This is a genomic window from Streptomyces monashensis (genome assembly GCF_001866665.1).
GTDB lineage: Bacteria > Actinomycetota > Actinomycetes > Streptomycetales > Streptomycetaceae > Streptomyces > Streptomyces monashensis.
The window spans coordinates 1-57671 of record NZ_MLYO01000068.1 but is presented as its reverse complement, the minus strand read 5'-3'; the positions used below and the strand labels follow the sequence as shown (position 1 = coordinate 57671).

At 73.6% G+C, this 57671-nt stretch carries 48 protein-coding genes and 1 pseudogene (1 of these 49 running past the window's edge); 18 read left to right on the top strand and 31 right to left on the bottom strand.

Annotated features, from left to right (window positions below):
* The 7 genes from BIV23_RS35925 to BIV23_RS35895 form a co-directional block, all read right to left on the bottom strand.
* On the bottom strand, positions 1-6 hold the beginning of the coding sequence (locus BIV23_RS35925) for a nucleobase:cation symporter-2 family protein (RefSeq protein ID WP_071385153.1). The gene continues 1407 nt to the left of window position 1, outside the view; the window shows 6 of its 1413 coding nt (coding positions 1-6); its start codon is at positions 4-6; the stop codon falls past the left edge of the window.
* Positions 7-72: 66 nt separating this feature from the next.
* Entirely contained in the window at positions 73-1005 is a 933-nt protein-coding gene (pucL, locus tag BIV23_RS35920; RefSeq protein ID WP_071385152.1) for a factor-independent urate hydroxylase, read from the bottom strand.
* A 3-nt stretch (positions 1006-1008) separates the two neighbouring features.
* Positions 1009-1416 (bottom strand): hydroxyisourate hydrolase, encoded by a 408-nt coding sequence (gene uraH, locus BIV23_RS35915; protein ID WP_071385151.1) that lies wholly within the window; start codon positions 1414-1416, stop codon positions 1009-1011.
* A 4-nt stretch (positions 1417-1420) separates the two neighbouring features.
* A complete protein-coding gene (uraD, locus tag BIV23_RS35910) occupies positions 1421-1933 on the bottom strand; it encodes a 2-oxo-4-hydroxy-4-carboxy-5-ureidoimidazoline decarboxylase (protein WP_071385150.1) in 513 nt (170 codons plus the stop codon).
* Between the two features lie 123 nt (positions 1934-2056).
* A complete protein-coding gene (locus BIV23_RS35905) occupies positions 2057-2419 on the bottom strand; it encodes a helix-turn-helix domain-containing protein (RefSeq protein WP_071373610.1) in 363 nt (120 codons plus the stop codon).
* Positions 2416-2679, bottom strand: coding sequence for a hypothetical protein (locus BIV23_RS35900; RefSeq protein WP_079173623.1), 264 nt, complete (start codon positions 2677-2679; stop codon positions 2416-2418). Before BIV23_RS35900 ends, BIV23_RS35905 begins: the two co-directional genes overlap by 4 nt.
* A gap of 315 nt (positions 2680-2994) precedes the next feature.
* Entirely contained in the window at positions 2995-3606 is a 612-nt protein-coding gene (locus BIV23_RS35895; protein ID WP_071385148.1) for a TetR/AcrR family transcriptional regulator, read from the bottom strand.
* Between the two features lie 138 nt (positions 3607-3744).
* Between BIV23_RS35895 and BIV23_RS35890 the strand changes: the two genes are divergently transcribed.
* The 6 genes from BIV23_RS35890 to BIV23_RS35865 all read left to right on the top strand — a co-directional run bounded on the left by BIV23_RS35890 (position 3745) and on the right by BIV23_RS35865 (position 10151).
* Entirely contained in the window at positions 3745-4203 is a 459-nt protein-coding gene (locus BIV23_RS35890; RefSeq protein ID WP_071385147.1) for a cupin domain-containing protein, read from the top strand.
* A 49-nt stretch (positions 4204-4252) separates the two neighbouring features.
* Positions 4253-5071 carry an alpha/beta fold hydrolase gene (locus BIV23_RS35885; protein ID WP_071385146.1) on the top strand — a complete coding sequence of 273 codons (819 nt, stop codon included), beginning with the start codon at positions 4253-4255 and terminating at the stop codon, positions 5069-5071.
* A 13-nt stretch (positions 5072-5084) separates the two neighbouring features.
* The gene (locus BIV23_RS35880; protein ID WP_071385145.1) at positions 5085-6470 is read left to right on the top strand and encodes an MFS transporter; all 1386 of its coding nucleotides are present in this window, start codon (positions 5085-5087) and stop codon (positions 6468-6470) included.
* 262 nt (positions 6471-6732) lie between these two features.
* Entirely contained in the window at positions 6733-7572 is an 840-nt protein-coding gene (locus BIV23_RS35875; RefSeq protein ID WP_071385144.1) for a TIM barrel protein, read from the top strand.
* 40 nt (positions 7573-7612) lie between these two features.
* On the top strand, positions 7613-8503 hold the full coding sequence (locus BIV23_RS35870; protein ID WP_071385143.1) for a 2-hydroxy-3-oxopropionate reductase: 891 nt from the start codon (positions 7613-7615) through the stop codon (positions 8501-8503).
* A gap of 184 nt (positions 8504-8687) precedes the next feature.
* Complete coding sequence (locus BIV23_RS35865; protein ID WP_071385142.1) at positions 8688-10151, top strand: catalase; 1464 nt, start codon at positions 8688-8690, stop codon at positions 10149-10151.
* Between the two features lie 398 nt (positions 10152-10549).
* On the opposite strand, the gene BIV23_RS35860 is transcribed toward BIV23_RS35865, so the two are convergent.
* On the bottom strand, positions 10550-11047 hold the full coding sequence (locus BIV23_RS35860) for a DUF3592 domain-containing protein (RefSeq protein WP_143079184.1): 498 nt from the start codon (positions 11045-11047) through the stop codon (positions 10550-10552).
* 70 nt (positions 11048-11117) lie between these two features.
* Between BIV23_RS35860 and BIV23_RS35855 the strand changes: the two genes are divergently transcribed.
* On the top strand, positions 11118-11351 hold the full coding sequence (locus BIV23_RS35855) for a hypothetical protein (RefSeq protein ID WP_071373600.1): 234 nt from the start codon (positions 11118-11120) through the stop codon (positions 11349-11351).
* Between the two features lie 118 nt (positions 11352-11469).
* Here BIV23_RS35855 and gcl read toward each other — a convergent pair whose 3' ends face one another.
* Both gcl and BIV23_RS54135 read right to left on the bottom strand, forming a co-directional pair.
* Positions 11470-13257, bottom strand: coding sequence for a glyoxylate carboligase (gene gcl / locus BIV23_RS35850; protein ID WP_107471372.1), 1788 nt, complete (start codon positions 13255-13257; stop codon positions 11470-11472).
* Between the two features lie 329 nt (positions 13258-13586).
* Positions 13587-13946, bottom strand: coding sequence for a hypothetical protein (locus BIV23_RS54135; RefSeq protein ID WP_071385139.1), 360 nt, complete (start codon positions 13944-13946; stop codon positions 13587-13589).
* A 763-nt stretch (positions 13947-14709) separates the two neighbouring features.
* Between BIV23_RS54135 and BIV23_RS35840 the strand changes: the two are divergent.
* Positions 14710-15135 (top strand): annotated as a pseudogene (locus BIV23_RS35840) (hypothetical protein); the annotation flags it as partial.
* 28 nt (positions 15136-15163) lie between these two features.
* On the opposite strand, the gene BIV23_RS35835 reads toward BIV23_RS35840, so the two are convergent.
* Positions 15164-16774 carry an AMP-binding protein gene (locus tag BIV23_RS35835; RefSeq protein WP_071385138.1) on the bottom strand — a complete coding sequence of 537 codons (1611 nt, stop codon included), beginning with the start codon at positions 16772-16774 and terminating at the stop codon, positions 15164-15166.
* Positions 16771-18456 carry an AMP-binding protein gene (locus BIV23_RS35830; RefSeq protein WP_071385137.1) on the bottom strand — a complete coding sequence of 562 codons (1686 nt, stop codon included), beginning with the start codon at positions 18454-18456 and terminating at the stop codon, positions 16771-16773. Before BIV23_RS35830 ends, BIV23_RS35835 begins: the two co-directional genes overlap by 4 nt.
* A 117-nt stretch (positions 18457-18573) precedes the next feature.
* Between BIV23_RS35830 and BIV23_RS35825 the strand changes: the two genes are divergently transcribed.
* The 3 genes from BIV23_RS35825 (at position 18574) to BIV23_RS35815 (ending at position 23509) form a co-directional block, all read left to right on the top strand.
* Positions 18574-19404 (top strand): helix-turn-helix transcriptional regulator, encoded by an 831-nt coding sequence (locus BIV23_RS35825; RefSeq protein ID WP_071385136.1) that lies wholly within the window; start codon positions 18574-18576, stop codon positions 19402-19404.
* Between the two features lie 168 nt (positions 19405-19572).
* Positions 19573-22515, top strand: coding sequence for a helix-turn-helix transcriptional regulator (locus tag BIV23_RS35820; RefSeq protein WP_177240153.1), 2943 nt, complete (start codon positions 19573-19575; stop codon positions 22513-22515).
* A gap of 202 nt (positions 22516-22717) precedes the next feature.
* Positions 22718-23509: a S1 family peptidase gene (locus BIV23_RS35815; RefSeq protein ID WP_071385135.1), complete on the top strand. Its 792-nt coding sequence runs from the start codon at positions 22718-22720 to the stop codon at positions 23507-23509.
* Positions 23510-23701: 192 nt separating this feature from the next.
* Here BIV23_RS35815 and BIV23_RS35810 read toward each other — a convergent pair whose 3' ends face one another.
* The 6 genes from BIV23_RS35810 to BIV23_RS35785 form a co-directional block, all read right to left on the bottom strand.
* Positions 23702-25057, bottom strand: coding sequence for an extracellular solute-binding protein (locus BIV23_RS35810; protein ID WP_107471371.1), 1356 nt, complete (start codon positions 25055-25057; stop codon positions 23702-23704).
* Positions 25054-26019 (bottom strand): hypothetical protein, encoded by a 966-nt coding sequence (locus tag BIV23_RS35805; protein WP_071385134.1) that lies wholly within the window; start codon positions 26017-26019, stop codon positions 25054-25056. Before BIV23_RS35805 ends, BIV23_RS35810 begins: the two co-directional genes overlap by 4 nt.
* A complete protein-coding gene (locus BIV23_RS35800; protein WP_071385133.1) occupies positions 26016-27545 on the bottom strand; it encodes a VWA domain-containing protein in 1530 nt (509 codons plus the stop codon). Before BIV23_RS35800 ends, BIV23_RS35805 begins: the two co-directional genes overlap by 4 nt.
* Positions 27546-27565: 20 nt before the next feature.
* Positions 27566-29899 carry a serine/threonine-protein kinase gene (locus tag BIV23_RS53395; protein WP_071385132.1) on the bottom strand — a complete coding sequence of 778 codons (2334 nt, stop codon included), beginning with the start codon at positions 29897-29899 and terminating at the stop codon, positions 27566-27568.
* Positions 29896-33018, bottom strand: coding sequence for a trypsin-like serine peptidase (locus BIV23_RS52650; protein WP_143079183.1), 3123 nt, complete (start codon positions 33016-33018; stop codon positions 29896-29898). The genes BIV23_RS53395 and BIV23_RS52650 overlap by 4 nt, the downstream gene beginning before the upstream one ends.
* Positions 33019-33110: 92 nt before the next feature.
* Positions 33111-33752, bottom strand: a complete 642-nt coding sequence (locus tag BIV23_RS35785) for a phosphoribosyltransferase (RefSeq protein WP_071385131.1) — start codon at positions 33750-33752, stop codon at positions 33111-33113.
* Between the two features lie 103 nt (positions 33753-33855).
* On the opposite strand from BIV23_RS35785, the gene BIV23_RS35780 reads away from it, so the two are divergent.
* Entirely contained in the window at positions 33856-34674 is an 819-nt protein-coding gene (locus BIV23_RS35780; RefSeq protein WP_079173620.1) for a polysaccharide deacetylase family protein, read from the top strand.
* A 30-nt stretch (positions 34675-34704) separates the two neighbouring features.
* On the top strand, positions 34705-35145 hold the full coding sequence (locus tag BIV23_RS35775; RefSeq protein ID WP_071385130.1) for an SRPBCC family protein: 441 nt from the start codon (positions 34705-34707) through the stop codon (positions 35143-35145).
* Between the two features lie 35 nt (positions 35146-35180).
* Here BIV23_RS35775 and BIV23_RS35770 read toward each other — a convergent pair whose 3' ends face one another.
* The 6 genes from BIV23_RS35770 to BIV23_RS35745 all read right to left on the bottom strand — a co-directional run bounded on the left by BIV23_RS35770 (position 35181) and on the right by BIV23_RS35745 (position 42616).
* A complete protein-coding gene (locus BIV23_RS35770) occupies positions 35181-35825 on the bottom strand; it encodes a LysE family translocator (protein ID WP_071385129.1) in 645 nt (214 codons plus the stop codon).
* Between the two features lie 57 nt (positions 35826-35882).
* Positions 35883-37034, bottom strand: a complete 1152-nt coding sequence (locus BIV23_RS35765; protein WP_071385128.1) for an XdhC family protein — start codon at positions 37032-37034, stop codon at positions 35883-35885.
* A gap of 45 nt (positions 37035-37079) precedes the next feature.
* On the bottom strand, positions 37080-38537 hold the full coding sequence (locus BIV23_RS35760; protein WP_071385127.1) for an NCS2 family permease: 1458 nt from the start codon (positions 38535-38537) through the stop codon (positions 37080-37082).
* Between the two features lie 214 nt (positions 38538-38751).
* Positions 38752-41136, bottom strand: coding sequence for a xanthine dehydrogenase family protein molybdopterin-binding subunit (locus tag BIV23_RS35755; RefSeq protein WP_071385126.1), 2385 nt, complete (start codon positions 41134-41136; stop codon positions 38752-38754).
* Between the two features lie 5 nt (positions 41137-41141).
* Positions 41142-41723 (bottom strand): (2Fe-2S)-binding protein, encoded by a 582-nt coding sequence (locus BIV23_RS35750; RefSeq protein ID WP_071385125.1) that lies wholly within the window; start codon positions 41721-41723, stop codon positions 41142-41144.
* Positions 41723-42616 (bottom strand): FAD binding domain-containing protein, encoded by an 894-nt coding sequence (locus BIV23_RS35745; RefSeq protein WP_071385124.1) that lies wholly within the window; start codon positions 42614-42616, stop codon positions 41723-41725. The genes BIV23_RS35750 and BIV23_RS35745 overlap by 1 nt, the downstream gene beginning before the upstream one ends.
* Before the next feature lie 344 nt (positions 42617-42960).
* On the opposite strand from BIV23_RS35745, the gene BIV23_RS35740 reads away from it, so the two are divergent.
* The gene (locus BIV23_RS35740) at positions 42961-44637 is read left to right on the top strand and encodes a PucR family transcriptional regulator (protein ID WP_071385123.1); all 1677 of its coding nucleotides are present in this window, start codon (positions 42961-42963) and stop codon (positions 44635-44637) included.
* Between the two features lie 175 nt (positions 44638-44812).
* Positions 44813-45580 carry a hypothetical protein gene (locus tag BIV23_RS35735; protein ID WP_071385165.1) on the top strand — a complete coding sequence of 256 codons (768 nt, stop codon included), beginning with the start codon at positions 44813-44815 and terminating at the stop codon, positions 45578-45580.
* Between the two features lie 174 nt (positions 45581-45754).
* Here BIV23_RS35735 and BIV23_RS35730 read toward each other — a convergent pair whose 3' ends face one another.
* Complete coding sequence (locus BIV23_RS35730; protein WP_071385164.1) at positions 45755-46525, bottom strand: GntR family transcriptional regulator; 771 nt, start codon at positions 46523-46525, stop codon at positions 45755-45757.
* A gap of 433 nt (positions 46526-46958) precedes the next feature.
* Here BIV23_RS35730 and BIV23_RS35725 point away from each other — a divergent pair, with 433 nt between their 5' ends.
* Positions 46959-47999: a DUF2637 domain-containing protein gene (locus BIV23_RS35725; RefSeq protein ID WP_071385122.1), complete on the top strand. Its 1041-nt coding sequence runs from the start codon at positions 46959-46961 to the stop codon at positions 47997-47999.
* 73 nt (positions 48000-48072) lie between these two features.
* Here the strand turns inward: BIV23_RS35725 and BIV23_RS35720 are convergent, their stop codons facing one another.
* The 3 genes from BIV23_RS35720 to BIV23_RS35710 all read right to left on the bottom strand — a co-directional run bounded on the left by BIV23_RS35720 (position 48073) and on the right by BIV23_RS35710 (position 52096).
* On the bottom strand, positions 48073-48516 hold the full coding sequence (locus BIV23_RS35720; RefSeq protein ID WP_071373579.1) for an ATP-binding protein: 444 nt from the start codon (positions 48514-48516) through the stop codon (positions 48073-48075).
* A gap of 334 nt (positions 48517-48850) precedes the next feature.
* A complete protein-coding gene (locus BIV23_RS35715; RefSeq protein ID WP_071385121.1) occupies positions 48851-50593 on the bottom strand; it encodes a pyruvate dehydrogenase in 1743 nt (580 codons plus the stop codon).
* 27 nt (positions 50594-50620) lie between these two features.
* Positions 50621-52096 (bottom strand): protein phosphatase 2C domain-containing protein, encoded by a 1476-nt coding sequence (locus tag BIV23_RS35710; protein WP_071385120.1) that lies wholly within the window; start codon positions 52094-52096, stop codon positions 50621-50623.
* A 480-nt stretch (positions 52097-52576) separates the two neighbouring features.
* Here BIV23_RS35710 and BIV23_RS35705 point away from each other — a divergent pair, with 480 nt between their 5' ends.
* Together BIV23_RS35705 and BIV23_RS35700 are read left to right on the top strand one after the other, a co-directional pair.
* Positions 52577-53557, top strand: coding sequence for a helix-turn-helix transcriptional regulator (locus BIV23_RS35705; RefSeq protein WP_071385119.1), 981 nt, complete (start codon positions 52577-52579; stop codon positions 53555-53557).
* A gap of 70 nt (positions 53558-53627) precedes the next feature.
* Positions 53628-54110: a DUF456 domain-containing protein gene (locus tag BIV23_RS35700; RefSeq protein ID WP_071385118.1), complete on the top strand. Its 483-nt coding sequence runs from the start codon at positions 53628-53630 to the stop codon at positions 54108-54110.
* A gap of 19 nt (positions 54111-54129) precedes the next feature.
* Here BIV23_RS35700 and BIV23_RS35695 read toward each other — a convergent pair whose 3' ends face one another.
* The 3 genes from BIV23_RS35695 to rsgA all read right to left on the bottom strand — a co-directional run.
* On the bottom strand, positions 54130-55320 hold the full coding sequence (locus BIV23_RS35695) for a GDSL-type esterase/lipase family protein (RefSeq protein WP_071385117.1): 1191 nt from the start codon (positions 55318-55320) through the stop codon (positions 54130-54132).
* A 174-nt stretch (positions 55321-55494) separates the two neighbouring features.
* On the bottom strand, positions 55495-56886 hold the full coding sequence (locus BIV23_RS35690) for a DNA-3-methyladenine glycosylase 2 family protein (RefSeq protein WP_177240154.1): 1392 nt from the start codon (positions 56884-56886) through the stop codon (positions 55495-55497).
* 70 nt (positions 56887-56956) lie between these two features.
* The coding region (gene rsgA, locus BIV23_RS35685; RefSeq protein ID WP_071385115.1) for a ribosome small subunit-dependent GTPase A at positions 56957-57671 on the bottom strand (715 nt) is incomplete at its 5' end.

The following is a 57671-nucleotide window of genomic DNA, read 5'->3' as shown; positions in this document are numbered from 1 at the left end:
AGCCATTTCGTTCCCTCCGGTGTGGCGGGCCCCCGGCCGTCAGGTGGCCGGGCCGGGGGCACGCGTCCCGCGTCAGAGGTTGGTCATGTCGACCGGGATACGGGCCTCACAGCCGTCCCGCAGGATGGTGGCCTCGATGAGGCCGTAGGGGCGGTCGGCGGCGAAGTAGACGGCCCCGTCGGCGGTATCGTTCTTGAGCCCGAACGGCTCCAGGTCCACCAGGAAGTGGTGCTTGTTCGGCAGCGAGAAGCGGACCTCGTCGATCTCGCTGCGGTTGTTGATGATGCGCGAGCCCATCTGGTACATCGTCTGCTGCAGGGAGAGCGAGTAGGTCTCGGCGAAGGCGTGGAGCATGTGCTTCTTCACCTGCTCGTAGGACTTCTCCCAGTTGGGCATCTTCTGCTCGTCGTCGGTCCAGTTGAAGCGCCAGCGGCCGGAGACCGAGGTCGCGAGGATCCGGTCGTACGCCTCCTGCAAGGTGGTGTACTTGTCCTTGACGTAGCCCCAGAACTCGGAGTTGGTCGAGTTCATCACGGTCAGGTCCTTCAGGCCGGAGATGACCTCCCACTTCTCACCGTCGTAGGTGATCTGGGAGACGCGGACCTCCTGGCCCTTGCGCACGAAGGAGTGCTTGACGTCGTCGGCGCCGATGAACTTCGAGTTGGCGTCCGAGGTCCCGATCCGCTCCCAGGCGTACTCCTCGATCCGGATCCGGGCGCGCTGGATCGGCTCCTGCGAGGTGACGAAGTGGCGGGCGAGGTGGATGCCGAACTGCTCGGCGGACTCGATGCCGTGCTCCTTGGCGAACGCGAACACCGTGTTCTTGGTGGTGTCGGTCGGCAGGACGTTGGCGTTGGAGCCGGAGTAGTGGACCTCCTCCATGTCGCCGCTCAGCGCGACGGAGACGTTGAGGTCCTTGATGTGGTGGGTGGCGCCGTCCCGCGTGATCTTGACGACTCGGTTCTCGGCCTTGCCGTACTGGTTCTGTCCCAGGATGGTCGGCATGAGCTAGCTCCCTCGGTAAACGGAGTAGCCGAACGGGTTGAGCAGCAGCGGCACGTGGTAATGCTCGCCCGGCACGACGGCGAACGTGATCGCCACCTCCGGGAAGAACACGCCGCGTCCGCTGTCCCGATTCGCGGGGGCGTCCTGCAACGCATCGGCTTGCTGGTTCGCGGTCTTCTCTTCGAAGTACGACTCGACGGCGAAGTCGAGCCGTACGTGGGTGGTTCCCTCCGGCAGCGCCGGCAGGTCCTTGCACCGCCCGTCCGCGTCGGTCGCGGAGCCGCCGAGCGCCTGCCAGTCCGCGCTCCTGCCGCTGCGGGCGGAGAGCTGGACGGCGACGCCCTCGGCGGGGCGGCCGGCCGAGGTGTCCAGGATGTGCGTGGACACGGAGGCGGTGGTGCTGGTGCTCATGGTGTCAGGCGTCCTCTTCGACGAGTCGGGCCAGGCGGATACGGTTGATCTTGCCCAGCTCGGTGCGGACGATCTCCCGTTCCTGCTCCGGCGCGTTACCGATGCGCTCCTTGACCGCGTCGCGCATCTGCTCACCGGTCCGGCCGGTGGCGCAGATCAGGAAGACGTGGCCGAACTTCTCCTGGTAGGCCAGGTTGAGGTCGAGCATCTCGGCCCTGAGGTCGTCCGAGGCGCCGGCCATGCCGCGCTGCTCGCGGGCGGAGGTCCGGTCGCCCGGCTTGGGGCGCCCGATCGGCGGGTGTCCCGCCATCGCCTCCGCGAGGTCCTCGCCGCTCAGCTCGGCCATGGCGGCGTCGCTGGCGGCGTACAGGTCGTCGGTGGTGGCGTACGGGCGGGCGGCGCTGATGCGCCGGCCCCACTCGGCGGAGGCGCACGCCTCGTGGAGGGCGGCGAGGGCCTCGCGCTCCTCCAGAGCGTTGAACCGGGCCAGACCCGGGGGCGTGGGAGTGGTCGTCACGGGAGCCTCCGTGGCCGGAAACGGCCTTCGTGCTGAACGGGCTGCCGATAGTGAACGCCCTCGGAAACGTCACGTCAACACTTTGTTGAAAATTCCGCGTAACAGGCGTGCCACGTCAGGGCGCTACGCGCCCTTGTCCCGGTTGAGGTAGTTGTAGACGGTGAACCGGCTGACGCCGAGCGCGCCGGCCACCGTTTCCACCCCGTGCCGGACGGCGAACGCGCCGCGCGCCTCCAGGGTCCGTACGACCTCCTGCTTGGCCTTGCGGTCCAGCTCGGCCAGCGGCCGCCCGCGCCGGCGCTCCATGGCCGCCAGGATGTGGTCGAGGGAGTCGGCGAGCTGGGGCAGGCGTACGGCGACGACGTCGACGCCCTCCCAAGCGAGGACGACGTCCTCGTCCCTCGCCTCGTCCGGCGGCAGGATCTCCCCGCCCATCGCGTCCACCAGCGGCTTCACCGCCGCGATGAAGGGCTCGTCGCCGCTCATCTACCGCCCTCCCCGAACCCGTCGTCGATCACGTTGACCTGGAGCGAGACCCGGGTGGCGCCGGCCTTCAGGCTCCTGCGCAGCAGCGCGTCCACGGCCGTCAGGACGCGCTCCGCACCGCCCTCCGCCGTGTTGCCGAACGGGCCGACGTCGACGGCGTCCAGCTCGGCCGTCTCGATGACCTCCCGCGCCGCCAGGGCGTGCGCGGGCGCCTCGTCCAGGTCGAAGGGTTCGGTCGTGAACTCCACTCTCAATCGCACAGTACCCCTAAGAGCCTTCTGACCTGCGCTTTCACCCGGATCACCCATCGAGCGGGCACATCGGGGCACACCGAGGACACAGCGACCGACTGCGCCACGGTCGCGGGCTGCCGCAGGCCGATCCATTTCACGCGACGGCGCCGGTCCGTCCGCCACGAGGTGACCCTAGCCGACAGGGCGGCGGTACGCGGTGCGCAGGATTCAAATCCCGCGGAGCCTCGGATCCCACAGCGATCCCGCAGCGCCTCGGATCCCGCGGACCCGCGGTCCCGCCGTGCCGCAGGTGACGGCCGGGGCGTCCGTGGACGCGCCGGCTCACCCCTGCCCGACCGTGCGCACCGCGGCTTCGGTCAGCGTGGTCGCCGTCCGCACCGCGCTCGCGACGGCGTCGTCGGGGGCGAGGCCGCACAGGTCGGTGAGAGTGAAGAGGGCTTCGGCGCCGACGACCACGGCGAGGTCCCGCTTCAGCTGGGCGAAGGCCTCGGGGTCCGTCGCCGCCAGCGTCTCCTCCAGGGGGGCGAGCGCGTGGTCGATCAGCCCGAAGCGGAGCCCGGGCCGCTCGGCCGCCGCCGCGGGACGGGCGACGGTGGCCGCGATCATGGCGCGCACCGCCCCCTGGCGCCGGAGTATGCCGCGCAGCAGGAACTCGCAGGCGAAGGCGACCCGTTCGACGGGGTCGGTGGAGTCCGCGACCGGGGCGAGCGCCTCGGCGGGGGGCGGCCAGGCGCCGGCCAGGGCCTCGCTGATCAGCGACGGGAGGTCGGGGAAGTACCGGTAGGCGGTGGGCTCGGAGACCATCGCCGCGCGCGCGACCGCGGGCATGCTCACCTCGCCGCCCGCGGCGATGAGGCTGCTCGCGGCTTCGACGATCGCAGCCCGCGTGCGCCTCTTCTGATTGCTGCGGCCGGTGTCGATCGGCGTCGCCATCGGTGCGTCCCCTTTCCCGCTCGTCTCCGTCACAGCCACTTTATCACTGTGGACACTCGTCATGAGAGTTCACTTGCATGTAGAGGGTCGACCCTCTACTCTCCTTCCTGAGAGTTGGCTCTCACGAAGGAGACCGCAATGACACAGGCTTCCGTGGTCGGCCCGGACGACGGCGAGACGATCCGCCTGGGACCGGCACAGATCCGCATCCTGGAGGACGGCAGCACCACCGGTCACCGGATCGGCATCGGCGAGATCACCCTGGCCCCGCACGCCGAGGGGCCGCCGCAGCACCGCCACGCCCAGCACGACGAGGGTTTCTACGTCGTCTCCGGCACCGTGCACTTCACCGTCGGCGAGACGACGCACGTCGCACCGGCCGGCACGCTCGCGATGATCCCGCCCGGCGCCCCGCACACCTTCGCCAACCACGGCGACGAGCCGGCGGTGATGCTCAACACCTTCACGCCCGACCTGTACGTGCAGTACTTCCGCGACCTGCGGGACATGATCGCCGGCGGCCAGGAGCTGACCCCCGAGGCGACCGTCCGGGTGATGAGCCGCTACGCCACCGTTCCCGCCACCGACCACGCGTGACGATCCTGACCGCCGACCACCCACGCCAGTAACCGATATGGAGTCCTCCATGACCAGCACCACACGCACCGTCACCCTCGCCCACGACGCCGGCGGCCCCGGCGTCGACCTCACCGTCGACGAGCGGGGCGAGGGTCACCCCTTCCTGCTGCTGCACGGCGGAGGCGGCCCGCAGACCGTCGCCGCCTTCGCCGGGCTCCTGGCCGAGCAGCGGCCGGCCCGGGTCCTCACCCCCGTCCACCCCGGCTTCGGCGGCACCGCCCGGCCCGAGGGGCTGGCCGACGTCCGCGCCCTCGCCGAGCTCTACGTACGGCTGCTGGACGAACTCGGCCTGAGCGACGTCACCGTCGTCGGCAACTCCATAGGCGGCTGGATCGCCGCCGAGATCGCCCTGCTCCGCAGCGAGCGCGTCAGCAGCGTCGTCCTCGTCAACGCCGTGGGCATCCACGTCCCCGGCCACCCGGTCGCCGACCCCGCCACCCTGACGCCTGCCGAGCTGTCCGCCCTGGCCTTCCACGAGCCGGCGAAGTTCGCCGTGGACCCGAGCACGTTCTCCGCGGCGCAGCGTGCGGTCGCGGCCGCCAACCGGGCCGCGCTGCAGGTCTATTCGGGCCCGCACGCGATGGCCGACCCCACCCTGCGCGAGCGTCTGGCCAAGGTCGCGCAGCCGGTCCTCGTCGCGTGGGGCGAGAGCGACCGGGTCGCCGACGCCGACTACGGACGGGCGTACGCGGCAGCCGTCCCGGACGCCCGGTTCCAGCTCCTGCACCGCACCGGTCACATGCCCCAGGTCGAGACCCCCGGTCAACTCCTCCCCGTCGTATGGGACTTCGCCGAGGCCTACGCCACCGACCGGCCGGGCGACTGAGCGGGGAACCCACATGCCCGTCCCCCGACGCGGGCGGCGCGTGCCCGTCCTGGCCGTCTGCTGCCTGAGCGTGCTGCTGGTCGGTCTCGACGTCAGCATCCTCAACGTCGCCCTGCCCTCGATGCAGCGGGACCTGGGCTCCCCGGTCTCCGGCCTGCAATGGACACTCGACGCCTACACCCTCGTCCTGGCCTCGCTGCTGACCCCGGCCGGCGCCACCGCCGACCGGGTGGGACGCCGACGGATCTTCCAGCTCGGTCTCGTGCTGTTCACCGCCGGGTCGGCGCTGTGCAGCCTGGCGCCCTCGACCGGCCGGCTGGTGGCCTTCCGCATGGTGCAGGCGGCGGGCGGCAGCATGCTCACCCCCGTCGCCATGGCCATCCTCACCAACACGTTCACCGAGCCTCGCGAGCGCGCACGGGCCATCGGCGTCTGGGGCGGCGTCGTCGGCCTCGGCATGGCGGCCGGACCGGTGCTCGGCGGCGTACTGGTGGAATCGGCCGGGTGGCGATCGGTGTTCTGGCTGAACGTGCCGATCGGGCTGGCCGCGCTCGCGCTCACCGCGCTGTTCGTGCCGGAGTCCCGCGCACCGCGGGCCCGACGCGCGGACCCGGTGGGACAGCTCCTGCTGATCGTCCTGCTCGGCGCGCTGACCTACGCCGTCATCGAGGCACCCGGCGAGGGCTGGACCGCACCGCCGATCGTGGCCTGCCTGACCGTCGCGGCGTGCGCGCTCGCCGCCTTCGTACCGTACGAGAACCGGCGCGCCGAACCGCTGATCGAGCCGCGGCTGTTTCGCAGCGCATCCTTCAGCGGGGCCACCGCGACAGCGGTCCTCGCCTTCGCCGCGCTCGGCGGCTTCCTGTTCACCAACACCCTTTACCTGCAGCATGAGTTGGGACTGAGCGCGCTGGGTGCCGGGGTGCACCTGCTGCCGATGGCCGTACTGTCCCTGGTGTGCCCGCCGCTGTCCGGGCGGATCGTGGGCAGCCGCGGCCCGCGCACCCCCCTGCTCGTCGCGGGGACCGGCATCACCGCCAGCGGTGTGCTGGCCGTCGTCGCCACCCGCTCCGCCCACCCCTCGGACACCCTCCTCTCCCTCACGTACCTGCTGTTCGGCCTCGGGTTCGGCTTCGTCAACGCGCCGATCACCTACACAGCGGTGTCCGGCATGCCACGCGCCCAGGCGGGGGTCGCCGCCGCCATCGCCGCGACCAGCCGGCAGATCGGCTCCTCGCTCGGCGTCGCGGTGATCGGCGCCACGGTCGCCGCCGGGTCGGGCCCGGCCGCCTGGTGGATCATCGCCGGCTGCGGAGCGGCCGTCCTCGTCCTCGGCGCCGCCACCACCGGGCGCCGGGCCGCCGCCACCGCGGTGACCACGGAAAGGGTTCGCACGTGATGCCGCAGAGCTCACGTGATGTCGCAGAGCTGTCGAACAAGGCCGTTCGCCGGATCGCCGGCGCCGACTTCGATCTCCGCATCGGCTGACGCCGCACCTCCACCCGCCCCGCTCGGCACAGGCCTTTTCGGGCGCCCGGCGGCCGACCCCCTTGACAAGCATCGACATCCGACGGCAATCTTCCGTTACGCAGAAACGAACTTCCATAATACGGAATAAGGAAGCTCGGCGACGTCGATCACGGAAGGGAGCGCGGCCCCCGATGGGATTCGCAGACCAGCGCTTCAACGTCAACCTGTCGATCCTCTTCACGGAACTCCCGCTCCTGGAGCGCCCCGCGGCGGCCGCCGCGGCGGGCTTCACGGCGGTCGAGCTGTGGTGGCCCTGGGTCGACTCCCCCACCCCCGAGCAGGCCGAGCTCGACGCCCTGAGGAAGGCGATCGAGGACGCGGGCGTCCGGCTCACGGGCCTGAACTTCTACGCCGGACAGCTGCCGGGCCCGGACCGCGGCGCCCTGTCGATCCCCGGTGCGGAGTCGGACCGGTTCCGCGCCAACATCGACGTGGCCGTCGCCTTCGGCCAGTCCCTGGGCTGCACGACGTTCAACGCCCTGTACGGCAACCGCGTCGACGGCGTGGATCCGGCCGAGCAGGACGCGCTCGCCCTGGAGAACCTGGTCCTCGCGGCCCGGGCCGTCGGCCGGGTCGGCGGCACGATCCTGATCGAGGCCCTCAACCAGCCCGAGTCGCCGAAGTGCCCGATCGTGAGCGCGCCCAAGGCGATCGAGATCGTGGACAAGGTCAACGAGGCGACGGGCCTCGGGAACGCGACGTTCCTGATGGACCTGTACCACCTGTCCATGAACGGCGAGGACCTGCCCTCGGTGATCGAGCGGTACGCGGCGAAGACCGGTCACGTCCAGATCGCGGACAACCCCGGCCGCGGCGCCCCCGGCACCGGTTCGCTCCCGCTGGAGGAGCTGCTCGACCAGCTGCGGAAGGCCGGTTACGACGGCTGGGTGGGCCTGGAGTACAAGCCGGGCGACAGGCCCAGCGCCGAGGCCTTCGGGTGGCTGCCGCGCCAGGCCCGCGCCGCCCGCTGAACCCCCTGACTTTCCAAGGTAGTTGAGAGAGGCACCCGCAATGAGCAACCTTCCCAAGATCGCCTGGATCGGCCTCGGCATCATGGGCTCCCCCATGTCCGAGAACCTGATCAAGGCGGGTTACGACGTCACCGGCTTCACCCTGGAGCAGGACAAGCTGGACCGCCTGGCCGCCGCCGGCGGCACCGCGGCCCCCTCGATCGCCGCGGCCGTGCGCGACGCCGACGTGATCATCACGATGGTGCCCGCGTCCCCGCAGGTCGAGGCCATCTCCTACGGCCCCGACGGCATCCTGGAGAACGCGCGGCAGGGCGCCCTGTTGATCGACATGTCCTCGATCACCCCGCAGACCTCCGTCGACCTGGCGAAGGCCGCCGGGGACAAGGGCATCCGGGTGCTCGACGCCCCGGTGTCCGGCGGCGAGGCCGGCGCCATCGAGGCCGTGCTGTCGATCATGGTCGGCGGCACCCAGGCCGACTTCGACATCGCGAAGCCCGTCCTCGATGCGCTCGGCAAGACCATCGTGCTGTGCGGCCCGCACGGCTCCGGCCAGACCGTGAAGGCGGCCAACCAGCTGATCGTCGCCGTGAACATCCAGGCGTGCGCCGAGGCCGTGGTCTTCCTGGAGAAGTCGGGCGTGGACCTCACGGCCGCGCTCGACGTCCTCAACGGCGGCCTCGCCGGCTCGACCGTGCTGACGCGCAAGAAGGACAACTTCCTGAACCGCGACTTCAAGCCGGGCTTCCGTATCGACCTGCACCACAAGGACATGGGCATCGTCACGGACGCCGCCCGCAACGTCGGCGCGGCCCTGCCGGTCGGCGCCGTGGTCGCCCAGCTGGTCGCCTCGCTGCGCGCCCAGGGCGACGGCGGCCTGGACCACTCGGCCCTGCTGCGCGCCGTGGAGCGCCTCTCCGGCGCCCAGGTCTGACGCTCCCGAGACTTCCGGGCCGCGGCGGCGCCGACACCTGTCCTGTCGCGCCCAGGCGCCGCCGCGGCCCGGAACACATTCCGCCGCCCCGAGCTTCAACAAACTGTTGACGCCCGGAGGGCCCGAACTTAGGCTCCACAAAGCGGAAACAGTTTTCCGCTGCCACTCGTACGGAAGGTCCCTGATGTCGAAGCGCGTGCTCACGACAGAGTCCGGCGCCCCGGTCGCCGACAACCAGAACTCCGCCTCCGCCGGCGTCGGCGGCCCGCTCCTCCTCCAGGACCAGCACCTCCTGGAGAAGCTCGCGCGCTTCAACCGCGAGCGCATCCCGGAGCGCGTGGTGCACGCCCGCGGCTCCGGCGCGTACGGCCACTTCGAGGTGACCGACGACGTCACCGGCTACACCCACGCCGGCTTCCTGAGCGAGATCGGCAAGCGCACCGAGGTGTTCGCGCGCTTCTCCACGGTCGCCGACTCCCTCGGCGGCGCCGACGCCGTCCGTGACCCGCGCGGCTTCGCCCTGAAGTTCTACACCGAGGAGGGCAACTACGACCTCGTCGGCAACAACACCCCGGTGTTCTTCATCAAGGACCCGATCAAGTTCCCCGACTTCATCCACTCGCAGAAGCGCGACCCGTTCACGGGCAGGCAGGAGCCGGACAACGTCTGGGACTTCTGGGCACACGCCCCGGAGGCCACGCACCAGGTGACCTGGCTGATGGGCGACCGCGGCATCCCGGCGTCGTACCGCCACATGAACGGCTACGGCTCGCACACCTACCAGTGGACGAACGCCCAGGGCGAGGCCTTCTTCGTCAAGTACCACTTCAAGACCAACCAGGGCATCCGCTCGCTCAGCAGCGAGCAGGCCGCGGAGCTGGCGGGCAAGGACGCCGCCTCGCACCAGACGGACCTGCTCCAGGCCATCGAGCGCGGGGTGCACCCGTCCTGGACCCTGTACGTCCAGCTCATGCCGGCGGCCGAGGCGGCGGACTACCGCTTCAACCCGTTCGACCTGACCAAGATCTGGCCGCACAAGGACTACCCGCTCCAGCGCGTGGGCCGCCTGGTCCTCGACCGCAACCCGGACAACGTCTTCGCCGAGGTCGAGCAGGCCGCGTTCTCCCCGAACAACTTCGTTCCGGGCATCGGCCCCTCCCCCGACAAGATGCTGCAGGGCCGCCTGTTCGCCTACGCCGACGCGCACCGCTACCGCCTGGGCGTCAACCACACCCAGCTCGCCGTGAACGCCCCGAAGGCGGTCGAGGGCGGTGCCCTCAACTACGGCCGCGACGGCCTCATGGCGGTCAACGGCCAGGGCCGCGGCGCCAAGAACTACGAGCCGAACTCCTACGACGGCCCGGCCGAGACGGGCCGCCCGCTGTCGGCCCCGCTGGCCGTCTCCGGCCACACGGGCACCCACGAGGCGCCCCTGCACACCAAGGACGACGACTTCTTCCAGGCGGGCGAGCTGTACCGCCTGATGTCCGAGGACGAGAAGTCCCGCCTGGTCGCGAACATCGCCGGCGGCCTGTCGCAGGTGTCCCGCGACGACGTGATCGAGAAGAACCTGGCCCACTTCCACGCCGCCGACCCGGAGTACGGCAAGCGCGTCGAGGAGGCGGTCCGCGCCCTGCGCGAGGACTGAGCGAACGGCGACAGCAACACCCGAGCGGCGTACGGAGTCTGACGGGAGGTCAGCAACTCCGCACGCGGCCCGCGCAGGACGCCCGGCGGCCCGGATGAGGGGTGGCCGGCGAGCGGCCGGCGCGGGCAGGGCGAGGACCGCGGCGGCATGCGAGCCAGTGCGGTGGTGAAGGACCCGTGTCCCCCTTCTCGACCAGAGGGAAAGGGGGACCCGGTTCCGTCGCATCCGCCGCGGTCCCACCCGGACCCCGCTCAGGGGTCCCCACCAGCCCCGTCCGGCGGCGCGAACGACCTGTCGCGCCCAGCCTCGCGCCGTCGGACGGCTGTCAGCACACCGAGGCAGCGCCCCCGGACCGGTCGGTCCGGGGGCGCTGCCGTGCGTCCCGGTCTCCCCCGGACTCAGGCCCGGTCGATGACGAGTGCGGCCGCGCCGACCCCGGTCAGCACCACGCCGAGGGCGATGGGGAACCAGCGGTCCGCGACGAAGTCCACGACGCCCCGGTGCAGGGCGCCGGCCGCCTGGGCGTTCGCCGGATCGGCGGGGTCGTAGACGACGGTGGTGCGCACCAGCCCGTCGTCCTCGGACGGGCGGCCGCTCGGCACGTAGAGCGAGTCCGCCAGTTCGTCCTCCCGGACATACTCGTCGTCCCCGTCGCCGGCTCGGAAACTGAGCATCACGCTGCTCGCGGAGCACGAGGCGCCACGGCCCGTCGAGCACGCGTAGCTGACAACGGCGCCGCCAGGCACCCTGCGCCCGTGATCGCGGAGGGCCGATATCCGGCTGTCGGCCTGCGCGACCTCACGGAGGGTGCCCACGAGGAGGGCCACCCCGAACAGCGCCATCGCCGCCAGGGCCACCGTGCGGCCCACGGCCCACGTACGACTGTCTCTCTGCACCCGGACACGCTATCGGAGGGCGTCACGGCCCCGGCGTGCGCGTCGGGCGGCTCCGCAGCACGCTGGGGGCATGGGCAATCCGACGCAGTACCCGCACATCGTGGTCCACTCCCCCGCCCTGGACGGCTCCCGGCGGGTCACCGAGGGCGAGGTGACGCTGGGGATCGCCTCCCATCTGGACGATGTCGTGGAGATCCTGCGGCTGGCGGACCTGGACCGCATCGAGGTGGAGGAGAGCGACCTGATCGAGTGGCAGGGCGGCGGTCCCGACGACTGGCCGGGGCTGTCGGAACACGAGGTGTAGAGAGAGGTGGAGAGGTGCCGAACGGCCGGTCCCGTGCGGGGGTGCGGGAACGCCGAAGGGCGGCCCGTCCTCACGGACGGGCCGCCCTCGGCTTGTCGGCGTGCCGGCGCTACGGCCGTCAGACCTTCAGCGGCTTGATCGAGGTCGGCGCGTGGCCCGGCTCGGTGGCCAGGTCCTCGAACTCGGAGATGTCGCTGATGTCCATGGTGCGGCTCATCGAGATGTTGGTGATCCGCTCGAGGATCGCCTCGACGACGACCGGCACCCGGTACTCGGCGGCCAGCTTCTTCGCCTGCTCGAAGGCCGCGCCCAGCTGGTCCGGCTCGGTGACCCGGATCGCCTTGCAGCCGAGGCCCTCGGCGACCTTGACGTGGTCGACGCCGTAGACGCCGAGCTCGGGGGCGTTGATGTTCTCAAACTCCAGGTTGACCTGGAAGTTGATGTCCAGACCGATCTGGGCCTGGCGGATCAGGCCGAGGTAGGCGTTGTTCACCAGGACGTGGACGTACGGGATCCGGTGCTGGGCGGCGACGGCCAGCTCCTCGATCAGGAACTGGAAGTCGTAGTCCCCGGACAGGGCGACGACCGGGGAGTCCGGGTCGGCCTTGGCGACACCGATCGCGGCCGGGATGGTCCAGCCGAGCGGGCCGGCCTGGCCGCAGTTGATCCAGTGGCGCGGCTTGTAGACGTGCAGCATCTGCGCGCCCGCGATCTGGGAGAGGCCGATCGTGGTGACGTAGCGGGTGTCCGGGCCGAAGGCCTTGTTCATCTCCTCGTACACGCGCTGCGGTTTCATCGGCACGTCGTCGAAGTGCGTACGGCGCAGGAGGGTCGCCTTGCGCTCCTGGGTGGAGGCCACCCACGCGGAGCGGTCGGGCAGCCTGCCCGCCGCCTTCAGTTCCTTCGCGACCTCGATGAACAGCTCCAGCGCGGCCTTCGCGTCGGAGACGACACCGTAGTCCGGCGGGAAGATCTTGCCGATCTGAGTGGGTTCGATGTCGACGTGGACGAACTTCCGCTCGCCGCGGTAGACATCCAGCTTGTAGCCGGTGTGGCGGTTGGCCCAGCGGTTGCCGATGCCGAGGACGGCGTCGGACTCCAGGAAGTTGGCGTTGCCGTAGCGGTGCGAGGTCTGGACGCCGACCATGCCGGCGTTCAGCTCGTGGTCGTCGGGCAGCGCGCCCCAGCCCATCAGGGTCGGCACGACCGGGGTCTGGGTCAGCTCGGCGAACTCGACCAGCAGGTCGGCGGCGTCGGCACCGAGGACACCGCCGCCGGCGACGATGACCGGGCGCTCGGCGGCGAGCAGGAAGGAGAGGGCCTTCTCGATCTGGGCGCGGGTCGCGGCGGGCTTGTAGACCGGCAGCGGCTCGTACGTGTCCGGGTCGAACTCGATCTCGGTCTGCTGGACGTCGATCGGCAGGTCGATCAGGACCGGGCCGGGGCGGCCGGAGCGCATCAGGTGGAAGGCCTGCTGGAAGACGCCGGGGACCTGGGCGGCCTCCAGGACGGTCACCGCCATCTTGGTGACCGGCTTGGCGATCGAGGCGATGTCGACCGCCTGGAAGTCCTCCTTGTGGATCACGCTGGTGGGCGCCTGGCCCGTGATGCACAGGATCGGGATCGAGTCACCGATGGCGGAGTACAGACCGGTGATCATGTCGGTGCCGGCGGGGCCGGAGGTGCCGATGCAGACGCCGATGTTGCCCGGCTGGGTACGGGTGTAGCCCTCGGCCATGTGCGAGGCGCCCTCGACGTGGCGGGCGAGGGTGTGCTGGATGCCGCCACCCTCCTTGAGCGCCTTGTAGAAGGGGTTGATCGCCGCTCCCGGCACACCGAAGGCGTCGGTGACGCCCTCGCGCTTGAGGATCTCAACTGCCGCGCGGGCAGCGGTCATACGTGCCATCGAGTACTCCTGCTTCGGCTGTCGGATGCGTACTCCCGTCGCGCCCCGCGGTGAGCACAGCCACGTCCGTGATGTTCGCTAGTTTTCCGTATTGCGGAATTTAATTTCTGCTATCTGGAAACAATGTAGGGGGGCGGGCGAAAGCCGTCAAGAGACACCGGAGATGGCCGCGAATCGGCGAAGACCCGGCAAGCGCCGGACAAGCGGGGCAGGAGAGGAGGACCATGGGCAGCGCTGTCCCGACGCGACGCCTGGGAGTGGGCCATGCCCGAGAGCGTGCCGGTGCGCTGTCCGGCCTGTCGGCGCGAGTACGTCTACACCGCGCCGGTCTATCCGTGCGCGTGCGGCGCCCCCACCGCGCCGCGCCTCGATCCGACCGCCGAGCCGGTCGTGACGGTCCACCGCGCCTGGGACGACGAGTGGATCGCGGTGCCGTGCACCGCCTGCGGCCGCCGGAGCCACTGGCCCCACCCGGAACTGGGCTGCCCCTGCGGCACGGTCCTGCGCATCCCGGTCACCGGCTCCTCCCGGCCGGGCCCAGCGGCGGGGGCGGAGCAGCCGGAGCGGGAATCCGGGGCGCGCACCGGGACACAGCCGGGCGCGGCCTCGGCGGCCGGGGCGGGCGCCGGACCGGCACCGAAGCCCGCGTCGGGGCCGGGGGCCGCGGGGCCGGACGCAGTACCGGGCACGGGGACTCAGCCGGACAGGACATCGGCACCCACGCCCGCCTCGGGCGCGGCATCACCCTCGGAGCCGGCACAGGAGACGGGCCTGGTGCCGGGGGCAGGATGGGCACAGGAGACAGGCCCGGTACCGGAGGCGGGCGAGGCACCGGCCGGACGGGAGATGCCGGTGGGAGGCGGGGTGCCCGCGGGAGGCGGGGTGTCGCCGAAACGCGGTGTGCCGGCCGGAGGCGAGCCACCGACGGAAGGCAGCGTCCCCCCGGAAGGCGCAGCCGCGGCCACAGGCGAGGTGCCGACGAGAAACGGGACCCCGGCCGAACACGGGACACCAGCCGGACGTGGGGCCCCGGCCGAAGACGGGACACCGGCCGAAGGCGGGACACCGGCCGGACGTGGAACCCGGCCCGCGCACAGGACCACGACCGGGCACGGGACACCGGCCGAACACGGGACACCGGCCGGACGTGGAACCCGGCCCGCGCACAGGACCACGACCGGGCACGGGACACCTGCCGAACGCGGCGCCCCGACCGAACACGGGACACCGGCCGGACGTGGAACCCCGCCCGCACACGGCGCCCCGACCGAGCGCGAGAAACCCCCCGCACACGGCGCCCCGACCAAGGGCGAGACGCCCCCCGGACACGGCACCCCGACCGGACACGGAACCCGAACCGAACCCGGGACACCGCCCGGACCCGATTCGTCCGCGGCCGGAGCCGGAGAGGCGCCAGGGGTGATGCCGGGGGCGGGCGGCGCGGGGTGGGGGGCGGTTTCCCGGCCGGCGTTCCAGCCGCGCGTCATCCGTACCGCCCGGGACGCCGTCACCACCGCCGCGTTGTATCTGCGCTGGCTCGGCTACCGGGACATCCGGCGGGCCGACCAGCGGCCGCCGAACGGCATCGGGCTGGCCGCCCACGGGCTGCTCGCCCAGGTGGACCCGACCGTCCGCCCGGCGGCGCCGAGGGACGTGGAGTGCCTGTGGCTGACGGCGATGACGGAGTCCGCGGACTGCGTGTACTTCTCGCTGGCCGGCTACACGGACGACGCCCGCCGGCGCGCGGCCGCCCTGGCCGTCCCGCTGTTCGTGCTGGACCTCGCGGGCGTCCCCCAGCCGATGAACGACGCGGCGGACGCCCTGCACACCGAGGGCGCGCGGGAGCGGGGGACGCGGGCGCGGGACGGGCGGACCTGAGGCCGGGAACGAGCCGGACGACGCCGGCTCAGCCGCCGTAGGCCTCCCGCAGTTCGATCTTGCGGACCTTCCCGGACACCGTCATCGGGAAGGCGTCGAGGAGCCGGAGCCGGCTCGGGACCTTGTAGTGGGCGAGCCTGCCCGCGCAGAAGGCGCGCAGGTCCTCCAGGGTGAGCGGGTCGGCGGGGTCCTGCGGGATGACGCAGGCGAGCACCTCCTCGCCGTACTTCTCGTGCGGCACCCCGACGACCTGGACGTCCTTGATCCGCGGATGGGCGTGGAGGAACTCCTCGATCTCGCGCGGGTAGATGTTCTCGCCGCCCCGGATGATCATGTCCTTGATGCGGCCGACGATCTCGACGTAGCCGTCGTCCCGCATCGTCGCCAGGTCCCCGGTGTGCATCCAGCGGCCCGCGTCGACGGCCTCGGCGGTCTTCTCGGCCTCGTTCCAGTAGCCGAGCATCACGCTGTAGCCGCGGGTACACAACTCCCCTGCGCTGCCACGGGGTTGGGTCATACCCGTGGCCGGGTCGACGATCTTCACCTCCAGGTGGGGCAGGACGCGTCCGACGGTGGCGGTGCGGTGTTCGAGGTCGTCCTCGACGCGGGTCTGGAGCGAGACGGGAGAGGTCTCGGTCATGCCGTAGCAGATGGAGACCTCGGCCATGTGCATCTCGGCGACGACCCGCCTCATCACCTCCACCGGGCACGGCGAGCCCGCCATGATGCCGGTGCGGAGCGTGGAGAGGTCGTACGACGCGAAGTCGGGGAGGTTCAGTTCCGCGATGAACATAGTGGGCACGCCGTACAGGGACGTACAGCGCTCCCGCTGCACCGCCTCCAGCGTGGCCCCCGGTTCGAAGGACGGCGCCGGGATGACCACGCAGGCGCCGTGCGAGGTGGCCGCGAGGTTGCCCATCACCATGCCGAAGCAGTGGTAGAAGGGCACCGGGATGCAGATCCGGTCCTGCTCGGTGTAGGAGACCGACTCCCCCACGAAATAGCCGTTGTTGAGGATGTTGTGGTGGGAGAGGGTGGCGCCCTTCGGGAAGCCGGTCGTGCCCGAGGTGTACTGGATGTTGACGGGGTCGTCGCAGGACAGCTCCGCGTACGGGGCGTCGCCGGTGCCCCGTGCGAGCAGCGCCTCCCAGCTCGGGTCGCCGATGTAGACGGTCTCGCGCAGCTCCGGGCACCGGCCCCGGACCTCCTGCACCATCGCCCGGTAGTCGCTGGTCTTGTGGCCGAGGGAGGCGAAGAGCAGGGAGATCCCGGCCTGGCGCAGGACGTACTCGACCTCGTGGGTGCGGTAGGCCGGGTTGATGTTCACCATGATCGCGCCGATGCGGGCGGTGGCGTACTGCACCAGGACCCACTCCGGGCAGTTGACCGCCCAGATGCCCACCCGGTCGCCCTTGACGACCCCGGCCGCCACCAGGCCCTGCGCCAACTCCTCCACGGCCGCGCCGAATCGGGCGTACGTCCAGCGCCGCCCCGAGGGCACGTCGACGAGCGCCTCGCGGTCCGGCCAGGCGGCCACGGCCCGGTCGAGGTTGGCGCCGATGGTGTCGCCGAGCAGGGCGGTGGTGCCCGTGCCGTGCGTGTACGACTGCGCAGACGGCGAAGACGGCCGACCGGTCACCGGAAGTCCTCCTCGCGGTACTCGTTCGCGGACCCCTCGGCCGTGGCCTCGCGCAGCTCGATGCGGCGGATCTTGCCGGAGACGGTCTTGGGCAGGGCGCCGAACTCCAGTCTGCGGATGCGCTTGTAGGGGGCGAGCACCTGACGGGAGTGATCGAAGACGACCTTCGCGGTGTCCGGGCCCGGCTCGTAGCCCTCGGCGAGGACGACGTACGCCTTCGGCACCGCGAGCCGCAGCTCGTCCGGGGCGGGCACGACGGCCGCCTCGGCCACCGCCTCGTGCTCCAGCAGCGCGCTCTCCAGCTCGAACGGGCTGATCTTGTAGTCGGAGGCCTTGAAGACGTCGTCCGCGCGGCCGACGTAGGTGAGGTAGCCGTCCGCGTCGCGGGCGGCGATGTCGCCGGTGCGGTAGTAGCCGCCCGCCATCGCCTCGGCCGTGCGGTCCGGGTCGCCGTGGTAGCCGGTCATCAGGCCGACCGGGCGCTCGGCGAGGTCGAGGGCGATCTCGCCCTCGGCGGCGCCGGGGGCGCCCGAGACCGGGTCGAGGAGTTCGACGCGGTACCCGGGGCTCGGGCGGCCCATGGAGCCGGTCTTGAGGATCTGTCCGGGGCTGTTGGAGACCTGCACGGCGGTCTCGGTCTGCCCGAAGCCGTCCCGGATGGTGACGCCCCAGGCCCGCCGGACCTGCTCGATCACCTCGGGATTCAGCGGCTCGCCGGCGGCGACCACCTCGCGGGGCGGGGTGCGCAGCTGGCCGAGGTCGGCCTGGATCAGCATCCGCCACACCGTGGGCGGGGCGCAGAAGGAGGTCACCCCGTGCCGGTCCATCTCGGCCATCAGCCGGGCCGCGTCGAAGCGCGTGTAGTTGTGGATGAAGACGGTCGCCTCGGCGTTCCACGGCGCGAACAGGTTCGACCAGGCGTGCTTGGCCCAGCCGGGCGAGGAGATGTTCAGATGCACGTCGCCGGGTTTCAGGCCGATCCAGTACATGGTCGCCAGATGCCCGACCGGGTACGAGGTGTGGGTGTGCTCGACCAGCTTGGGGCGGGCGGTCGTACCGGAGGTGAAGTACAGCATCAGCGGGTCGTCGGCCAGGGTCGGGCCGTCGGGCACGAACGCGGCGGGCGCGTCGTACGCGTCCTCGTACGCCGCCCAGTCCGCCCCGGCCGCTTCCCCGACGGCTCCGCCTACCGCGATCCGCGTGTAACCGCCGGGCACCTCGGCGAACTTGGCAGCGTCCTCGGCGCGTGCGATCACGTGTCTGACCCGGCCCCGGTCCACGCGGTCACGCAGGTCGGCCGGGCCGAGCAGCGGGGTGGCCGGGATGACGACCGCGCGCAGCTTCATCGCGGCCAGCGCCGTCTCCCACAGTTCGGCCTGGTTGCCGAGCATGACCAGGATGCGGTCCTCGGCGGCGACGCCCCGTGCGCGCAGGTGGTTCGCGACCCGGTTCGAGCGCTCGGCCATCTCGGCGAAGGACAGTCTCGTCTCGCCGCCGTCCTCCTCGACGATGTGCAGCGCGGTCCGGTGGTTGCCGGCGGCGATCACGTCGAACCAGTCCAGCGCCCAGTTGAAGTGCGCGGGCCGCGGCCAGGCGAAGCCCTCGTAGGCGGTGGCATAGTCCTCGCGGTGCGCCAGAAGGAAGTCCCGGGCGTCGCGGAACACCTCAGTCACCGTGCTCATCACATAACTCCTTGCTGTTCCGGACCATTGCCGGGCGGCTCTCTGGCATCGTCTAATCCGTGATGCGGGTCTCACTACCCCCGAACGGGGGTGTGGACGACCGGAAGGACGGACCAGGTGACAGCGGACGCGGCGGGGGCAGTGGAGATCGGTGGTGCGCTGGCCCGGCTGCGGCGGGCGACGGGGCTCCCGGTGGCCTTCGGCGGGCTGCTGGAGTCGGGGCGGCCGCAGATCCGGATCAGTGAACTGAGCGGTACGCACACGGCGGCGCTGCGCGCGCTCGCGGTGACGTCCGGCAACGGGCTCGGGGGCAAGGCGGTGGCGCTGGCCCGGCCGTGCGCGGTGACGGACTACTCCAGCTCCCGGCAGATCAGCCACGAGTACGACGCCCAGGTGGCCACCGAGGGCATCCACTCGGTCGTCGCCGTGCCGGTGGTGGTGCGGCGCCGGGTGCGCGGGGTGCTGTACGGCGCGCTGCGCTCGGTCCAGCCGCTCGGTGACCGCACGCTGGGCGCGGCCGTGGCCGCCGCCCGGGACGTGGAGCAGGCGCTGGTGGTGCAGGACGAGGCGCGGGAGCTGCTGGCGGCGGCCCGGGCGGAGCCGGCCGTCGCCGACAGGGGCGCGGCCTGGGAGCAGGTGCGCGAGGCGCACGCGGCGCTGCGCGCGCTCGCGCCCCGGATCCCGGACCCCGGGCTGCGGGCCGAACTGCTGGCCGCCTGCGGGCTGTTGACCGCATCGTGCCCGGCCGGCGGCGCGGCTCTGGCGCCGCGCGAACTCGACGTGCTGTCCTGGGTGGCGGCGGGGGCCACCAACGCGGCCGTGGCCGAACGGCTGGGGTTGCGCCCGGAGACGGTGAAGGGCTATCTGCGTTCGGCGATGCGGAGGCTCGGCGCCCACACACGAGGGGAGGCGGTGACCGCGGCCCGCAGGGCGGGGCTGCTGCCGTAGCCCGGCACGGACGGCCGCGACAGCAGTAAACAAACCTTCCTATTCAATGGGAACGGCCTTGATTTTCCCCCAGCTTGCCCTTCTGTTATTTCCCTCACGACCGCTTCCGGCCGAATTTCAGCGATCGTTGCCTAGAATTTGGCCCGGACACGCCACACGAGGGGAGCGGTGACCGTGCGACGGGACTTTCAGGAGCCTGCCAAGTGCCGTCCCGACCTGGTCATCGGCCGCGAGGAGCTGTTCACCGGCGCCCGGGAGCAGCTCGCCTCGGGCGGCAGCGTGCTGCTCCACGGTCCCGCCGGAATTGGGAAATCGACCGTCCTGCGGGCATTGGTCGAGGAATACGGCGCCACCGCGCGCACGGTCCTGCGCTGCTCGGCCACCGAGTCCGAATCCCACCTTCCGTTCCTGGCCCTGGCCGACCTCCTCGGACTGGTCCTCGACGACGTCTCGCCGCGGCTGCCCGCCGCCCAGCGCACCGCCCTGGAGTCGGCCCTCACCGGCCGCGGCGAGTCCAGCCTCCAGCGCGACGGCCTCGCCCTGCGCCTCGCCGTGCTCTCCGCGCTGCGCGCCCTGGCCGCGCGCGGCGGGGTCCTCGTGGTCGCCGACGACCTGCAGTGGCTGGATCCGGCCAGCGCCGAACTGCTCGGCTTCGCCGCCCGGCGCCTGGAGGGCACCCCGGTCCAACTCCTGTGCGCGGTGCGCACGGAGGGCACCGAGAGCCAGGAGTACGACCGGCATCTGCGGGCCTGCCCGCCGGACACCCTCGCGGTCCGGCTGGGCGCGCTGACCCGTACCCAGGTCGCCCAGCTGCTCGACCACCGGGGCCACGGCGGGCTGCCCCGCTCCACGGTCCGCGAGATCCACCGCACCTCCGGCGGCAACCCGCTGTTCGCCCTGGAGCTCGGCCGCGCCCTCGCCGAGAGACCCGCCCCGCCCCGGCCGGGCGAGCCGCTGCCGGTGCCGACGAGCCTGCGCGCCCTGGTGCTCAGCCGCCTGGACATGCTGTCCGTCGAGGCCCGGCGCACCCTGCTGGTGGCCAGCGCCGGCGCGAGACCCACCCCGGCCCTGCTGCACGCGGCGGGCCGGCCGCACGCCGAGGCCGAGTGCGCCCAGGCCGCCGAACTCGGGCTGCTGGCCACCGAGCCCGACGCCCCCGCCGTACGGTTCGCCCACCCGCTGATCTCCGCCGCACTGTACGCCGAGGCGCCCGCGCCGGAGCGGCGGGCGGCGCACGCGGCGCTGTCCACGGCCGCCTCCGACCCGATCGAGCGGGCCCGGCACCTGGCGCTGGCCACCGTGGGCGCCGACCCGGAGGTGGCCGCCCGGCTCGCCGAGGCCGCCGCCCTAGCCCGGGACCGGGGTGCCCCCTCGGTCGCGGCCCAGCTGGGCCTGCTCGCCGCCCGGCACACCCCGGCGGACGGCGCACCGCGCCAGGAGGAGCGCCGGCTCCAGGCCGCCGAGGACGCCATCACCGCGGGCGAGATCGACCTGGCCCGGGACATCGCCCGCGAGGTGCTCGCCCGGGCGGCCGTGCCCGCCGACCGGGTGCGGGCCTGGATGATCGTCATCGACAGCGCCGGGCACACCATGGCCGAGGTGGACGCCGTCTTCCCGCAGGCCCTCGCCGACGCCGGCGACGACCCCCGGCTGCTGGCCCTGGTCCACTACCAGCTGGCCTGGCGGGCGCTGATCGTGGCGGGCGACTTCACCGAGGCCCGCGAGGCCGCCGCGCACGCAGCCGAACTGGCCGCGCGCGGCGGCGAGCGGCGCACCGAACTGCTCTCGCTCGCCTTCCAGGCGCAGACCGAGACCCTGATGGGCCATCCGGAGGCGCCCCGCACCATCCAGCGGGCCCTGAAGGAGCCGCAGGACCCCCGGGTGACCTGGCACCACAACGGGGCGCTCAGCGCCCGGTTCCGCTGGCTGGTCATGGGCGACCAGCTGGTGGAGGCGCGAGCGACGGTCACCGCGCTGCTGCGCGAGGTGCGCCGGCGCGGCTCGGTGGAGAGCGAGGTGCACTTCCTGCGCGGCCTGGCCGAGACCGAGCTGCGCGCCGGGCACTGCGGGCGCGCCCTGGAGCTAGCCCGCGACAGCCTGCGCCTGGCCCGGGACTCCGGGATCGGCGAGACCGCCTCGGCGATGCTGACCTCGCTCGCGGAGGCCTCCGGCGGCGACGTGGACCGGGCGCTCGCGCTCGCCCGGGAGGCGGTGCAGCACGCGGAGGAGGACGGCGACCAGATGTATCTCTCCCGGGCGCTGGGCGCGCTCGGGTACGCCCAGCTGGTGGCCGGGGACCCGGCGGGCACGGTGCGCTCGCTGCGCCGGGTGCGCCGGCTGGAACTGGGGCTCGGCATCACCGACCCGGCGCGCGGCCGCTGGCAGGGCGACCTCGCCGAGGCACTGGTCCGAACCGGTGAACCGGCGGAGGCGCAGGACGTCATCGACGCGAGCCGCGAGCACGCCCTCAGGCTCGGCCGGGAGAGCGTCCTCGCCGTCCTGGACCGCTCCGAGGCGCTGGTGCGGGCCGCCCGGGGCGACCTGGAGGCGGCGACGGCCCAGCTGACGTCCGCTCAGGACCGGCTCGGCAAGCTCGGCTACGGGCTGGAGGAGGCGCGGGCCGCGTTCGCGCTGGCCCGGCTGCGGCCACGGCGTCCCGCGGGCGGCACCGCAGGCACGGCACGGGGGGCCGGCGCGGCGGGCGCGGACGGCTCGGCGGGGACGAGGAGCACGGGCGGCCCCGGGGGCACCGGCGGCGCGGAGGGGGCCGGGGCGCGACGCCCGACGGCGGGCTTCGACGAGGCCACCCGGATGTTCCGGCGCTGCCGGGCGCTGCCCTGGCTGCGCCAGGTGGACGAGGCCCAGACCACCCCCGAGCCGGACCCGGTGCCGGCCGCGGCGGACGCCCTGGACGCGCTCGGCGTGCTGGCCGCGATGGAGCGTCAGGTCGCCGCGCTGGTCATGGAGGGCGCCACCAACCGGGAGATCGCCGCCCGGCTGTTCATCAGCGTCAAGACGGTGGAGGCGACCCTGACCCGGGTCTACCGCAAGCTGGGGATCCGATCGCGGGTCGACATCGTCCGATTGGCGGCGGCTCACCGCGCGAAGTGACGGCGTGGCCGGTTAACTGATGCCGACCGAGGGTTTTCCCTCACCCCACCCGCTAGGGGGTTCCCTCATTGGGAGCCGACGGTTCCGGGTCCTAGCGTAAAGGGCGTGCCGCTCGCCCGGGCACACGGGGTCCGGTCCCGCGAACCCCGTAACACCCCGCCCGTGCGACCCCCCACCGGTGCAACCCCCACTGAGGAGACTCATGTTCGGGCTCAGACGTGCCAGAAAGACCGCCGCGATCACGGTGGCCTGTGCCGCCGCCGCGGCGACCACGCTGCTCGCCTCCCCCACGGCGAGCGCGGCCCCGCAGCCCATCGTCGGCGGTACGGCCACCACGACGGCGGCGTACCCGTTCGTCATGCAGATCACGGACGCCTCCGGCAACCAGTTCTGCGGCGGCACCCTGGTGGCCGCCGACAAGGTCGTCACGGCCGCGCACTGCATGGTCGGCGAGTCGACGAGCAGCGTCCGGGTGGTCGGCGGCCGGACGTTCCTGAACGGCACCGACGGCACGGTCAGCAAGGTCGGCAAGATCTGGATCAACCCGAACTACACGGACGCCACGCAGGGCAACGACGTGTCCGTGCTGACCCTGTCGACGTCGATGCCGTACACCGCGGCGAAGTACGTGTCCGCCTCGGACACCGGGGTGTACGCGGCCGGCGCCACGGCCCGCATCCTCGGCTGGGGCACCACCTCGGAGAACGGCAGCTCCTCCAACCAGCTGCGGACCGCGACCGTCCCGCTCGTGGCCGACTCCGGCTGCAAGACATCCTACGGTTCGGACTTCGTCCAGTCCGACATGGTTTGCGCCGGATACGCGTCCGGCGGCACAGACACCTGCCAGGGCGACAGCGGCGGTCCCCTGCTCATCGGGGGCGTCCTGGCAGGGATCACTTCCTGGGGAGAGGGGTGCGCGGAGGCCGGCTACCCGGGTGTCTACACCCGGCTGGCCACCTTCTCGGACCTCGTGACCGCGCAGGTGCGCGGGTGACCGGGAAACAGCACACCTGAGCATCCCTCAGGTCGATACCAGGGGGACGTTGCGAGCCACCACGAGCGGCCCGCAACGTCCCCCTCTCCATTGCTGTACGGCGTTGAGCCGTCGGGGGGCCGCTCAGCGCCGTACGACGGCCGCACACCGGATCTCGCGCACATCCTTCGATCGGGTGATCCCGCCGTGTCGTCAGGGCGTCTCCCGGCCTCCCGGTGCGTCGGCGTGGTCGCACACCGACTGGAGCCAGGTCAGACCGTGGGCCAAGCGCAGGGAGTCCAGGTTCGTCAGCAGCGTGTCGAGGTGGTCGGGGTGGGCGAGGTACTCGATCGTCGCCTCGGCGAAGGCGTCGCGCACCGAGGGCGGCATCGCGTCGGAGGCGTCGAAGCAGTGCACCGCGCGGTCGTCGAGGAGGGTCGCGGCGAGGGACCGGTGCCAGTCGGCGCCCCGGGCAGCGGGGGCGGGCTGGGCGTCGGGGCTGACCGAGAAGCCCGACTCCCGTGCGCTCCAGGCGCGTTGGGCGGCGGCCGAGGCGAGGTAGCGGATCAGGGCGCGGGCCGGTGAGGTGTCGTGCAGCAGGGCGACCAGGTCGCCGGAGACCTCCCAGGCGTCGTCGGCCTTCGCCCCGGGGATCAGCCGGGCGGAGGGCTCGTAGCGCCCGTCGGCCCGTTTCCAGGAGTCCTGGTTGCGGATGAAGGACGCCTGGTGCTCCAGTGTGCAGCCGCGCGGGGTGCGGGTGACCGGCTCGGCCGCGTCCTGGTACGGCGTCTTCAGCGCCCGGCGCACCAGCGCCGGGTCCCCGCCCGCGCCGACGAGGCGGCCCCAGGCCGTCCAGGCCCCCTTCACCTCCGCGGACCGCCAGGGCAGTTCACCGCGGGCCCAGCGCTGGTAGGTGTCCGGGCCGTACCGCTGGAGCAGGATGTCCTCGATCCAGTCGGTGCCGGGCCAGCCGCTGGTCGCCCCGGAGCCCATGCCGAGGCACCACTGCCCGGGCTGCCGCGCGGCCGCGGCGCGCTGCCGGGCGCTCGTGCCGCCCGGGTACCAGACGATGCTCTTCAGGTCGGCCTTGAGCGGGAACCAGTACACGTGCCCGTCCAGCGGCGTGGTCCAGGACGCGCCGAAGCCGGCCTGGGGCAGCAGGCCGTCGAGCGGCTTCAGCTGTCCCTGCCGGGCGTAGTCGGCCAGTTCGCCGGGCCCGGTCAGCACCACCACGTCGGGCGGGGTGCCGGCCTCGACGTCGGCGCCGAGCACCTGGCTCTCGGCGGAGCTGCCCTGGTAGTCGACGTGGACGTGGTGCGTGCGCGCGAACGGGTCGAGGACCGTCGCGCGGAGGTTGCGCTCGTCCGTGCCGGTCCAGTTCGCCAGCAGGGTGACGGTCGGCTCCTGCCCGAGGGCGCGCACCCCGGCGACGAGTCCCGCCGCCAGCAGGACGAGGCAGCCCGCCAGCACGGTGAGGGTGCGGGCGCGGGGGCGGCGCGGGGCGGCGCCGGGTGTGCCTGCGGGCGTGGGGGCGGAGGCCGGCGCGGGGCCGGTGTACGGGGCGCTCACCGGGGCCTGAACCGGTAGTCGTCGATGTGCCGCCGCAGTCCCGTCTCGGCGAGGGCCATGAGCAGGACGCCTCCGATCAGGATCCACACCGCCGCCGACGCGCGGAAGCCGGTGTGGGCGAGGTACGAGGCGGTGTGCCGCCCCGCGTCGGTGATGAGCGGTCCGGACAGCGGCCGATCGAGCAGGGCGCGGGTGTGCGCCATGCCCCGGTGCGTCCAGGCGGTGAACAGCAGCGCGGTGGCCACCCAGGCCACAAGCAGGCCGCCCGCCGCGAGGAGCCCGCGGTTGAACCGGCGGCGGAAGCGGCGGCGCAGGAACAGCTGGGTCTCCAGCAGGGCGGCGGCGAGGACGAGGGCCAGCAGCAGGGTGAGGGTCCAGCCGCACCACAGCAGCGGCCCGAAGGCGCTCTGGCGGCGCACGGTGGCACGCAGCTGGCTGCGCAGCGCCGTCAGCCGGGCCCGGATGCCGGAGCCGTCGTCCGTCAGGACGCTGGTGGCGTAGCTCAGGTAGGCCTCGCGCAACACGCTGCCGGCGGGCTGGAGTTGGGCCTGTTGGACCTTGACGGCGTACACGGTGATCAGGCCGGCGACCGTCTGGAGGGCCTGTCGGCCCGCCGGCCCGCCGACGTCGTCCCCGGCGGCGGCCGCGAGGCTCTGCGCGGCGACCGAGATCTGCTTCTGGAAGTCGCTGGTCGGCGCCGCCGCACCGGCGTCCCGCTGGGCCTCGTCGAGCGCGTACAGGGCGGTGTCGAGGGACAGCACGGCCGGGGCACTGGCGGTGCGCAGCGGATCGGCGTCCCCGTGCACCCCCTCGTACGACAGGAACAGGCAGAGTGTCAGCAGCCCCGACAGGACCAGGAGCAGACGGTGGCGTACGGCGAGATCGTGCGCCGTACCGCTGACGCGCACGCCGGGGCGGCCGGTGTCGTGCCGGGACGTGACGGGCACGGACGCCGGGGTCATGCGGGGGATCCCCTCAGGGGGCGGCCGCAGTCGCCGCCGCAGTAGGCGGAGTCGGCCGGGCCGAGCCACTTGCACTCCGGGCACTCGATCAGGTCCCCGGGGCCGGCGCCGCCCTCCGGCGCGGGGCCGGCGCCGGGTGGCGGGCCGGGGGCACCGGGCTCGGGTGGGGTCGTCAGCGCGCTGGAGAGGATCAGGTGCTGCCAGTCGACGTCCTTCAGGCCGCTGCGGACCCGGCCCGTGCCCGGCCCGGTCCCGTCCTCCCCCTTCTCCTCGATGCGCCGCAGCGCGCCCACGAGCTGGGCGTCGTCCAGCTCACCGGCCACGGCCAGCACCCGCGCCAGCGCGCGGTCCGCCGCCGCCCGGCCCTCGCTGCCGCGCAGCCACGCCCGGTAGGCCTCGGCCACGGCGCCCTCCACCTGCCGGTACAGCTCGCGCCGGCGCACCCCGGGATGCTGCCGGGAGGCGTCGAGGGGGTTGTCGGTCCAGCGCACCAGGACGGGTCTCGGCGGGGGCAGCCGCACCGGGCGCCCGGCCTCGGCCACGACCACCTCCACGGCGGCGAGCTGGAGGTCCTCGCCGGTCTCGCGGCCGGTCGGGTCGGCGCTCAGGACGGCCTGGAAGTGCCGTACTTCGTCGCCCCAGGCCCGGGTGACGTACTCGATGGCGCGGCCGCCGGAACCGGCGGCCGGGACGGCGGTCAGCTCCTGCTCGTTCGGCACCACCTGGGTGACCCGGCGGATCACCGTGCCGGGGGTGGGGGTCAGTCTGATGCGCAGCTCGGGCACCGCCGTACCGAGCAGGTCCCGCATCAACTCCTCGTAGGCCGAGGTCAGTTCGGACTCGTCGCGGACCGCTCCGGCCCGGCCGTGCAGCCGCCGGGTGATGCGCAGCAGCAGTTCGGCGTCCCAGTCGTCGCCGATGCCCCAGGCGTCGCAGACGAACCGCCCCTCGCACGCGTCCAGCGCGGTCTGAAGGGTCATGGGGGCCCGGTGGTCGTGCTCGTTGCGCCCGTCGGTCAGCAGCAGGACGTGCTTGACCGGGGCGCTCTGCCGCGTCAGCAGCCGGCGGGCCAGGTCGAGCCAGGTGCCGATGGCGGTGCCGCCGTCCGCGTCCAGGATCCGTACGGCCCGCTCGGCGGCGTCGCGTTCGGCGGGCCCGGCGACCGCCATCGGCGGGCCGCCGGGGCCGGGGTGGACCACGCCGGCCCGGAACCGCCCGGAGAGCACGGCGAAGGGCGTGCCGTCGGGCAGCAGCCGGACCGCGGCGACGGTGGCGTCCTTCGCGGCGTGCAGCTTGGCGGCCGGGTGGAGCATGGAGCGGGAGGTGTCGACGATCAGCACCTCGGCGAGCGCGGGCCCCGCCCCGGGGCCGGCGGCGAGCCCCGCTCCGCCGTGGCTGCTGACGCCGATCTCCAGGATGGCGTGCATCTCCCGGCCGGCGGAGCCCCCGGTCGCGGGCGGGGCGGCGGGCAGCTCCTTCTGCTGGCCGACCGCGAGCGTCACCTCGATCGGTCCGGGCACGGTCATCGTCGTCCCCCACGTGGTGGTCAGAAGGTGGTCGTCGGGCGGACCGCGTGGGCCAGGTCGAGGAGCCGGCCGTGTTCCGCGGCGGTGCGGGCCTGCGCGGCCAGCTGCCGGAAGGAGTGCTCCAGCAGGATGCGCAGGCCGTCCTCGTCGCCGGGCCCGAGGAGGTCCCCGGCGCACGTCTCGCCCCAGCCCGGCGCCGGCCGGCCGTACAGGGCGTGCTCGCGGACCTCGGCGGCCAGCCGGGCCCGGGACTCGCCGTCGGCGGCGCCGCCGTCCAGGCGCAGCTCGGGCAGCCGCCGGGCGGCGTCGGCCAGATCGGCCGGCGAGGGCGGGACGGTGCGCAGGAGACCGGCGCGGACGCGTACCGCCGCGATCCGGGCGGCGTCGTGGTGGCGGGAGGTGGCCGGGACGTCGTCGAGGACATGGACGGCCGCGTCCCGGCCGCCGTCGGCCAGATGGCAGCGGGCCAGCCCGAACGCGGCGGCGGTGTGCGCGAAGTCCCGTTTCCACACGGCCTCGTAGAACAGCATGGCGCGGGCGATGCACTGCCGGCGGACCCGCACCGCCTCGGGCTCGGCCCCGGGCTCCCCTTCTCCGTGTGCTCTCGCCTCGGCCTCGGCCTGCCCCGCCGTGTGCTCCGCGCAGTAGCCGAGGGCCAGTTTGGGGACGTACTCGCCGGGCAGCGCGCCGTACACGGCGCCGAAGTGGTCCCCGGCCTCGGCGACCTCGCCCCGGCCGAGGCACAGGACTCCGCGGTGCCAGGCGATGCGCCAGTCGTGGGCGGCGGCGCGCTCGCCGAGCTGGGTCTCGGCCTCGGCGAGCCAGCTCTCGGCCTGGCGCCGCTCACCGCGTCTGAGGTAGGCGCGGCACAGCCACAGCGCGGTCTCGGGGGTGCCGAGCCGGGCTTCGCGGGACCAGTCCAGGGCGACCTCGTCGGCGGCGTCGGGCGAGAACGTGTCCAGCAGCAGGGCGGCGCCGTCGTCGGGGTCGGGCACCGGCTCCGGGAGGGCGGCCGCGACCTCGGCGGCGGCGGGCGGGGCGACGTCCAGCGGTGCGGGCCGTGCGCCGGGGCGTGCGGTCCAGTGGTCCAGGGCCGGGATCGCGCCGAGCCCGGCGTCGAGACCGGCGCCGGCGGCGCGGAACCGGGTGGAGCTCTCCGGCAGCTGCTCGCCGAACTGGAGTGAGCGGAACTCCCGTAGCACTTCCCAGAGTTGGCGGGACATCTCGGCGGCCGAGCGGAACCGGGCGGCGGGTTCGGCGTGGGTGGCGCGGTCGACGATCCGGCGGAAGGAGGCGGGGGCGAGCCCGCGGGCCGGTTCGGCGGCGCGGTACAGGGCCTGGAGGGTCATGCCGACGGTGTAGAGGTCGCTGTCGACGTGCCAGCCGCGCCGGTCGATCTCCTCCTTGGGCGGGGCGAAGCCGGCCGTGTAGACGTAGGCGGAGGCGCGGTCGCCGATCGCGCGGACCGCACCGAGGTCGATGACCTTGACCGCCCGGCCGAAGTGGATGACGTTGGCGGGCTTCATGTCGCAGTACAGCAGCCCGCGTTCGTGCATGTACCGCAGAGCGCCGAGGATCTTGCAGCCGTAGGTGAGGACGTGGTCGAGGCGGGGCCGGCCGTGGAAGATCCGATCGACGTCGTCGGCGTCGAAGAGCTGCTGCAGGGAGCGGCCGCCGATGTAGTCCATGACCAGGTAGCCGGTGGGCGGGCGGCCGGGGGCGCGGTGGTCGGCGTAGGTGATGATGCGGACGATGTCGGGGTGGTGCAGGGCGGTGAGGGAGCGGCGCTCCTCGACGGCGCCGAGGCGGGCGCGGGTGTCGTGGACGTCGATCCGGCCCTTGAGGACGACCCGGTGGCCGTCGGCGCGGGTGTCCTCGGCGAGATGGATCCAGCCGAGGCCGCCGCGGGCGAGACAGCCGAGGACCCGGTAGTGGCCGGCCACCACGTCGCCCTTGTCCAGCTGGGGCAGGAAGGAGTACGGCGTGCCGCAGCGGGGGCAGCGGCCGGTGGCGCGGGCGGGCTGGCCGCCGTAGCCGAGGCCGACGGTCATGGTGCAGCCGTTCGCTCCGCAGCGGCGGCCGCCGGTGGGCGGGCGGGGGTCGGCCACGAGGACGTCGTCCGGTACGGGGACCTCCGGCAGGACGACCAGGCCGTGCGGGTCGAGTTCCCCGACCCCGGCGACCGCGTGCACGACAGGCGGCCCGGCGCTCTCCTCGGTGGCGGCGGACGGGACCGGTCGCGCGGCCCGGTCGGGCGGCTCGCTGTGCGCCTCGATGTGCCGGTGCCCGCAGGTGTCGCAGTAACCGGTCCCCATGATGTGCCCCGCACAGCCGGGCCGGACGCACGAGATCACGACGGTCTCCCCTCTCCGGAGCGGGAAACGCGCTGCGCGGTGGCCGAGTCGGTCTGTGCCACCGCCGACTTCCCGGGAGCGGGATCGCCGAGCGGGGTGGCCGGGTCAGCCTGTGCCGCCCCTGACTTCCCGCCGACGGCATCGCCCTGCGCGGTGGCCGAGTCCGTCTGTGCCACCGCCGACTTCCCGACAGAAGGACCGCCGGACACCCGCACCGGAATCGGGGGAACGCAATCGCCCGGCACGGCAGCCGAGTCGGGCCGAACCACCGCCGGCTTCCCGCCGACGGCATCGCCCTGCACGGTGACCGAGTCCGTCTCTGCCACCGCCGACTTCCCGACAGAAGGACCGCCGGACACCCGCACCGGAATCGGGGGAACGCAATCGCCCGGCACGGTGACCGGGTCGACCCGTGCCGGCGCCGGCTTCCCGCCGACGGCATCGCCCTGCACGGTGACCGAGTCCGTCTGTGCCACCGCCGACTTCCCGACAGAAGGACCGCCGGACACCCGCACCGGAATCGGGGGAACGCAATCGCCCGGCACGGTGACCGGGTCGACCCGTGCCGGCGCCGGCTTCCCGCCGACGGCATCGCCCTGCACGGTGACCGAGTCCGTCTCTGCCACCGCCGACTTCCCGACAGAAGGACCGCCGGACACCCGCACCGGAATCGGGGGAACGCAATCGCCCCGCACGGTGACCGGGTCGACCCGTGCCGGCGCCGGCTTCCCCGGAACGGAATCGCCGCACGCCCGCGCCGGATCCACGGGCGCCGAGGGGCCCTCTGTCACCGCCCGGTGCCCGGGCGCGGGACCGGCGCTCGTCCTCACCGGGGCCGCCGGAAGCGACCGGCCCGGCGGCGGCACCGGGCTCCCGGGAGCGGGGTGGCCGCCGCGGGCGGGGGACGGGGCGTCGGTGGTCGGGTGGCCGGGCACCGGACCCGGGGCTCCGGGTGTGCCGGCCGGGTTCCCGTATGCCGTCCCCATGACTCCGGCACCGGCGCCGGCACCGCCCGAACTGCCCTGCCCGGCATCATGGTTGTCCGGTCCCGGGCGGCCGGGTGCCGTGCCCCGGCCCCCAGGGTCGGAGCGTCCCCGCGCGCTGCCCGGCCCCCCGGAGGGCGAACGGCCCGCCGTCCTGTCCGGGCGGGCTCCGGGGACCGGGCCCGCGGAGCGTGAGCCGTCCGGCGGCGGGGGCGGAGTGTCCCCTGCCCTCGCCGGGCTCCCGGACGCGGGCGACGAGCAGAAGGTGACGAAGCGTTCGACGGCCGCCTCGGCGCGCTCGACGTCGCACGGCGTGTGCCGCAGGACGGAGAGCGCGTGCTCGTAGAGCAGGTACGCCTCCATGACGGGATCGTCGGACGCCGCCGGACCGCCAAGCGCTCCCGACGCACCCGCCCCACCGGGCCCGGCCTGCTCACCGACGCTCCCCGACCCACCGGACGCACCCCGCCCACCACCTCCGCCCGGCCCACCGGACGCACCCGGTGTCGCAGCGGTCCCGGTCCGCCCCTCGGGTTCCGCCGCCGTACCCGCCGGCCCTGCCGTTCCCGCCGCCGAAGGCAACCGGACCCTCTCGGCCGCCGCCGCGGCGCGGCGGCGGCACAGGGGCCACTCGGCGCTGACCCGGCCGAGGAGTTCCTCGCGGCGGTGCAGGCGGCTGTCGAGGTGGCCGATGGCCTGTTCCAGACGTCGGCGGCGGCGCTCGGCGGCGTCCTCGAACGCGAACAGCAGCCCGGCGCCGGCGGGTTCGCGCTCGCGTTCGGGGGTGTGGGCGACCCACGCGCGCAGCATCCGGGTGCGCCGCAGGCCGCCCTCGGCCTGCTCGACGAGTCGCCGGGCGCCGGGGCCGGGCAGCACCCGGTCGCGGAGCCGGTCGAGGGCCGGGCCCAACTCCTCCACGATCCGGTCGAGTTCGCCGTGCAGCCGGACCCAGCGTTCGCGCAGCGGGCGGTTCACGAGCAGCTCGGTGGCGTGTTCGGCGCGCTCCCCCTCACGACGGAAGACCAGCAGCAGCCGGGCCCCCTGGCGGGCGAGCCGGTCCAGCAGGCCGAGCAGGGCGGCGGGTTCGGCGGCCTGGTCGACACCGACCAGGACCGCGGCGAGCGGGACGTGCAGTCCGCCGAGCCGTTCGGGCCGGGGGTCGTCCCGGATGCCGAGCCGGGCGGCGACACGGTCCATGACCTCGGCGGCCGTGAGCCCGCCCGCGTCCAGGGCGAGATCGTGGGCGCCGGCCGGGGGCACCGTCTCGGGCGGGTCGTGGCTGAAGACGCTGGTGTTCCGGTCGGTGCGCAGCTCCCGGTCGGCGAGCGTGACGGCCCGGTTGAGCGTCCAGTCGCGGTCGCCGCGCTCGGGGACGACGGTGACGCGCACCGGCCAGCCCTCACCCCGGAACCAGCAGGCGAGTTCGGTGGCGAACGGCACGTCGAGCGCACCGGACGTGTCCTGGGCGCCGGTGCGCAGCCGGGGGTCGACGGCCTCGGCGCCGTCGGCCCAGGCGGCGACCTGCGGCAGATGGCTGAGGATGGTCTCGGTGGGGCTCATGTAGCTGAAGGCGGAGGGGGTTCCCTCGTCCACGCTGAGGACGATGCCGATGACCCGGTCGGTCGCGTGGTCGACCACCGGGCCGCCGCTGAAGCCGGGCGCGGCCAGCTCGCCGGGGGTCCGCGGGCGCAGCTGCACCTGGCTGTCGCGGCCCCGGGCGGCTTCCAGCGTGGCGCCGTGCCAGCGGCCGCCGTCGTCGCCGTCCGGGAAGCCGTACATGCTGACCGCCCCGTACGGCACGGCGAGCCGGTGGAGCCGGGTGGCGTGGCCGTCGGGCACGCGCCGGTCCAGGCGCAACAGGGCGAGGTCGCCGCTGCGATCGCCGAGGCCGTCCTCGCGCTGCGGCACGTGTTCGTCCTCGCGGACGGTGGCGGGTACGGCGTCCAGGCCGGGCACGGCGACCAGGCGGACGGCGTAGCGCCGGCCGGGCACGACGACGTGCGCGGCGGTGAGCACGCGGTCCGGGGCGAGCAGCACCCCCGCACCGAGCACCTGCCCGTCCGGCGCCTCGATCCGGGCGATCCAGGACGGCATCCGTAACCGCGTCGTGACGGCTCGCTCCCCCGTGCGCGTCATGGCCTCCAAGTTACTCCGCGTACCGCTCCGCTCCTACTGGTGTGCACGGGGACGTTGCCGAGAGGCGGGGGCCGGGGCGAGGGAGGGGCTGTTCAGTGCGCGTGCAGCGCGGCCAGCACCTGCGCGTCGGTGAGCTGCTCGAAGTCCTCGTACCACTGCCCCACCGCGGCGAAGCCGGCCGGCCGGTGCGGGCAGACGACCGTGTCGGCCTCGCCGGTGAGCGACTCGACCGAGTCGGGGGCGCCGACCGGTACGGCGAGGACGAGGTGGGCGGGCCCGCGGCGGCGGACGTGGCGCAGGGCCGCGCGGGCGGTGGCGCCGGTGGCCAGCCCGTCGTCGACCACGATCACCGTGCGCCCGGCCGGGTCGGGGGGCGGGCGGCCCGCCCGGTAGCGCTCCTCGCGGCGGCGCAGCTCCTGCCGTTCGCGTTCGACCGCCGGGGCCATGTACTCCTCGGTCAGGCCGAGCATGTCGAGGGTGCCGGCGTCGAAGAGCGGCGGGTCGTCCGCGGCGAGCGCGCCGACGGCGAACTCCTGGTGGTGCGGAGCGCCGATCTTGCGGACGACGAGCACGTCGAGCGGGGCGCCGAGGGCGCGGGCGACCGGCTCGGCGACGGCGATGCCGCCCCGGGGCAGCGCGAGCACGAGGGGGTCGGCGAGGGCTTCCCGCTCGCACAGGTCCACCAGCAGTCCGGCCAGTTCCCGTCCGGCCTCGGCACGGTCCCTGAAGCGCATGGTGGTCCTCCTCCGCGCAGCCCCTGTCTCCATGGTGCTACGGAAGGGCGGGCCGGGGCGCCTCGGTAAAGGTTTGGTTATGCACTGTGTATATAGTCCTGGTATGTCTCTGTGGACCGACAAGACCCCGACGACGAAGCGCGCCCTCAGGAAGATGCGCGAGACCGCCCGAAGGTTGCGGCCCGTCGCGCTCGCCTCGGCGGCCGCCGCCCTGACCCTCACGCTGTCCGGCTGCGCCGATGTCGACGCGACCTCGCCGAGCACCGCGCGGGCCGCCGCGGCGAAGGGGGCACCGGCGAAGCTCGGGACCGTCGACTGCCGTGAGGCCAAGTGCATCGCGCTCACCTTCGACGCGGGCCCCAGCGAGAACTCGGCGCGGCTGCTCGACATCCTCAGGGAGAAGAAGGTCCCGGCCACCTTCTTCCTGCTCGGCCGGAACCACATCGAGAAGTACCCGCAGCTGGTCGAGCGGATGGCGGCCGAGGGTCACGAGGTGGCGAGCCACACCTGGGACCACAAGATCCTCACCCGGATATCGGACGCGCAGATACGCGACGAACTGAAGCGCCCGAACGACGCGATCGAGCGGCTCACCGGGCACCGGCCCACGCTGATGCGCCCGCCGCAGGGCCGCACCGACTCCGACGTGCACAGGATCACGAAGGAGATGGGGATGGCGGAGGTGCTGTGGAGCGTGACCGCCAAGGACTACATGACCAACGACTCGGCGCTCATCACGAAGCGCGTCCTCGAGCAGTCGTCGCGGGACGGGATCATCCTGCTGCACGACATCTACCCCGGCACCGTGCCCGCCGTGCCCGGCGTCATCGACGCCCTGAAGGAGCGCGGCTACGTCTTCGTGACGGTGCCTCAGCTGCTGGCGCCCGGCAAGGCGGAGCCGGGCAGGGTGTACCGGCCCTGACGCCCGTCACGGGACCTCTACGATCTTGCCGTGCCGACCTTCTCCTTCACCCGCACGGTCCCGCTCCCTCTCGACGAGGCGTGGCGCCGGCTCACCGACTGGCCCCGCCACGCCGACGCGGTCCCGCTGACCCGGATCAGCGTGCTCACACCGCCGCCGACCGGGGTGGGCACGCGCTTCGTCGCCCGCTCCGGCGTCGGCCCGCTGGCCTTCGACGACGTCATGGCGGTCACTGTCTGGCGCCCGCCCGCCGACGACCGCCCCGGCCTGTGCCGCCTGGAGAAGCGGGGGCGGGTGGTGCTGGGCTGGGCGGAGATCGAGGTCGCGCCGGGGCCGGGGGGCCGTAGCAGGGTGGTGTGGCGGGAGGAGCTGCGGGTGCGGTTCGCTCCCCGGCTCCTCGACGGCGTACTGGAACGTACGGCGACCGTGGTGTTCGGACGAGCCGTCAACCGGTTGCTCCGACGGGCGTGAGCGGCGCGCGGTGTGCGGTCGGGAGTCCGGGACACTCAGTCCTTGCGTCCCGTCACCGCCACCGTCACACCGAGCCCGATCATGGTCAGCCCGCCGATGCCGCCGACGGCGGACAGCCGCCGGGGCGAGCGCGCGAACCACTGCCGCGCACCGGAGGCGACCAGCCCCCACACGCTGTCCGAGGCGAGCGCGATGGCGTTGAAGACCAGCCCGAGCAGCAGCATCTGCCCGGTGACGTGCCCCTGCCCGGGATCCACGAACTGCGGCAGCACCGCGGCGAAGAACACCATCGTCTTGGGGTTGGCCACGCCGACCGCGAAGCCCTCCCCCAGGGTCCGCAGGGACCCGTGCCCGGGACCGCCGCCCGGCTGCGCGAACGCGGCCCGCAGCGAGCCGCGACCGCGCCAGGCCCTGACGCCGAGGTACACGAGATACGCGGCGCCCGCGAGCTTCAGGGCGGTGAAGACGAGCACCGAGCGCTCCACGACCGAGCCGATGCCGAGCGCGACGGCCACGACGAGTACGTATGCGCCGAGGGTGTTGCCGGCGACGGTGGTCAGCGCGGCCCGGCGGCCGTGCGCGAGGGCGCGGCCGACCACGAACAGCACGCTGGGGCCGGGCACCGCGATGAGCAGGAGGGACAGCGCCGCGAAGGCGGCCAGCCGGTCGGTGGACACCATGCCCTCCATGCAAGCCGGGCCCGGCGTCTGCCCGCAAACCCTTTTATTCCGGGCCGCTCAGGCCACCGACCCGATTCGCACCGCCGGCCGGGACGCCGGGTCGTGGTGGATCGGGGTGTGTGCGCCGGTCAGCGCGACCCCGCTGCCGCCGCGCCGGGCTGCGACGATCTCCGCGCCGATGGACAGGGCCGTCTCCTCGGGCGTACGGGCGCCGAGGTCGAGGCCGATGGGCGAGCGCAGGCGGGCCAGTTCGAGTTCGGTGACGCCGACGTCGCGCAGCCGCTGGTTGCGGTCGAGGTGGGTGCGGCGCGAGCCCATCGCGCCGACGTAGGCGACCGGGAGCCGCAGGGCGAGCCGCAGCAGCGGCACGTCGAACTTGGCGTCGTGGGTGAGCACGCACAGCACCGTGCGGGCGTCGGTGTCGGTGCCCTCCAGGTAGCGGTGCGGCCACTCGACGACGATCTCGTCGGCGTCCGGGAAGCGGGCGCGGGTCGCGAACACCGGGCGGGCGTCGCACACGGTGACGTGGTAGCCGAGGAACTTGCCGACGCGCACCAGCGCGGAGGCGAAGTCGATGGCACCGAAGACGATCATGCGGGGGGCGGGGACGGACGACTCCACCAGGACCGTGAGCGGGGCGCCGCAGCGCGAGCCCTGTTCGCCGATCTCCAGGGTGCCGGTGCGGCCCGCGTCCAGGAAGGCACCGGCCTCGGCGGCGACGGTGCGGTCCAGTTCGGGGTGGGCGCCGTAACCGCCGTCGTACGAGCCGTCGGGGCGGACGAGGAGGGCTCGGCCCCACAGCTCGGCCGGGCCGTCCACGATCCGCGCGACCGCCGCCGCCTCCCCACGGGCGGCGGCGGCCAGCGCGGCGGCGAGCACCGGCCGGGCGGGACCGTCCGCCCGGACCGGTGTGACGAGGATGTCGATGATTCCGCCGCAGGTCAGGCCGACGGCGAAGGCGTCCTCGTCGCTGTAGCCGAAGCGTTCGAGGACGGTCTCGCCGTCCTGAAGCGCCTGCCGGCACAGCTCGTACACGGCGCCCTCCACGCACCCGCCGGAGACCGAGCCGATCGCGGTGCCGTCGGCGTCCACCGCGAGGGCGGCGCCGGGCTGACGCGGGGCGCTGCCGCCGACGGCCACGACGGTGGCGACGGCGAAGTCACGGCCCTGCTCGACCCACCGGTTCAGCTCCTCGGCGATGTCCAGCATCTCTCGATCTCCTAACGGGGTTGTTTTCCCAGGGCGTCGGCCCGGCTAGTGCACGCCGAGCCAGGCCTCGATGGGATGAAGGGCGAAGTAGATCAGGAAGACGACCGTCAGACCCCACATGAAGGCACCGATCTCGCGGGCCTTGCCCTGGGCGGCCTTGATGGCGGTGTAGGAGATGACGCCCGCGGCGACACCGGTGGTGATGGTGTACGTGAACGGCATCAGGACGACGGTCAGGAAGACCGGGATCGCGGTGGCGCGGTCGGCCCAGTCCACGTGCCGGGCGTTCATCAGCATCATGGCGCCGATGACGACCAGGGCCGCGGAGGCGACCTCCTGCGGGACGATCGCGGTGACCGGGGTGAAGAAGAGGCAGGCCGCGAAGAACAGACCGGTGACGACGGAGGCGAGGCCGGTGCGGGCGCCCTCGCCGACGCCGGTCGCGGACTCGATGAAGACCGTCTGGCCGGAGCCGCCCGCCGCGCCGCCGATCGCACCGCCCATGCCGTCGATGAACAGCGCCTTGGACAGGCCGGGCATCCGGCCCTTGTCGTCGGCCAGTTCGGCCTCGGTGCCGACGCCGATGATGGTGGCCATCGCGTCGAAGAAGCCGGCCAGCACGAGGGTGAAGACGATCATGGCGATCGTCATCGCGCCGACCTTGCCCCAGCCGCCGAACTCGACGTGCCCGAGCAGCGAGAAGTCGGGCATCGACACGGCGCTGCCGTGCAGTTCGGGGGCGCCGTTGGCCCACTGCTTGGGGTCGATGACGCCGAGGCCGTTGAGGACCGAGGCGACGATCGTGCCGGAGACGATGCCGATGAGGATGGCGCCGGGGACGTTGCGGGCCTGGAGCATGAAGATCAGCAGCAGCGTGCCGGCGAAGAGCAGCACCGGCCAGCCGGTGAGCTGGCCCGCCGGGCCGAGGCTGAGCGGGGTTTCCTTGCCCTGGTGCACGAAGCCGGACTTGTAGAGGCCGATGAGCGCGATGAACAGGCCGATGCCCATGGTGATGCCGTGCTTGAGCGCGAGCGGGATCGCGTTCATGATCATCTCGCGCAGGCCGGTGACGACCAGCAGCATGATGACCACGCCGTACATCACGCACATGCCCATGGCCTGCGGCCAGGTCATGTTGGGGGCGACCTGCGAGGACAGCACGCCCGAGACGGACAGGCCGGCGGCGAGCGCGAGCGGCACCTTGCCGACGAAGCCCATCAGCAGCGTGGTGAACGCGGCGGCCAGCGCGGTCGCGGTGATCAGCGCCTTCTGGCCGAGCGTGTCGCCGTGGACGTCCTTGCCGGACAGGATGAGCGGGTTGAGCAGGAGGATGTAGGCCATCGCCATGAAGGTGGTGACGCCGCCGCGCACCTCACGCGCGACCGAGGATCCTCTGAGGGATATGTGGAAGTACCGGTCGAGCCAGGACCGTCCGGCCGGGACGCGGCTGCCATCGCCGGCGTCGTCGGCTGCGGTCCTGGGCTCCACTGACTGCTGGGTCATGGGCCATCTCCCAAGGTTCACAGGGGCACCCGTACAACTGCCCTGACAGGTACGGGATTTGGGGAATGGACGACCCGGGGGACGGCCCGAGACGTACGAATTTCCTGGTACTTCAAGGACCGCGAGCGGTGCGGAACTCAAAGAGGGTTCCTCCGGGCGGCGCGGTGGAGTGTGTGACGTTCCCGGCGCCGCCCGGAGAGCTTTTCGGTGGTGCTTACGCGGTCCCCGTCAGGTGCTCGGGCCGTACGGGAGTGCGGCTCAGCTCCAGCCCGGTCGCGTTCCGGATCGCCGCGAGGACGGCCGGGGTGGACGACAGGGTGGGGGCCTCGCCGATGCCGCGCAGCCCGTAGGGGGCGTGGTCGTCGGCGAGTTCAAGGACGTCGACCGGGATGGTCGGCGTGTCGAGGATGGTCGGGATCAGGTAGTCGGTGAAGGAGGGGTTCCTGACCTTCGCCGTCTTCGGGTCGACGATGATCTCCTCCATCACCGCGACACCCAGGCCCTGCGTCGTACCGCCCTGGATCTGGCCGACGACGGAGAGCGGGTTGAGCGCCTTGCCGACGTCCTGGGCGCAGGCCAGTTCGATGACCTTGACCAGGCCGAGCTCGGTGTCGACCTCGACGACGGCGCGGTGCGCGGCGAAGGAGTACTGGACGTGGCCGTTGCCCTGCCCGGTGTGCAGGTCGAAGGCCTCGGTCGGCCGGTGCCGCCACTCCGCCTCGATCTCCACGGTCTCGCCTTCGAGGACGTCGGCCAGGTCGCCGAGCACCTCGCCGCCGTCGGTGACGACCTTGCCGCCCTCCAGCAGGAGTTCGGCGGTCGCCCAGGCCGGGTGATAGGAGCCGAACTTGCGCCGGCCGAGCTCCAGGACCTTCTCGCGGACGAGTTCGCAGGTGTGCTTCACGGCGCCGCCGGTGACGTAGGTCTGCCGGGAGGCCGAGGTCGAACCGGCGCTGCCCACCTGGGTGTCGGCCGGGTGGATGGTCACCTGGGTGACGCCGAGCTCGGTGCGGGCGATCTGCGCGTGGACGGTGACACCGCCCTGGCCGACCTCCGCCATCGCGGTGTGCACGGTGGCGACCGGCTCGCCGCCGACGACCTCCATGCGCACCTTGGCGGTGGAGTAGTCGTCGAAGCCCTCGGAGAAGCCGACGTTCTTGATGCCGACCGCGTAGCCGACGCCGCGTACGACGCCCTCGCCGTGCGTGGTGTTGGACAGGCCGCCGGGCAGCTGCCGTACGTCGGCGCCCTCGCTGGACTCCCACTGGCGCTCGGGCGGCAGCGGCATCGCCTTGACGCGGCGCAGGAGTTCGGCGACGGGGGCGGGCGAGTCGACGGGCTGGCCCGTCGGCATGATCGTGCCCTGCTCCATGGCGTTGAGCTGCCGCAGCTCCACCGGGTCCATGCCCAGCTCCTTGGCCAGCTTGTCCATCTGCGCCTCGTAGGCGAAGCACGCCTGGACCGCGCCGAAGCCGCGCATGGCGCCGCAGGGCGGGTTGTTGGTGTAGAGGGCGACGGCCTCGATGTCGACGTCGTCGATGACGTACGGGCCGACGGAGAGGGAGGAGGCGTTGCCGACGACGGCCGGGGAGGCGGAGGCGTAGGCGCCGCCGTCCAGGACGATCTTGCACTTCATGTGCGTCAGCTTGCCGTCGCGCGTGGCCCCGTGCTCGTAGTACAGCTTGGCCGGGTGGCGGTGGACGTGTCCGAAGAAGGACTCGAACCGGTTGTAGACGATCTTCACCGGCTTGCCGGTGCGCAGGGCGAGCAGGCAGGCGTGGATCTGCATCGACAGGTCCTCGCGGCCGCCGAACGCGCCGCCGACGCCGGCCAGCGTCATCCGCACCTTCTCCTCGGGCAGGCCGAGGACGGGCGCGATCTGGCGCAGGTCGGAGTGGAGCCACTGGGTGGCGACGTAGAGGTGGACGCCGCCGTCCTCCTCGGGCACGGCGAGGCCGGACTCCGGGCCGAGGAAGGCCTGGTCCTGCATGCCGAAGGTGTACTCGCCCCTGACGATGACGTCCGCGCGCTTCGCGGCCTCGTCCGCGTTTCCGCGCACGATCGGCTGCCGGTGGACGATGTTGGGGTGCGGGACGTGGCCCGAGTGGTGGTCGTCGCGGCCCTCGTGGACGAGGATCGCGTCCGGCGCGGTCGCGGAGGCCTCGTCGGTGATGACGGGGAGTTCCCGGTAGTCGACCTTGATCTTGGCGGCGGCCCGGCGGGCCGTCTCCGGGTGGTCGGCGGCGACGATCGCGACCGGCTCGCCGTGGTGGCGGACCTTGCCGTGCGCGAGGACCGGGGTGTCCTGGATCTCCAGGCCGTAGTTCTTCACCTCGGTGGGCAGGTCGTCGTACGTCATGATCGCGTACACGCCCGGCATGGCGAGGGCCTCGGAGGTGTCGATCGAGACGATCTCGGCGTGGGCGACGGTGGAGCGCAGGATCTGGCCCCACAGCATGTCCTCGTGCCACATGTCGGACGAGTACGCGAACTCGCCGGTGACCTTGAGCGTGCCGTCCGGGCGGAGCGTGGACTCGCCGATGCCGCCCTTGGTCTGGGAACCCTGGGTGATCTTCGTGGGAGCGCCGTTGGTGGGCATGTCGCTCAGACCGCCTCTGACTGCCGGGCGGCCGCGAGGCGGACCGCGTCCATGATCTTCTCGTAGCCCGTGCAGCGGCACAGGTTGCCCGACAGCGCCTCGCGGATGTCCGCGTCGGTCGGGTTCGGGTTGCGCTCCAGGAGTTCGTCGGAGGCGACGAGCAGACCCGGGGTGCAGAAGCCGCACTGGACGGCGCCGGCGTCGATGAACGCCTGCTGGATCGGGGAGAGTTCACCGCCCTCGCCGGTCTGCGAGTCGGTCCCCTTGGCCCGCCACTGCTGGGCGTCCTGCAGGGTCGTGCCGCAGGCGCCGGTCGCACAGCCGCTCTCGGCGCGCTGCTTGGCGAAGTCCGCGAGGCCCTCGACGGTCACGACGTCACGGCCCTCGACCTGGCCGGCCGCGACCAGGCAGGAACAGACCGGCACGCCGTCCAGGCGCACGGTGCAGGAGCCGCACTCGCCCTGCTCGCAGGCGTTCTTGGAGCCGGGCAGGCCCATGCGCTCGCGCAGGACGTACAGCAGGGACTCGCCCTCCCAGACGTCGTCGGCTTCCTGCGGGCGTCCGTTGACGGTGAAGTTGACGCGCATTACGCAGCTCCCTCAGATGCGCGGCGGGCGCCGCGGTACGACTCCCAGGTCCAGGTCAGCGTCCGGCGGGCCATGACACCGACCGCGTGGCGGCGGTAGCTCGCGGTGCCGCGGACGTCGTCGATCGGGTTGCAGGCGCCGGAGCACAGCTCCGCGAACTGCTTGGCGACCGACGGGGTGATGATCTTGCCGTTGTCCCAGAAGCCGCCCTCCTCCAGCGCGGCGTTCAGGAACTCCTCTGCGGCCTTGGCCCGCACGGGGGTGGGCGCGGCCGAGCCGATGCCGGTGCGCACGGTGCGGGTCTCGGGGTGCAGCGCGAGACCGAAGGCGCACACGGCGATGACCATGGCGTTGCGGGTGCCGACCTTGGAGTACTGCTGCGGGCCGTCGGCCTTCTTGACGTGCACGGCGCGGATCAGCTCGTCGGGCTGGAGCGCGTTGCGCTTGACGCCGGTGTAGAACTCGTCGATCGGGATGAGGCGGGTGCCGCGGGCCGCGGACTCCGCCTCGACCTCGGCGCCGGCGGCGAGGAGGGCGGGGTGGGCGTCACCGGCGGGCGAGGCCGTGCCGAGGTTGCCGCCGACGCCGCCGCGGTTGCGGATCTGCGGGGAGGCGACCGTGTGCGAGGCGAGCGCCAGGCCCGGCAGCTCGGCACGGAGATTCTCCATGATCTTCGTGTACGGGACGGAGGCACCCAGCCGTACGCTCTCCTCGCCGATCTCCCACTCGGTGAGCTCACCGATGCGGTTGAGGTCCAGCAGGTACTCGGGCCGGCGGTGGTCGAAGTTGATCTCGACCATCACATCGGTGCCACCCGCAATCGGCACAGCGGTGGGGTGCTCGGCCTTCGCGGCGAGCGCCTCCTCCCAGCTGGCGGGGCGAAGGAAGTCCATGACCGGCTCTCTTCTTCGTCTCGTGAGTCGTGCAGATTGAGCCAATCCGTGTGCGGCGGGCGCGGCTCGTTCATGTCCTGTTAACGCGGAGTGGACTCAGTACACCGCCCCGTACTCCGGCGGGGTCAGTCACCGAAACCATGAAGGAGTTGGCTGGCCACCACGGGCATCTTGTAGATTCGTATGAACGGAGGTCATCGGTAACCTCTCCGATTCCCCGGGGAAACGCGGGAAACACTGCGGAGACTCCGGACTGCGCCCTGTACGGCCCCGTGCCGGGCCCTTCCCGCGTCACCCTCCAAGATCCATCGTAGGTTTCGAGACACAAGAACGGCGGCGACGAGATGCGGCTGCGCGCACTTCTGGACACCGATGTGCTGGGGCTGCGGCTGCTCGGCGGCGAGGACGAGCTGGACCGCTCGGTGCGCGGGGTCATGACGACCGACCTGCGCGACCCGAGCCGGTACCTCTCCGGCGGCGAGCTGGTGCTGACGGGCCTCGCCTGGCGCCGGGACGCCGACGACTCCGAACCGTTCGTCCGCATCCTGGCGCAGGCCGGGGTGGCGGCCCTCGCGGCCGGCGAGGCGGAGCTGGGCGACGTACCGGAGGACCTGGTGCTGGCCTGCGCCCGGCACCGGCTGCCGCTGTTCGCGGTGCACGAGTCGGTGGCCTTCGCGACGATCACCGAGCACGTCGTACGGCAGGTCTCCAGCGAGCGCGCCGGGGACCTGGCGGCCGTGGTGGACCGGCACCGGCGGATGATGACCTCGGGCCCGGCGGGCGGCGGCCCGGACGTCGTCCTGGACCTGCTCGGCACCGACCTGGACCTGCGCGCCTGGGTGCTCTCCCCCACCGGCCGGCTGATCGCCGGCTCCAAGGAGGCGGGCCCCGACCTGCCCGCCGAGACCTGCGCGAAGCTGGCCGCCGAGCACCTGGCCGCCACCCGCACCGGCCGGCGTGGCCCGCACCGGGTCCTGCTGGGCGGCGCCACGTACTCCCTCTTCCCGATCCGCTCCTCCGGCCGCACCCCGCAGGCCGCCCGCGACGTGCGCGAGACCGTGCTGTCGGACTGGCTGCTGGCCGTCGAGGCGGACGCGGGCGACTGGCCCGAGGAGCGGATGGACCTGCTCCAGGGCGTGACCCAGCTGATCGCCGTCGAGCGGGACCGCCGGGACGCGGCGCGCACGGTGCGGCGCCGGCTCGCCCAGGAGGTCCTGGAGCTGGTCCAGACGGGTGCCGCGCCCGCCGAGATCGCGGCCCGCCTCAGGGTGGCCGCCCCGGTACTGCTGCCGGGGCTCGGCGCGGCCCCGCACTGGCAGGTCGTGGTGGCCCGCGTGGAGTGGGACGGCGAGCAGATCGACGGCGGCCCGGTCGCCCAGTCGCTGCTGGAGGAGGTGCTGGTCGACCCGCAGGCCACGGGCCCGGAGCCGTCGGACCGGATCGCGGTCGCGCACACCGGCGACGAGGCGATCGCCCTGGTCCCCCTCCCGGCGGTCGCCACCGAGCACGACGGCTCCTCCGAGAGCGGCCTGCTGGCCGACGCCCTGCTGAAGGCCGTACGCGAGCCGCTGTCGGCAGGCCTGGACGACGACGGGCGGCTCACCCTCGGCGTCAGCGCGGCCGTGCACTCGGCGGAGGGCCTGCGCGGCGCCCTGGAGGAGGCCCGGCACGCCCGCCGGGTGGCCGCCGCCCGCCCCGGCCGGGTCTGCGCGGCCGGCCACCAGGAGCTGGCCTCGCACGTCCTGCTGCTCCCCTTCGTCCCCGACGACGTCCGCCGTGCCTTCACGGCCCGCCTGCTGGATCCGCTGACGGACTACGACCGCCGCCACCGCGCCGAGCTGATCCCGACCCTGGAGGCGTTCCTCGACTGCGACGGCTCCTGGACCCGCTGCGCCACCCGGCTCCACCTGCATGTCAACACGCTGCGCTACCGGGTCGGCCGGATCGAGCAGTTGACGGGACGGGACCTCTCGCGCCTGGAGGACAAGCTGGACTTCTTCCTGGCCCTGCGGATGAGCTGAGGTCAGCGGGGGCGCGTGGGGCACCACGCGCAAACGCGGTCACGCCCGGACCCCCACCACTTTGTGAAATCTTTCACCCACCCCCTTGGCCCGGCCCGGCGAATGGTGCTGGAATGCCGCCACCACTCAACAGCTCGATGGCGTGCTCGGGGAGGGCAACGTGGCGCACTCCGCCATGTCTGGCAACGGAACGACCGCCGGTGACGATCCGCTCCAGACCGCGGTGTGGCGGCTGCGCTCGCGGGCCTGCTGGGCGGACGCGGCGGCCCTGCTGCCGCACGACGTCCCCGCGCCGGCCCTCCAGCGGGCCGCGCTGCTGGTCGAACGGTGTCTCTACACCGAGCGGGGCTGGGCGGAGGCGGAGGACGCGCTGCGTACGGCGGAGGCGCTCGCGCACACCGACGAGGAGCGCGGCGCCGCGGCCTGCGAGCGCGGTCAACTGGCCTACGCGGCAACGCTGCACACGGTGCGGGACCGCGCGGACGAGGCGCGGGCGGCACTGGGCCGGGCGGCGGCGCTGATCCCGCCGGGCGCTGCGGGCCGGGCGCTGCTGGACTTCCGGCGGGGCCTGCTGGCCGAGAACCTCACCGGCTCCCCGCAGGCGGCCCGCGCGGCCTACCGCCGCGCGCACGCGGGCGCCACGGCCCACGCCGACCCGCTCCTGCTGTCCTTCACCTGGCGCCACCTGGCCGGACTCGCCCTGCGCGACGGCGAGTTGGTCGAGGCGCGGCACGGCTTCGCCGAATCCCTGCGGATCAGGGAGGAGCTGGGCTACCTGGTGGGCACGGCCCCGGCCCTCGCCTCCCTGGCCGACGCGGAGACCGAGCCTGAGGCGTCCCGGCTGCGGGAGGAGGCTCGCCGCCTGTTCCGCCTGCTGGGCGGCGTACCGACGTGGCTGGCACGGCAGTTGGCACCCCCGGCGCCGGGGGTGGCGACGGCGTAGGGACGGGGTGATCGACCCTGCTTCGCCGCCGGGCGCGGGTGCGTCGTGGTGGATCGCCCGTTGAGGGCGCTCAGCTGCAGCCCCTCAAGGGGTGCGGGGAACTGCGCGAACGGCCCCCGCCGGGCCGCACCCGGCAGACGACCCCCGACGCCCACGGCGCCCGCCCGCCCCGGCTCAGCCCACGCCCGCGAAGTGCTCGGAGACCAGCCCCCGCACCACGTCCACGTCCCCCGCGACCAACGCCTCCAGCAGCGCCATGTGCTCCGCCGCGTCGGCGACCAGATACCCGCGGCCCTGGCGCACCGGCGGCCACTGGGAGCGGCGGTGCAGGTCGGAGGCGATGCGGACCAGCTGTTCGTTGCCGGACAGGGCGAGGAGCGCGGCATGGAAGGCCCGGTCGGACTCGGCGTACGTGGCGGGACAGCCGGCGGCCGCCGCGCGGACCGTGTCCTCCGCCAGCGGCCGCAGCTCGGCCCACCGCTCGGCCGGCACCGTACGGGCGAGCCGCAGCATCACCGGCACCTCGATGAGCCCGCGGACCTCCGCCAGCTCGGACAGCTCGCGCGCACCCCGCCGGACGACCCGGAAGCCCCGGTTGGGCACGACCTCGACGGCGCCCTCCTGGGCGAGCTGCTGCATGGCCTCCCGCACGGGCGTCGCCGAAACCCCGAAGCGCTCACCGAGCACCGGTGCCGAGTACACCTCCCCCGGCTCCAGCTCGCCGGTCACCAGGGCGGTGCGCAGCGCGTCCAGGATCTGGCCGCGCACCGAGGAGCGCTGCACCGCGGCCCGGGGCCCGGGTATCGGCGGCTCGGCGGGCGGGTGCTCGCCGCGCGCGCCCGGCGACGCGGCCTCCCGCTCCCGGGGGCCGCCGGAGGGGCAGGAGGCCTGCGCCACGCGTGCCTGCGCGGGCACCCGGGCGCAGCCCTGGGTGCCCTGCTTCACGGGGTCCACGGGATCCTCCTGGCGGCTTGTCGGTACTTGGGCCATTAACGGCGGGTTGTCACCTGTCCGTCAAGCACCTTAGGCGCAGAACCCGGAGGTGCAAACTCACCGGCGCCGCTTCGCTGAAACGATAAAGTCAGGCTTGCCCGAGTGTGATCAAGACGGCCTCGCGCGTCCACTAAGATCATCTACGGCGATTCCCCGCACTTCACAACCTCCTCACGTGTCACGGGAACTTTCCGCGGCACCATCCGTCCGGGTACTCTTATTCGAACTCAACTCCCGCCCCTCATGCGGCAGTTCGAGCAGAACGCCGTCCTGGGCATCCCCTTGCACCTTCTTGGCGGCCTCTTGCCCCGAAACCCTCTGAGGGCCGTCGGGAGTGGGCCACTATGGCGGGCGTTACGCCCTATCCCAATGCAAGGGACCCCTGATGAAGCTGATATCGCTGAACTGGCTGCTTCCGGGCGCCGTACTGCTCCTGGGCATGCTGGCGGCGGTGGCGGTGCTCGCGCGCGGCAAGCGCTCCTCCGGGGAGAACGCGAACGCGGACGACTCGTGGGAGCGCAGCGAGGAGCGCCGGCGACGCAAGGAGGCCGTCTACGGCACCGCCTCCTACGTGCTGCTGTTCTGCTGTGCGGCGGTCGCGGCCGCGCTGTCCTTCCACGGCCTCGTCGGCTTCGGCGAACAGAACCTGGGGCTGACCGACGGCTGGCAGTACCTGGTGCCGTTCGGCCTGGACGGCGCGGCGATGTTCTGCTCGGTGCTCGCCGTGCGCGAGGCCAGCCACGGTGACGCGGCGCTCGGCTCCCGGATCCTCGTGTGGATGTTCGCCGCGGCGGCGGCCTGGTTCAACTGGGTGCACGCGCCCCGGGGCGCCGGCCACGCCGGCGCCCCCCAGTTCTTCTCCGGCATGTCGCTGTCGGCGGCCGTCCTGTTCGACCGCGCCCTGAAGCAGACCCGCCGGGCCGCGCTGCGCGAGCAGGGCCTGGTGCCGCGTCCGCTGCCGCAGATCCGCATCGTGCGCTGGCTGCGCGCCCCCCGCGAGACCTACAAGGCCTGGTCGCTGATGCTCCTGGAGGGCGTGCGCAGCCTCGACGAGGCGGTCGAGGAGGTCCGCGACGACAAGCGGCAGAAGGACGAGACGCGGCAGCGCCGGCGCGACCAGCAGCGCATCGAGCGCGCCCAGCTGAAGGCGATCAGCCGGGGCCACCGCGGCTTCGTCGGACGCGCCGGCCGCCAGGTCGAGGTCGAGGTGGGCGCCGTCGAGCGCGCCCCCGCCGAAGTCGCCGCGGAGCCTGCCATATCCGGCGCGGAGCAACTGCCCGTACGCGCCCGTCCCTCCCTGCAGCCGGTCCGCGCCGGATCTGAGCCGGTGACCGTCGATCTCACCGCGGAGGACGACACCATGGCACTGCCGCGCCTGGACTCCCTGGAGCGCAAGCTGAAGGACCTGGAGCAGCAGTTCGGCTAGGCCGACGCATGCTTGTTCCGGGGCGGGGGCGTGACCGCACGGGTCACGCCCCCGCCCCGCATCGTCCGCGCGCTCAGGCCGCCTCGGCGCCCAGTTCGAACCACACCGACTTGCCCACGCCGTGCGGCCGTACGCCCCAGGCGTCCGCGAGGGACTGCACCAGCACCAGGCCCCGGCCGTGGGTGTCGTCGTCCGTCTCCGGCCCCCGCGGCTCGGGTCTGCCGGCCACGAAGTCCCGTACCTCCACGCGAAGTCCGCCCGGCGCCACGACAGCCGTGAGGACCGCGTCGTCGTCGGTGTGGACGAGCGCGTTGGTGACCAGTTCGCTGGTGAGCAGTTCGGCGATCTCCGAGCGGCCGGGCTTGCCCCAGTGCCGCAGCAGTTCGCGCAGTTCGCGCCGGGCCTCGGGCACCGCCCGCAGATCCGCCCGCCCCAGCCTGCGCCGGAACCGGTGCGCGTGATCCGTGGTGGTGCCGGCCGCTTCCCCCGTCGTGTCCGTGGCGGCCCCCACGACCATGGGCCCGCCCCCTCGTGCCTGCCTCTTCATGACCCCCGCCCGCACGCTGTCTTCCCCTGCCCCTCCTGGTCGAACACGTTCACGGGGGATGCTTGCCCAGCAGAGACCGGGGCAGTCCTGGCCCCCGCCCGAGGACCGCTGTTCGGCCACGGGTGCCGGGCGTGCGGGCCGCCCGGCGGGCCGCCCCGCACCCGCGTCCCCGCCTCCCGGGAAGGCGCAGGCCGCCACGGACGCCCCGGGACGGCCGGGCAGATGCGCCCGGCACCGGCCGTCGGCACACCGTCACACCCCGTGAAACTGGCCGAAATCCGCCCCTCCGGTCGCTGCGGAGGCGCTAAGGACGTGGCACGTTGCGCAGATTGGAGCGGGCCATCTGAAGCATCCGGCCGACCCCGCCGTCGAGCACGATCCTGGACGCGGAGAGCGCGAACCCGGTGACCATCTCGGCGCTGATCTTCGGCGGGATGGACAGCGCGTTGGGGTCGGTGACGATGTCCACCAGCGCCGGTCCCCGGTGTCTGAAGGCGTCCTTGAGCGCCCCGGCGAGCTGTTTGGGCTTCTCCACCCGCACCCCGTACGCCCCGCACGCCCGTGCGACGGCGGCGAAGTCGGGGTTGACGTTGGTGGTGCCGTACGAGGGCAGTCCGGCGACCAGCATCTCCAGCTCGACCATGCCGAGCGAGGAGTTGTCGAACAGCACCACCTTGACCGGAAGGTCGTGCTGGACGAGGGTCAGGAAGTCGCCCATCAGCATCGAGAAGCCGCCGTCGCCCGACATCGACACCACCTGCCGGCCCCGGTCGGTGAACTGGGCGCCGATCGCCATGGGCAGCGCGTTCGCCATCGAGCCGTGCGAGAACGAACCGATGATCCGGCGGCGCCCGTTGGGCGAGACGTACCGCGCCGCCCACACGTTGCACATGCCGGTGTCGACGGTGAACACGGCGTCGTCGTCGGCGACGTCGTCGAGGACGGCGGCCACGTACTCGGGGTGGATCGGGACGTGCTTGTCGACCTTGCGGGTGTACGCCTTGACCACGCCCTCCAGCGCGTCGGTGTGCTTCTTCAGCATCCGGTCGAGGAAGCGCCGGTCGGTCTTCTCCTTCACTCGCGGGATGAGACAGCGCAGCGTCTCGCGTACGTCGCCCCACACGGCGAGGTCGAGCCGGGAGCGGCGGCCGAGCACCTCGGGCCGTACGTCGATCTGCGCGATCTGCACGTCGTCGGGCAGGAAGGCGTTGTACGGGAAGTCGGTGCCGAGCAGGATCAGCAGGTCGCACTCGTGGGTGGCCTCGTAGGCGGCGCCGTAGCCGAGCAGACCGCTCATGCCGACGTCGTACGGGTTGTCGTACTGGATCCACTCCTTGCCGCGCAGGGCGTGCCCCACCGGCGACTTGATCCGCCCGGCGAACTCCATGACCTCGGCGTGCGCGCCGGCGGTGCCGCTGCCGCAGAACAGGGTGACCCGGCGGGCCTCGTCGATCATCTCCGCGAGCGCGTCGATCTCGGCGTCGCCGGGGCGGACGGTGGGCCGGGACGTGACGAGGGCGCTCTGCGCGGCCTTCTCCGGGGCCGGCTCGGCGGCGATGTCACCGGGCAGCGAGACGACGCTCACGCCGCTGCGGCCGACCGCGTGCTGGATGGCGCTCTGCAGCAGCCGGGGCATCTGCCGGGCGTTGGAGATCAGCTCGCTGTAATGGCTGCACTCCTGGAAGAGCCGGTCGGGGTGGGTCTCCTGGAAGTAGCCGAGGCCGATCTCGCTGGAGGGGATCTGCGAGGCGAGGGCGAGCACCGGGGCCATCGAGCGGTGGGCGTCGTACAGGCCGTTGATCAGGTGCAGGTTGCCCGGGCCGCAGGAGCCGGCGCAGGCGGCCAGCTTCCCGGTGATCTGGGCCTCGGCCCCGGCCGCGAACGCGGCGGTCTCCTCGTGGCGGACATGGATCCAGTCGATGGCGGAGTTGCGGCGCACGGCGTCCACGACGGGGTTGAGGCTGTCGCCGACCACCCCGTACAGACGGCGTACGCCGGCGCGGACGAGGATGTCGACGAACTGCTCGGCGACGTTCTGTTTGGCCATGCGTCCATACAGGCACAGGGCCGGCGCTCACGCCTCCCACACGGCCGCCGCCGTACGGTCGTCGGCGTAACCCTTCACCCGCACCTGGGTGTCCGCGAGGAACGCGGCGAGGCCGGGCGGGGTGCGACCGGACCAGCGGCGGGCCAGGTAGGCACCGAGCGCGGGCTCGCCGCGCAGCGGTTCGGCCAGGCCCGCGCTGCACATCACCAGGGCGTCACCCGGCCGGGCGAGAGCGGCACGGAAGCGGAACGGCTCGCGCGGCGGCTCCGGGGCCGGCTCGTACGGGCTCGGCGGGGTGGGGATGCCGAGGTCCAGGGTGAACCGGTCGCCCTCGGACGTCAGGGGCGCGGCGGCGGTGTCGTCGTCCGGCGCGAGCCGCGGCTCGATGTCCTGCCAGGCGCCGTCCCGCAGCCGGAACAGCCCTCCCTCGCCGACGCCGAAGAACACGCGCGTACGGCAGTCCGGATCGCCCGGCAGCAGCAGACAGCGCAGGCTCGCCGTGTACTCCTCGGGGTCGACGCCCTGCTCGGCCGCGCTCGCCCGGAGCCGGCCGAGGCTGCGGTCGGCCAGCCGCTGGAGCCCCGACTTCAGCTCGCCGCGCCGGGCCGCCCGGATGTCCTCCACCAGCCCGGCATGGCTGCGCCCCACGGCCCGCCCGATCCACCGGCACGCCTCGGCCGCGGCCAGGTGCGCCCCCGGCGTGGCCCGCGCCCCGGTCGCCACCGCGACGAGCACCAGCGCCCGCTCCCCCGTCCCGAACCGCGCGGTGAGCAGCGCGTCCCGCCGCGGCTCGCCCCGGAACCGCGCCGAGTCCCCCCGCAACGACACGGCCCGCACGGTGCACGCCCCGTACCGGGCCCCGTCCAGCACGGTGTCCGCGACCAGCTCCCCCAACGCGTCGGGCTCGGCGGCGGGCAGCGCGGTCGGCTCGGGATCGTAGGTGGGCGGCCCGGAGCCCACGTAGTCGAGCGCGGAGGGGGGCGGGGGCGGGACCGCGGGTGAGGGCGAGTCCGGCACGGGGGCCGGGGCCGGTTCCGGCTCCCGGGGAGGACGCCACCCGGCCGTCGGGGCGGCGGAGGCCTCGGGCAAGGCCGCGTCCGAAGGCGGCCACGGGGGAAGGGCATCGGCGGGCGCGGGGACGGCATCCGCCCCGGCGCAGTCGCCCGCAGCCGGAGGCGGCCCCGCGGGAGTGGCGGGCGGTTCGGTGGCCGGGGGCCCGGTCGTGCGCTGCGCCGGCAGCGCGGGCTCCCGGCGTGCCATGCCGTTCGCGCTCCCCGTGGCCCCTGTGCCCCCCGCGCCCCCTGTACGTCCGGTACGTCGCGTGCTCGCTGCGTCCTCCGCCTCGCCCGGCGACGGTTCCGTCACCGTGTTCTTCGCGGAGGCGAAGCGGTCGTCCAGGGAATCGGGCGCCGCCGTGGGGCCCGTGTCCGCGGTGGAGTCGTCGTACAGCTGCCCCCACCAGTCGTCCTCGGGACGGGCGGGCCTTCCCCCCTGCTGGCTCATGCCGGTAATTGTCCACCGCGGGGGCCGGATGGAAACGGGGCATCGGGAAAATCCGCCGCCGACCGCCACACCCGACGGCGGGTCGGGTGAAGGGGTGAACTCCCGTACGAGAAAAGGCTGATGGCCGCCGGGCGGCCCCACCCCCCACGGGAGGACCGCCCGGCGACGTCCGCGGTGGCCCGGCCCCGTATCCCCTTCGCATGCCGCGCACGCGTACGGGCCCGGACCACGTTCCGCGCGACCGGGCCGGGTGAACGGCGCCGATCGGATGGCCGGATTGTGGCTTGGTTTCCTGAGACGAAGCTGTGAATCGCGATCGCGACCATCTGCCCCACGTGCTGCCACCTTGGCAGAGTCACCCGCACAGCGGCGATGATGTTCCGCGGCGGGTTTGCGCCGTGGCCGGTTTCCGCCAGGCCGAACCCCCGCCGCGGCGACGTGGCCGTGGCGTGTGGTGGCTCGTGGGAGGGGCGAAGGCCGATGCTGGCAGCGATAGGGCTGGACGACACGCACGAGGCGGCGTACCGGGCGCTGGTCTCCGCCGGCGCGGCCGAGGTGGGCGAGCTGGCGCGCCGGCTGACGCTGGCCGAGCCGGACACCGAGCGGGCGCTGCGCCGGCTGGAGCGGCAGGGGCTCGCCGCGCAGTCCCCGGCCCGGCCCGGCCGCTGGGTGGCGGCGCCGCCGGGAGTGGCGCTCGGCGCACTGCTCACCCAGCAGCGGCACGAGCTGGAGAAGGCCGAGCTGGCGGCGGCCATGCTCGCGCAGGAGTACCGGGCGGCGGCGGCCGAGCCGGAGGTGCACGATCTGGTCGAGGTGGTGACCGGCGCGTCGGCGGTCGCCCAGCGCTTCCTCCAGCTCCAGCTGGGCGCGGCGCAGGAGGTGTGCGCGCTGGTCACCGCCCGGCCCCTGGTCGTGTCGGGCATGGAGAACGAGGCGGAGGAGCAGGCGGCCGTACGCGGCGTGCGCTACCGGGTGGTCGTGGAGCGTGCGGCGCTGGACCTGCCGCACGCGGTGACCGAGCTGACGGCCGCGCTCGGCCGCGACGAGCGGGTGCGGGTGGTGGACCGGGTGCCGACGAAGCTGGTCGTGGCCGACCGCTCGCTGGCGATGGTGCCGCTCACCTCGACGACGGCGGAGCCGGCCGCGCTGGTGGTGCACGCCAGCGGGCTGCTGGAACTGCTCGCCGGGCTGTTCGAGTCGGTGTGGCGGGAGGCGCTGCCGCTGCGCCTCGGCGCCTTCGGGGTGGCCGAGGAGGAGCCGGACGGCCCGGACGGCACCGATCTGGAGGTGCTGTCGCTGCTGCTGGCCGGGCTGACCGACGCGAGCGTGGCGAAACAGCTCGATCTGGGCCTGCGCACGGTGCAGCGCCGCGTGCGGCGGCTGATGGAGCTGGCCGGCGTGACGACGCGACTGCAACTGGGCTGGCACGCCTGCGAACGGGGCTGGGTCACCCGCTCCTGAGCAACGCCCCCGCACCGCCGTCCCGCTGCGCGGTCCTGCCGTTCCGTGGCTTCTCCGGCACTCTGGGCAGATGGGAGTGTCGGAACTCCTGCTGGTCGGCGTGGTGATCGTGCTCGGCCTGTGCGGAGTGCTGGTGCCCGGGGTGCCGGGGTCGTGGCTGGTGTGGGCCGCGGTGCTGTGGTGGGCGCTGACGGATCCGCAGCCGCTGGCCTGGTCCGTCCTGGTGGGCGCGACCGCCGTGCTGCTGCTGTCGCTGGCCGTGCGCTGGGTGCTGCCGCCGCGCCGGCTGCGGCAGAGCGGTGCCACGCCGCGGATGGCGGTGTACGCGGGCGGCGGGGCGTTCCTCGGCTTCGTCCTGCTTCCGGTGGTGGGCGCGGTGCCGGGCTTCATGGCCGGGATCTATCTGCACGAGCGGCTGCGCCTGGGCCGGCACGGCGAGGCGATGGCCGCGCTGCGTACGGCGCTGCGCTCGGGCGGCTCCAGCGTGCTGGCCGAACTGTTCGCCTGTCTGCTGATCGCGGGGGCGTGGCTGGGGGCGGTGCTGTGGGGCTGACCGCGTGCGACGGCGAGGCTCAGGATGTCAGGGCCTTGAGGACGGTGTCGGCGACGGCGGCCATGCCGGTGTCGTTGAAGTGCAGGTGGTCACCGGGGTCGTAGGCGGGCAGGATGCGGGACTGGTCGTCCGGGTCGCGGACGGCGGCGTCGGCGTCGGCGACCGCGTCGAAGGCGCCGCCGGTGCGGATGAAGCCGTTCACCTGCTGCCGTACCGCCTCGCGGGCGTCGGTGTAGGCGGCGAAGCCGCGGAACGGGGTGAGGGTGACGCCGATGACCCGGATGCCCCGGGCGTGGGCACGGGCGACGAGCGTGCGGTAGGCGTCGGCGTAGGCGGTGACGTCGTCGGCCGTGGGGCTGCCCTTGATGTCGTTGATGCCCTCCAGGACCACCAGGGCCCGTACGCCCGCGCGGTCCAGGGCGTCGGGGTCGAGCCGGGTGAGGGCGCGCGGCCCGACGCCGTCGTGCAGCAGCCGGTTCCCTGAGATACCCGCGTTGAGGACGCCGTACCGGCCGGCGCGCAGCGTGTCGGCGAGCCGGTCGGGCCAGCGGCGGTTGGTGTCGGGGGTGGAACCGTTTCCGTCGGTGAGGGAGTCGCCGAACGCGACGACGCTGCCGGCGGAGTCGCCGAGGACGTCGACGCCGGTGACGTAGTACCAGCGGGTGACGGTGGCCCGGTAGCCGGTGCCGTCCGTGTCGGCGGCGCGGTCCGCACCGCCGGCGGCCACGTAGCTGGTCTGCAGGGCGGTCTGGTGGGTGGTCGCGGGGCCGCTGTCGCCGGGGGTGTAGACGGTGACGAGGAGGTCGGCGGCGGCCGGGACGCGCAGTGGCACCGGATCGGTGACCGTGTCCTGGCCCGGCTCGACGGTGACGGCCGGGACGCCCCGGAAGGTGGCGGCGCGCAGCGTGCCGGGCAGGGCGTCCGGGCCGGCCGCCGCGCGCAGCGCGACGGTGACCGCGCCGAGGTTCAGGGGCGCGGTGCCGAACCGGTTGCTGAGCCGTACGCGCACCGCGTCGCCGCCGACGCTGAGGTGGACGACGTTGCGGATGGCGGCGCCGGGCCGGGCGGCCGCAGTCCCTGAGGGGGCGGTCTCCCAGCTGCCGGTCCACAGGGGCAGTGCCGCGGGCTGCGGGTGGGCGAGGGCCGGTGCCGCCAGACCGGGCAGCATCGCCAGCAGCAGCACCGCGAGGATCCGTCCGACCTTGGCCATGTCTCCGCCCGCCTTCGCCGTGGCTCGTCGGAGGCGACCGTCCCACACGCCCGGCCCGTCCCCCCGCAGCGTGCACGGTGGTCCACCCGCTCGGCGTAAAGGGCGGGGGGAGGATCCGCGCCGGGCGGTGTCCGCGGCGCTGGTGCCCGGGCACGCCCTCCGGGCTCAGCGGCATCAGCCCGACTCCCCCGCCACGCGCAGGTGTTGGACGGCGTACGACCGCCAGGGGCGCCAGGCGTCGGGGACCTCGGTGCCGGGCGGGGCGACGTCCGGATCGCCGAGGGCGCGGACGCGGACGGCGGCGGCGACGGCCGGGTCCATGCCGGGCAGGGCGAGCAGGACCGCCACGGCGTCGTCCCGGTCGGCGCCCGCGTCCAGCCGCAGGGTGCCGTCGGCGAGAGCCACGGCGAGCGCGCCCAGCGGCCCGTCGGGCTCGGCCTCGGCGAGCACGGCGGGTTCCGGGAAGAGATGGGTCAGGCCGCCGCTGGGGGCGTCGAGCGCCTTGCCGTAGCGGCGCACCAGCGGCTCGGCGCCCGCGCTGCCCACCAGCGCGCGCACGGCGGGCTCCAGCGGGTCGACGGCGCCGGGCGAGCGCAGTCCGGGCCGGGCGGCGACCAGCGGGGCGAGCCGCGGGTCGGCGCCGAGCCGCTCGTCCACGGCGTACGGGTCGGCGTCGAGGTCGAACAGCCGCCGCAGCCGCTGCACCGCGGTCGTCAGGTCCCTGGGGTCGGTGAGGTGCAGTCGCGCGTCGAGCCAGCCGCCGGGCCGGGTACCGGTGCCGGTGCGCGGCGCCCGGGTGCGCTCCTCGACGGCGACGATCCCGGTGCCGTACGGCAGCCGCAGCGTGCGCCGGTAGGTGCGGCCGCCCGGCGGGCCGCAGACCTCCTCGACCCCGGCGACCGCCTCGGCCGCCAGCTGGTCGAAGACCGCGGCGGCCTGGTACGGGCCCCGGTGGGCGAGCCGCAGCGGGATGCCGGCGCCGGGGGCCGGGCGGCGGCCGTCCCGGGTGCGGGGGGCGGCGGCGCGCACCTCGGTCGGTGTCGCGGCGTACACCTCCCGGACGGTGTCGTTGAACTGCCGCACGCTGGCGAACCCGGCCGCGAACGCGATCTCGGTGACGGGCAGCCCGGTGGTCTGGAGCAGCACCCGCGCGGTGTGCGCCCGCTGGGCCCGGGCGAGCGCCACCGGTCCGGCGCCGACTTCGGCGGTGAGCTGACGCTGCACCTGCCGGGCGCTGTAGCCGAGCCGGGCGGCGAGCCCGGAGACGCCCTCGCGGTCCACGACGCCGTCGGAGATCAGCCGCATGGCCCGGCCGACCACGTCCGCCCGTACGTTCCACTCCGCCGACCCCGGCACCGCGTCCGGCCGGCACCGCCGGCAGGCCCGGAACCCGGAGCCCTGCGCGGCGGCGGCCGTGGCGAAGAACCGCACGTTGTGCCGCTTGGGCGTCACCGCCGGGCAGCTCGGCCGGCAGTAGATCCCGGTGGTCTCGACGGCGAAGAAGAACGCCCCGTCGAACCGCCCGTCCCGACTGCGCACCGCCTCGTACCTGCTGTCCTCGTCCATCACGCCTTCCAGTGTGGGACGGGGAGAGGGGGGCGGCTAGCGGAAATCGGACGCGACGCTGTGGGCGCGCCTACCGGTACCGCGCCCGCTTGAACTCCCGCGCCGCCTTGCCCTCGGCCTCCTTCCTCCGCCAGTGCCGCCCGCGCTCCGCACGCACGCGTGCGTCGGTCTTGGCGACGATCCACTGGTTCTCGCGCTTCAGCTTGCGGTAGCTCTCCAGGCGCCGCGCGGGGAGCTCCCCGCGGTCCACGGCGGAGCACACCGCGCAGTCCGGCTCGGCCTCGTGCGCGCAGTCGGGGAAGCGGCACCGCTCGGCCAGCTCCTCGATCTCGGAGAACACCTGCCCGACCCCGCTCGCGGCGTCGAACAGGCCGACCCCGCGCAGCCCGGGGGTGTCGATCAGCACCCCGCCCGAGGGCAGGACGAGCAGATTGCGGGTGGTGGTGGTGTGCCGCCCCTTGCCGTCGACGTCCCGCGCGGCCCGTACGTCCATGACGTCCTCGCCGACGAGGGCGTTGGCCAGCGTGGACTTGCCCGCGCCGGACTGGCCGAGCAGCACGGACGTACCGGAGCCGACGAGCGCGACGAGGGCGTCGAGCCCGTCGCCGTGCAGGGCGCTGACGCCGAGCACGGGCACGCCGGGCGCGCTGATCTCGACGTCGTGCACGAGGTGGGCGCGGGTGACCGGGTCCGGCACGAGGTCGGCCTTGCCGAGGACGACGACGGGCCGGGCGCCGGACTCCCAGGCGAGGGCGAGGAAGCGCTCGACGCGGCCCAGGTCGAGT

Bases quoted from the DNA above. Each gene is read 5' to 3' on its own strand.
- BIV23_RS35705 (WP_071385119.1), top strand. From the start codon at position 52,577: ATGCTGGCAGCGATAGGGCTGGACGACACGCACGAGGCGGCGTACCGG.
- BIV23_RS35785 (WP_071385131.1), bottom strand. From the start codon at position 33,752: ATGCGCTTCAGGGACCGTGCCGAGGCCGGACGGGAACTGGCCGGACTG.
- BIV23_RS35855 (WP_071373600.1), top strand. From the start codon at position 11,118: ATGGGCAATCCGACGCAGTACCCGCACATCGTGGTCCACTCCCCCGCC.
- BIV23_RS35905 (WP_071373610.1), bottom strand. From the start codon at position 2,419: ATGAGCGGCGACGAGCCCTTCATCGCGGCGGTGAAGCCGCTGGTGGAC.
- BIV23_RS35765 (WP_071385128.1), bottom strand. From the start codon at position 37,034: ATGCTGGACATCGCCGAGGAGCTGAACCGGTGGGTCGAGCAGGGCCGT.
- BIV23_RS35890 (WP_071385147.1), top strand. From the start codon at position 3,745: ATGACACAGGCTTCCGTGGTCGGCCCGGACGACGGCGAGACGATCCGC.
- BIV23_RS35755 (WP_071385126.1), bottom strand. From the start codon at position 41,136: ATGCCCACCAACGGCGCTCCCACGAAGATCACCCAGGGTTCCCAGACC.
- BIV23_RS35750 (WP_071385125.1), bottom strand. From the start codon at position 41,723: ATGCGCGTCAACTTCACCGTCAACGGACGCCCGCAGGAAGCCGACGAC.
- BIV23_RS35720 (WP_071373579.1), bottom strand. From the start codon at position 48,516: ATGGTCGTGGGGGCCGCCACGGACACGACGGGGGAAGCGGCCGGCACC.
- BIV23_RS52650 (WP_143079183.1), bottom strand. From the start codon at position 33,018: ATGACGCGCACGGGGGAGCGAGCCGTCACGACGCGGTTACGGATGCCG.
- uraH (WP_071385151.1), bottom strand. From the start codon at position 1,416: ATGAGCACCAGCACCACCGCCTCCGTGTCCACGCACATCCTGGACACC.
- BIV23_RS35830 (WP_071385137.1), bottom strand. From the start codon at position 18,456: ATGAGCACGGTGACTGAGGTGTTCCGCGACGCCCGGGACTTCCTTCTG.
- pucL (WP_071385152.1), bottom strand. From the start codon at position 1,005: ATGCCGACCATCCTGGGACAGAACCAGTACGGCAAGGCCGAGAACCGA.
- BIV23_RS35885 (WP_071385146.1), top strand. From the start codon at position 4,253: ATGACCAGCACCACACGCACCGTCACCCTCGCCCACGACGCCGGCGGC.
- BIV23_RS35740 (WP_071385123.1), top strand. From the start codon at position 42,961: ATGCGGCTGCGCGCACTTCTGGACACCGATGTGCTGGGGCTGCGGCTG.
- BIV23_RS35690 (WP_177240154.1), bottom strand. From the start codon at position 56,886: ATGGACGAGGACAGCAGGTACGAGGCGGTGCGCAGTCGGGACGGGCGG.
- BIV23_RS35745 (WP_071385124.1), bottom strand. From the start codon at position 42,616: ATGGACTTCCTTCGCCCCGCCAGCTGGGAGGAGGCGCTCGCCGCGAAG.
- BIV23_RS35870 (WP_071385143.1), top strand. From the start codon at position 7,613: ATGAGCAACCTTCCCAAGATCGCCTGGATCGGCCTCGGCATCATGGGC.
- BIV23_RS35725 (WP_071385122.1), top strand. From the start codon at position 46,959: ATGAAGCTGATATCGCTGAACTGGCTGCTTCCGGGCGCCGTACTGCTC.
- BIV23_RS35695 (WP_071385117.1), bottom strand. From the start codon at position 55,320: ATGGCCAAGGTCGGACGGATCCTCGCGGTGCTGCTGCTGGCGATGCTG.
- BIV23_RS35865 (WP_071385142.1), top strand. From the start codon at position 8,688: ATGTCGAAGCGCGTGCTCACGACAGAGTCCGGCGCCCCGGTCGCCGAC.
- BIV23_RS35715 (WP_071385121.1), bottom strand. From the start codon at position 50,593: ATGGCCAAACAGAACGTCGCCGAGCAGTTCGTCGACATCCTCGTCCGC.
- BIV23_RS35880 (WP_071385145.1), top strand. From the start codon at position 5,085: ATGCCCGTCCCCCGACGCGGGCGGCGCGTGCCCGTCCTGGCCGTCTGC.
- BIV23_RS35895 (WP_071385148.1), bottom strand. From the start codon at position 3,606: ATGGCGACGCCGATCGACACCGGCCGCAGCAATCAGAAGAGGCGCACG.
- BIV23_RS35875 (WP_071385144.1), top strand. From the start codon at position 6,733: ATGGGATTCGCAGACCAGCGCTTCAACGTCAACCTGTCGATCCTCTTC.
- BIV23_RS35780 (WP_079173620.1), top strand. From the start codon at position 33,856: ATGTCTCTGTGGACCGACAAGACCCCGACGACGAAGCGCGCCCTCAGG.
- gcl (WP_107471372.1), bottom strand. From the start codon at position 13,257: ATGGCACGTATGACCGCTGCCCGCGCGGCAGTTGAGATCCTCAAGCGC.
- BIV23_RS35800 (WP_071385133.1), bottom strand. From the start codon at position 27,545: ATGACCGTGCCCGGACCGATCGAGGTGACGCTCGCGGTCGGCCAGCAG.
- BIV23_RS35710 (WP_071385120.1), bottom strand. From the start codon at position 52,096: ATGAGCCAGCAGGGGGGAAGGCCCGCCCGTCCCGAGGACGACTGGTGG.
- BIV23_RS35700 (WP_071385118.1), top strand. From the start codon at position 53,628: ATGGGAGTGTCGGAACTCCTGCTGGTCGGCGTGGTGATCGTGCTCGGC.
- BIV23_RS35735 (WP_071385165.1), top strand. From the start codon at position 44,813: ATGTCTGGCAACGGAACGACCGCCGGTGACGATCCGCTCCAGACCGCG.
- BIV23_RS35760 (WP_071385127.1), bottom strand. From the start codon at position 38,537: ATGACCCAGCAGTCAGTGGAGCCCAGGACCGCAGCCGACGACGCCGGC.
- BIV23_RS35815 (WP_071385135.1), top strand. From the start codon at position 22,718: ATGTTCGGGCTCAGACGTGCCAGAAAGACCGCCGCGATCACGGTGGCC.
- BIV23_RS35805 (WP_071385134.1), bottom strand. From the start codon at position 26,019: ATGACCCCGGCGTCCGTGCCCGTCACGTCCCGGCACGACACCGGCCGC.
- BIV23_RS35770 (WP_071385129.1), bottom strand. From the start codon at position 35,825: ATGGTGTCCACCGACCGGCTGGCCGCCTTCGCGGCGCTGTCCCTCCTG.